This window comes from Pseudomonas sp. MPB03 (assembly GCF_046605385.1).
Lineage (GTDB): Bacteria > Pseudomonadota > Gammaproteobacteria > Pseudomonadales > Pseudomonadaceae > Aquipseudomonas > Aquipseudomonas zanjanensis.
In genome coordinates this window covers 972,387-1,029,751 of record NZ_CP176770.1, presented here as the reverse complement: position 1 = coordinate 1,029,751, position 57,365 = coordinate 972,387, and the positions used below count along the sequence as shown (strand labels likewise).

52 protein-coding genes (2 of these 52 cut by a window edge) are annotated in these 57,365 nt (G+C 62.7%); 37 read left to right on the top strand and 15 right to left on the bottom strand.

Features of this window, described 5'->3' with window-relative positions; translation table 11 throughout:
- On the top strand, positions 1–293 hold the end of the coding sequence (locus tag ACLH0I_RS04360; RefSeq protein WP_411386400.1) for an MATE family efflux transporter. 1,057 nt of this gene lie to the left of the window's left edge; only the last 293 of its 1,350 coding nucleotides appear in the window; the start codon falls outside the window, past its left edge; its stop codon occupies positions 291–293.
- Between the two features lie 3 nt (positions 294–296).
- Here ACLH0I_RS04360 and ACLH0I_RS04355 read toward each other — a convergent pair whose 3' ends face one another.
- The 6 genes from ACLH0I_RS04355 to ACLH0I_RS04330 all read right to left on the bottom strand — a co-directional run bounded on the left by ACLH0I_RS04355 (position 297) and on the right by ACLH0I_RS04330 (position 7,090).
- The gene (locus ACLH0I_RS04355) at positions 297–1,094 is read right to left on the bottom strand and encodes a DUF4123 domain-containing protein (RefSeq protein WP_411386399.1); all 798 of its coding nucleotides are present in this window, start codon (positions 1,092–1,094) and stop codon (positions 297–299) included.
- Complete coding sequence (locus tag ACLH0I_RS04350) at positions 1,091–2,398, bottom strand: type VI secretion system Vgr family protein (protein ID WP_250964113.1); 1,308 nt, start codon at positions 2,396–2,398, stop codon at positions 1,091–1,093. The genes ACLH0I_RS04355 and ACLH0I_RS04350 overlap by 4 nt, the downstream gene beginning before the upstream one ends.
- 397 nt (positions 2,399–2,795) lie before the next feature.
- A complete protein-coding gene (gene speA, locus ACLH0I_RS04345; protein WP_186707901.1) occupies positions 2,796–4,709 on the bottom strand; it encodes an arginine decarboxylase in 1,914 nt (637 codons plus the stop codon).
- A gap of 211 nt (positions 4,710–4,920) precedes the next feature.
- A complete protein-coding gene (locus ACLH0I_RS04340) occupies positions 4,921–5,292 on the bottom strand; it encodes a translation initiation factor Sui1 (RefSeq protein ID WP_053118082.1) in 372 nt (123 codons plus the stop codon).
- Positions 5,293–5,461: 169 nt separating this feature from the next.
- Positions 5,462–6,019 (bottom strand): NUDIX hydrolase, encoded by a 558-nt coding sequence (locus ACLH0I_RS04335; protein WP_250964111.1) that lies wholly within the window; start codon positions 6,017–6,019, stop codon positions 5,462–5,464.
- Between the two features lie 3 nt (positions 6,020–6,022).
- The gene (locus ACLH0I_RS04330; protein ID WP_186707897.1) at positions 6,023–7,090 is read right to left on the bottom strand and encodes a DUF2333 family protein; all 1,068 of its coding nucleotides are present in this window, start codon (positions 7,088–7,090) and stop codon (positions 6,023–6,025) included.
- Between the two features lie 284 nt (positions 7,091–7,374).
- Here ACLH0I_RS04330 and ACLH0I_RS04325 point away from each other — a divergent pair, with 284 nt between their 5' ends.
- The 12 genes from ACLH0I_RS04325 to ACLH0I_RS04270 all read left to right on the top strand — a co-directional run bounded on the left by ACLH0I_RS04325 (position 7,375) and on the right by ACLH0I_RS04270 (position 23,740).
- Complete coding sequence (locus tag ACLH0I_RS04325; RefSeq protein ID WP_411386398.1) at positions 7,375–9,045, top strand: diguanylate cyclase; 1,671 nt, start codon at positions 7,375–7,377, stop codon at positions 9,043–9,045.
- A gap of 52 nt (positions 9,046–9,097) precedes the next feature.
- A complete protein-coding gene (locus tag ACLH0I_RS04320) occupies positions 9,098–11,044 on the top strand; it encodes a methyl-accepting chemotaxis protein (RefSeq protein ID WP_411386397.1) in 1,947 nt (648 codons plus the stop codon).
- A 458-nt stretch (positions 11,045–11,502) separates the two neighbouring features.
- Entirely contained in the window at positions 11,503–11,955 is a 453-nt protein-coding gene (gene aroQ / locus ACLH0I_RS04315; protein WP_058543870.1) for a type II 3-dehydroquinate dehydratase, read from the top strand.
- 48 nt (positions 11,956–12,003) lie between these two features.
- Positions 12,004–12,468, top strand: coding sequence for an acetyl-CoA carboxylase biotin carboxyl carrier protein (gene accB / locus ACLH0I_RS04310; protein WP_053118072.1), 465 nt, complete (start codon positions 12,004–12,006; stop codon positions 12,466–12,468).
- A 17-nt stretch (positions 12,469–12,485) separates the two neighbouring features.
- The gene (gene accC, locus ACLH0I_RS04305; protein ID WP_411386396.1) at positions 12,486–13,844 is read left to right on the top strand and encodes an acetyl-CoA carboxylase biotin carboxylase subunit; all 1,359 of its coding nucleotides are present in this window, start codon (positions 12,486–12,488) and stop codon (positions 13,842–13,844) included.
- A gap of 233 nt (positions 13,845–14,077) precedes the next feature.
- Complete coding sequence (prmA, locus tag ACLH0I_RS04300) at positions 14,078–14,956, top strand: 50S ribosomal protein L11 methyltransferase (protein WP_411386395.1); 879 nt, start codon at positions 14,078–14,080, stop codon at positions 14,954–14,956.
- 30 nt (positions 14,957–14,986) lie between these two features.
- Positions 14,987–16,213, top strand: coding sequence for a DUF3426 domain-containing protein (locus ACLH0I_RS04295; protein WP_411386394.1), 1,227 nt, complete (start codon positions 14,987–14,989; stop codon positions 16,211–16,213).
- 185 nt (positions 16,214–16,398) lie between these two features.
- A complete protein-coding gene (gene dusB / locus ACLH0I_RS04290; RefSeq protein WP_053181619.1) occupies positions 16,399–17,406 on the top strand; it encodes a tRNA dihydrouridine synthase DusB in 1,008 nt (335 codons plus the stop codon).
- Positions 17,403–17,723 carry a DNA-binding transcriptional regulator Fis gene (gene fis / locus ACLH0I_RS04285; RefSeq protein WP_003186237.1) on the top strand — a complete coding sequence of 107 codons (321 nt, stop codon included), beginning with the start codon at positions 17,403–17,405 and terminating at the stop codon, positions 17,721–17,723. The genes dusB and fis overlap by 4 nt, the downstream gene beginning before the upstream one ends.
- Before the next feature lie 83 nt (positions 17,724–17,806).
- Positions 17,807–19,414 carry a bifunctional phosphoribosylaminoimidazolecarboxamide formyltransferase/IMP cyclohydrolase gene (gene purH, locus ACLH0I_RS04280; RefSeq protein WP_411386393.1) on the top strand — a complete coding sequence of 536 codons (1,608 nt, stop codon included), beginning with the start codon at positions 17,807–17,809 and terminating at the stop codon, positions 19,412–19,414.
- A gap of 156 nt (positions 19,415–19,570) precedes the next feature.
- Entirely contained in the window at positions 19,571–20,866 is a 1,296-nt protein-coding gene (purD, locus tag ACLH0I_RS04275) for a phosphoribosylamine--glycine ligase (protein WP_411386392.1), read from the top strand.
- A gap of 99 nt (positions 20,867–20,965) precedes the next feature.
- A complete protein-coding gene (locus ACLH0I_RS04270; RefSeq protein ID WP_411386391.1) occupies positions 20,966–23,740 on the top strand; it encodes a response regulator in 2,775 nt (924 codons plus the stop codon).
- Between the two features lie 30 nt (positions 23,741–23,770).
- On the opposite strand, the gene ACLH0I_RS04265 is transcribed toward ACLH0I_RS04270, so the two are convergent.
- The 3 genes from ACLH0I_RS04265 to ACLH0I_RS04255 are packed head-to-tail and all read right to left on the bottom strand — an operon-like array spanning position 23,771 to position 25,971.
- Positions 23,771–24,409, bottom strand: a complete 639-nt coding sequence (locus ACLH0I_RS04265) for a hypothetical protein (RefSeq protein ID WP_250964102.1) — start codon at positions 24,407–24,409, stop codon at positions 23,771–23,773.
- Positions 24,406–25,134, bottom strand: a complete 729-nt coding sequence (locus ACLH0I_RS04260; RefSeq protein ID WP_411386390.1) for a hypothetical protein — start codon at positions 25,132–25,134, stop codon at positions 24,406–24,408. The genes ACLH0I_RS04265 and ACLH0I_RS04260 overlap by 4 nt, the downstream gene beginning before the upstream one ends.
- A 60-nt stretch (positions 25,135–25,194) precedes the next feature.
- Complete coding sequence (locus ACLH0I_RS04255; RefSeq protein WP_250964099.1) at positions 25,195–25,971, bottom strand: hypothetical protein; 777 nt, start codon at positions 25,969–25,971, stop codon at positions 25,195–25,197.
- A gap of 244 nt (positions 25,972–26,215) precedes the next feature.
- On the opposite strand from ACLH0I_RS04255, the gene ACLH0I_RS04250 reads away from it, so the two are divergent.
- Positions 26,216–26,812, top strand: coding sequence for a MarC family protein (locus tag ACLH0I_RS04250; protein ID WP_003186248.1), 597 nt, complete (start codon positions 26,216–26,218; stop codon positions 26,810–26,812).
- Between the two features lie 25 nt (positions 26,813–26,837).
- On the opposite strand, the gene cobJ is transcribed toward ACLH0I_RS04250, so the two are convergent.
- From cobJ to cobG, 4 genes are read right to left on the bottom strand one after another with little or no spacing between them, the layout of a single operon-like run.
- Complete coding sequence (gene cobJ / locus ACLH0I_RS04245; RefSeq protein WP_411386389.1) at positions 26,838–28,526, bottom strand: precorrin-3B C(17)-methyltransferase; 1,689 nt, start codon at positions 28,524–28,526, stop codon at positions 26,838–26,840.
- On the bottom strand, positions 28,526–29,257 hold the full coding sequence (locus ACLH0I_RS04240) for a precorrin-2 C(20)-methyltransferase (protein WP_411387459.1): 732 nt from the start codon (positions 29,255–29,257) through the stop codon (positions 28,526–28,528). The genes cobJ and ACLH0I_RS04240 overlap by 1 nt, the downstream gene beginning before the upstream one ends.
- Positions 29,257–29,883 (bottom strand): precorrin-8X methylmutase, encoded by a 627-nt coding sequence (locus ACLH0I_RS04235; RefSeq protein WP_186731096.1) that lies wholly within the window; start codon positions 29,881–29,883, stop codon positions 29,257–29,259. The genes ACLH0I_RS04240 and ACLH0I_RS04235 overlap by 1 nt, the downstream gene beginning before the upstream one ends.
- On the bottom strand, positions 29,876–31,225 hold the full coding sequence (cobG, locus tag ACLH0I_RS04230) for a precorrin-3B synthase (protein WP_411386388.1): 1,350 nt from the start codon (positions 31,223–31,225) through the stop codon (positions 29,876–29,878). The genes ACLH0I_RS04235 and cobG overlap by 8 nt, the downstream gene beginning before the upstream one ends.
- Before the next feature lie 535 nt (positions 31,226–31,760).
- Here cobG and cbiE point away from each other — a divergent pair.
- From cbiE to ACLH0I_RS04170, 12 genes are all read left to right on the top strand, one after another.
- Positions 31,761–32,972 (top strand): precorrin-6y C5,15-methyltransferase (decarboxylating) subunit CbiE, encoded by a 1,212-nt coding sequence (gene cbiE / locus ACLH0I_RS04225; RefSeq protein WP_411386387.1) that lies wholly within the window; start codon positions 31,761–31,763, stop codon positions 32,970–32,972.
- Positions 32,965–34,062: a cobalt-precorrin-5B (C(1))-methyltransferase gene (locus ACLH0I_RS04220; protein ID WP_411386386.1), complete on the top strand. Its 1,098-nt coding sequence runs from the start codon at positions 32,965–32,967 to the stop codon at positions 34,060–34,062. The genes cbiE and ACLH0I_RS04220 overlap by 8 nt, the downstream gene beginning before the upstream one ends.
- A gap of 11 nt (positions 34,063–34,073) precedes the next feature.
- Positions 34,074–34,796: a cobalt-precorrin-6A reductase gene (locus tag ACLH0I_RS04215; protein WP_411387458.1), complete on the top strand. Its 723-nt coding sequence runs from the start codon at positions 34,074–34,076 to the stop codon at positions 34,794–34,796.
- A 436-nt stretch (positions 34,797–35,232) separates the two neighbouring features.
- On the top strand, positions 35,233–35,508 hold the full coding sequence (locus ACLH0I_RS04210; protein WP_411386385.1) for a DNA-binding protein: 276 nt from the start codon (positions 35,233–35,235) through the stop codon (positions 35,506–35,508).
- A 293-nt stretch (positions 35,509–35,801) separates the two neighbouring features.
- Positions 35,802–36,200, top strand: a complete 399-nt coding sequence (locus ACLH0I_RS04205) for a DUF2946 domain-containing protein (protein ID WP_411386384.1) — start codon at positions 35,802–35,804, stop codon at positions 36,198–36,200.
- A 45-nt stretch (positions 36,201–36,245) separates the two neighbouring features.
- The gene (locus ACLH0I_RS04200) at positions 36,246–36,725 is read left to right on the top strand and encodes a copper chaperone PCu(A)C (RefSeq protein ID WP_411386383.1); all 480 of its coding nucleotides are present in this window, start codon (positions 36,246–36,248) and stop codon (positions 36,723–36,725) included.
- 58 nt (positions 36,726–36,783) lie between these two features.
- A complete protein-coding gene (locus tag ACLH0I_RS04195; protein WP_250964121.1) occupies positions 36,784–37,179 on the top strand; it encodes a DUF2946 domain-containing protein in 396 nt (131 codons plus the stop codon).
- An 84-nt stretch (positions 37,180–37,263) separates the two neighbouring features.
- Positions 37,264–39,390, top strand: coding sequence for a TonB-dependent copper receptor (locus ACLH0I_RS04190; RefSeq protein ID WP_411386382.1), 2,127 nt, complete (start codon positions 37,264–37,266; stop codon positions 39,388–39,390).
- Positions 39,391–39,600: 210 nt separating this feature from the next.
- Complete coding sequence (locus tag ACLH0I_RS04185; RefSeq protein ID WP_411386381.1) at positions 39,601–40,980, top strand: PepSY-associated TM helix domain-containing protein; 1,380 nt, start codon at positions 39,601–39,603, stop codon at positions 40,978–40,980.
- A gap of 202 nt (positions 40,981–41,182) precedes the next feature.
- The gene (locus ACLH0I_RS04180; RefSeq protein WP_250964086.1) at positions 41,183–41,971 is read left to right on the top strand and encodes an ABC transporter ATP-binding protein; all 789 of its coding nucleotides are present in this window, start codon (positions 41,183–41,185) and stop codon (positions 41,969–41,971) included.
- Positions 41,968–42,915: an ABC transporter substrate-binding protein gene (locus ACLH0I_RS04175; RefSeq protein ID WP_411386380.1), complete on the top strand. Its 948-nt coding sequence runs from the start codon at positions 41,968–41,970 to the stop codon at positions 42,913–42,915. Before ACLH0I_RS04180 ends, ACLH0I_RS04175 begins: the two co-directional genes overlap by 4 nt.
- Entirely contained in the window at positions 42,912–43,922 is a 1,011-nt protein-coding gene (locus ACLH0I_RS04170; protein WP_411386379.1) for a FecCD family ABC transporter permease, read from the top strand. Before ACLH0I_RS04175 ends, ACLH0I_RS04170 begins: the two co-directional genes overlap by 4 nt.
- Here the strand turns inward: ACLH0I_RS04170 and ACLH0I_RS04165 are convergent.
- On the bottom strand, positions 43,897–45,432 hold the full coding sequence (locus tag ACLH0I_RS04165) for a class I SAM-dependent methyltransferase (RefSeq protein WP_411386378.1): 1,536 nt from the start codon (positions 45,430–45,432) through the stop codon (positions 43,897–43,899). The genes ACLH0I_RS04170 and ACLH0I_RS04165 overlap by 26 nt on opposite strands.
- A 273-nt stretch (positions 45,433–45,705) precedes the next feature.
- Here ACLH0I_RS04165 and urtA point away from each other — a divergent pair, with 273 nt between their 5' ends.
- The 11 genes from urtA to ureC all read left to right on the top strand — a co-directional run bounded on the left by urtA (position 45,706) and on the right by ureC (position 55,971).
- Entirely contained in the window at positions 45,706–46,971 is a 1,266-nt protein-coding gene (urtA, locus tag ACLH0I_RS04160; protein ID WP_025211599.1) for an urea ABC transporter substrate-binding protein, read from the top strand.
- A 167-nt stretch (positions 46,972–47,138) separates the two neighbouring features.
- Complete coding sequence (gene urtB, locus ACLH0I_RS04155; protein ID WP_411386377.1) at positions 47,139–48,641, top strand: urea ABC transporter permease subunit UrtB; 1,503 nt, start codon at positions 47,139–47,141, stop codon at positions 48,639–48,641.
- The gene (gene urtC, locus ACLH0I_RS04150) at positions 48,641–49,717 is read left to right on the top strand and encodes an urea ABC transporter permease subunit UrtC (protein ID WP_411386376.1); all 1,077 of its coding nucleotides are present in this window, start codon (positions 48,641–48,643) and stop codon (positions 49,715–49,717) included. Before urtB ends, urtC begins: the two co-directional genes overlap by 1 nt.
- Positions 49,717–50,577: an urea ABC transporter ATP-binding protein UrtD gene (gene urtD / locus ACLH0I_RS04145; RefSeq protein ID WP_411386375.1), complete on the top strand. Its 861-nt coding sequence runs from the start codon at positions 49,717–49,719 to the stop codon at positions 50,575–50,577. Before urtC ends, urtD begins: the two co-directional genes overlap by 1 nt.
- A gap of 135 nt (positions 50,578–50,712) precedes the next feature.
- A complete protein-coding gene (gene urtE, locus ACLH0I_RS04140) occupies positions 50,713–51,411 on the top strand; it encodes an urea ABC transporter ATP-binding subunit UrtE (protein WP_411386374.1) in 699 nt (232 codons plus the stop codon).
- Positions 51,412–51,441: 30 nt separating this feature from the next.
- The gene (locus ACLH0I_RS04135; RefSeq protein WP_411386373.1) at positions 51,442–52,284 is read left to right on the top strand and encodes an urease accessory protein UreD; all 843 of its coding nucleotides are present in this window, start codon (positions 51,442–51,444) and stop codon (positions 52,282–52,284) included.
- 154 nt (positions 52,285–52,438) lie between these two features.
- A complete protein-coding gene (gene ureA, locus ACLH0I_RS04130) occupies positions 52,439–52,741 on the top strand; it encodes an urease subunit gamma (protein WP_003186301.1) in 303 nt (100 codons plus the stop codon).
- 9 nt (positions 52,742–52,750) lie between these two features.
- A complete protein-coding gene (locus tag ACLH0I_RS04125; RefSeq protein WP_411386372.1) occupies positions 52,751–53,284 on the top strand; it encodes an N-acetyltransferase family protein in 534 nt (177 codons plus the stop codon).
- Between the two features lie 5 nt (positions 53,285–53,289).
- Positions 53,290–53,823 carry a GNAT family N-acetyltransferase gene (locus ACLH0I_RS04120; protein WP_039593491.1) on the top strand — a complete coding sequence of 178 codons (534 nt, stop codon included), beginning with the start codon at positions 53,290–53,292 and terminating at the stop codon, positions 53,821–53,823.
- Positions 53,820–54,128, top strand: a complete 309-nt coding sequence (locus tag ACLH0I_RS04115; protein WP_249876329.1) for an urease subunit beta — start codon at positions 53,820–53,822, stop codon at positions 54,126–54,128. The genes ACLH0I_RS04120 and ACLH0I_RS04115 overlap by 4 nt, the downstream gene beginning before the upstream one ends.
- Before the next feature lie 142 nt (positions 54,129–54,270).
- On the top strand, positions 54,271–55,971 hold the full coding sequence (ureC, locus tag ACLH0I_RS04110; RefSeq protein ID WP_411386371.1) for an urease subunit alpha: 1,701 nt from the start codon (positions 54,271–54,273) through the stop codon (positions 55,969–55,971).
- Positions 55,972–56,017: 46 nt separating this feature from the next.
- Here the strand turns inward: ureC and ACLH0I_RS04105 are convergent, their stop codons facing one another.
- Positions 56,018–57,365, bottom strand: the final stretch of a protein-coding gene (locus ACLH0I_RS04105) for an NEL-type E3 ubiquitin ligase domain-containing protein (protein WP_411386370.1). It continues 3,710 nt past the right edge of the window; the window shows 1,348 of its 5,058 coding nt (coding positions 3,711–5,058); its start codon lies beyond the right edge, outside the window — the gene reads right to left on this strand; its stop codon occupies positions 56,018–56,020.

The window sequence follows — 57,365 nt, the reverse complement described above, 5'->3', positions numbered from 1 at the left end:
GCGCCACCGCTTATGGCTACCTGCCCTACCTGGCGACCTTGCCGCTGATCGCGGTATGGAGCTACCTGCTCGACGGCCTGTTCATCGGTGCCACCCGCGCCCGGGAAATGCGCAACGGCATGGTCTTGACCCTGCTGCTGGTGGCGCCAATCGCCTGGATGCTGCTGGGGTTGGGCAACCAAGGACTGTGGATCACCTTCCTGCTGTTCATGGCCTTGCGCAGCCTGACCCTCGGTGCGTTTGCCTGGCACTTGCAGCGGCACGACCGTTGGCTCGGCGCGCCGACGCAATAACCCTCAACCCTGACGGCCCTGCCAGCGTCGCCGCAGGTGATCGAGCCGCTCGCGCTGCGAACCACCCTCCGGCCCCGGCAAGAGTCGGGCATTGGGGTATTGCAGCCGCAGCCAGAGCCAGTCGTCGAGCACCGTCCGCTCGGTAAAACCCAGCGCCAGCCCCTGCTGCACATCATCCCAGAGCCGGCGGTAATCACAGCCGGTGGAAAGGGACCATTGCCACGCGTGACGCTCCAGCAGGCAGCGCTGCAACTGGCCCTGCTGTCGGTCGCTGAGGCCGTGCTCCTTCTCCAGCGCCGCCACCGGCAATCCGGGGTTGGACAGTTGCTGCCAGCCCTGACTGCCGATCGCCCGGTCGGCCCATGTGCCGCCGAACCAGCGCAACAGGCTGATCGGACCCAGCCAGCAACTGAGTTCATGGGAGTCGCAACCGTCGAAGAAATAGCTGGCGGTGTGCGAGTTGTAGTAATTCAACAAGGCTTTGTGATGCAGGCCCAGCGTCACCGTCAGCATGCGCCGCAGATGCGCCAGTAATTGCACCGCAGGCTGTGGACAGGCCAACAACAGCCCTGGCCAGGCGCGCGGGTCCAGGTGGCAAAGACTCGTCAACGCTGGCGATTGGCGCAGATCCACCAACAGCGGGCCGTGGTCGCGAAGCCCATGCAACTCGGTGCCTTCGAACAGGGCAAAGCGCTGGGCGTCGGCGAACTGCACGTGAACACGCTGCACCGCCTCAGGCGCACTCGGTGCGTCCAGCAACAACCACTGCGGCGTCGATCCAGGCACGGCCACGGCGCTCATCGAGCAACGCCCGAGCCGCGGCCCATGAGCATGCGGCAGGTGCACAGGGGTTGGGTGCAAGGGTTGAAAGGCCCGCCTTCGGGCAACAGGCACAACAAGACCAGCGGCTCGGCCTCCCGCATCGCCGACAACAGCACCGGATCGACCCCAGATGGCCCAAGTGTTTCGCCCGAGAATGACTCATCCGCGCCCTCTACCAAGGCAGGCTCGCTCAGAAATGCACTGATCAACGGCCGATCCGGATCGCCTTCGATAAAGCTCACCAGCACCTCGGTACCGTCACCCATCGCGTCCACCCCGCCAGCAGCCAGCTCGGGCGCCAAAGGCAACCAGCAATGGCTGGGACTGGAACCTTCGCCCTGATAGACCCAGTCGAACTCCACCGCCACGCGCCCGGCCCCGAGCATTGGAGGTTCGTCAACCGCCACGACCCAACCGCGTTGCCGGCTTGCCATGCGGGGCTTGGCCGGGACGTTGTCCGGCATGAACAGCACGCCCCGGGGAATGGCCTTGAAATGATTGCCATACACGCCCGCCTGGGCGCGATGCTCGACCTTGGTCAACAGCCAGCGCCGGTTCCAGTTGGCAAACGGATGGGCCATCAGCGTCAGTATCTGGCCGGCGTGCAGGTTCGTCAGGTCGCTACGACCCTGGGCGACTTGCTGCCCCGCCACAGCGGTTTGCACGCTGAAGGTCCGCACCGCGGCAGTCGGCCCCTCGTCCGCATAGACCGCCTGGCCGGCAGGGGGAAAACTGTGCGGGTTGTCCGCGAACACCACGCAATGCCCGTCGCGGGCGTGTTCGAAATGAAAGTGGATACCCGCTTGGGCGCACACGCGCTGGAGGAACTGCAGGTCCGATTCCCGATACTGGGTACAAAAATCCTGCGGTGGGTAATCGCCACTCAGGTCCAGGCACAGGCTGCGCCCGCTGATGCCATGGGCCTTGAGCACCTGGCGAATGATCTGCGGCACCGAGCGGGCGCTGAACACTCGCTGGTTGAAGCGCTGAGCCAGACAGGCCAGCCTGGGGCTGATACGCACCCGGCAGCCGGCGCCATGGGAGTGCTGGACCCACTCATGGATCTGCCCATGAATGCCTCGGTCTGGCGCTCCGAAACTCAACCAGACGCTGCGGTACAGCAGGCCCGTCAAGTCCAGGCTCGGGTCGAGCGACGGCAGCTCCGCTTCATAGACGAAGGGTTCGCTGATCGCTTCACTGCCCGTAAAAGCGACCACGTCAACGGGCTCGGGCAGACCGGCTATCTCCAGACGAAAAGCTGGCTCGCAGGCTGGATCGGACATCGGCGTTTCTCTACAGGAAGGGCGGCCGGGGATTCTCGCCGACCGCCATGGCCGCGTAGAGGGGCCAAGTACAAGTTAGGAAAGGGACTACATGAAATAAGGACATCGCCGATTAAATGAACCGGTGTGAAGAAATAACCGTGGCATAAACAAAAATGTCCTCCGGGACTGTCCGAAAAAAACCGCAATGTACGGTGTTTTTTCTGACAGCCCCGGCGGGCAGTGTCGATCAGCCAAGCGTTGGATCTGATGCAATCCTGTGGCGAGGGAGCTTGCTCCCGCTTGGGTGCGAAGCAGCCACAACGAATGGGTCTGCTGCGCAGCCCAGCGGGAGCAAGCTCCCTCGCCACAGTGAATCGCGCCAACCTTGAGGGAGCGGCTGTTGGGCTATCTTCTATCAGGACGACAGATACGACGAACGCGTCAGCCCCAAACGCAGCGCATCGAGGAACTGGGTGCGCTCGGCGGCGCTGATGCGGGCGCTGGCGCATTTGTCGCGGTAGTGCGTCATCAACTCCTCTGGCGACAAGTGCACGTAGCGCAGCATGTCTTCGATGGTGTCGTGGGTTTCGATGCCTGCGTGGTACACGCTGCCGTCGGCGTTCTGGTAGATGTTCACCGAGTCGGTATCACCGAACAGGTTGTGCATGTCGCCGAGAATTTCCTGGTAGGCGCCCACCAGGAAGATGCCCAGCAAGTAGTCTTCACCGGGATTGAGGGCGTGCACCGGCAGGCTGGTCTCGATGCTCTGCTCATCGACGTACTGCTTGATCTTGCCGTCGGAGTCGCAGGTCAGGTCTTGCAGCACGGCGCGGCGCAGCGGCTCTTCGTCCAGGCGATGCAGCGGCAGGATCGGCAGCACTTGGCCGATGGCCCAGGTGTCCGGCAGGCTCTGGAATACCGAGAAGTTGCAGATGTACTTGTCGGCCAGCTTGTCGTTGAGTTCGTCCAGCACCTGGCGGTGCGAGCGCTGGCGGGCCTTCAACGAGTTGTGCAGGCGACGGCACACGGCAAAGTAGCACTGCTCGGCCAAGGCTTTTTCCGCCAGGGTCAGCTTGCCGTCGGCATATTGCGCCGCCACGTCGCTCATGTAGTGCGTGGCACGCCAGTAGGTCTCGGTGACCATCTCGATATCGGTCGGGCCCAGCAGGTCAACCAGCCATTGCACGGTTTCCGGCAGTTCCTGCTTGTTGTCGATCGCCGGCACGTCGTCGTTGTGTTTTTCGACGTCGGTCACCTGCACCACCAGCATCGCGTGGTGAGCAGTCAGCGAGCGGCCGCTTTCCGAGAAGATGTGCGGGTGCGGCAGGCCCTGGGCGTCGCAGAATTCCTTGAGCATGCCAACCACGACACCGGCGTAATCGTCCATGTCGTAGTTGATCGAACTGGCATTGCGCGAGTGCGTGCCGTCGTAGTCCACGCCGAGGCCGCCGCCGACGTCGATGTGATCCACCGGCAGGCCGAGGTTGCGCAGCTCACCGTAGTAACGGATCGCTTCCTTGAAGCCATGCTGGTAGTCCGCCAGGTTGGCGATCTGCGAACCCATGTGGAAGTGCAGCAGACGGATGCCCTGGTCCAGGCCAGCCGCGCGGAAACGCTCGACCACCGACAGCAGTTGCGCGGCCGACAAGCCGAACTTGGACTTCTCGCCACCGGTATCGGCCCACTTGCTCGACGCCAGGGACGACAGCCGCACCCGCAGGCCGACCTGTGGCTTGACCTTGAGCACTGCGGCCTCTTCGATCACCAGGCCGACTTCAGACTCTTTCTCGATGACGATGAAGACGTTGTGGCCAAGCTTCTGGCCCATCAGCGCCAGGCGGATGAATTCGCGGTCCTTGTAGCCGTTGCAGACGATGGTCCCGCCCTTCGGTGCGAGGGCCAGCACCGCCAGCAGCTCCGGCTTGGAACCGGCTTCCAGACCGATGGAGACGTTCTGGGTGGCAATGATGTTTTCGATCACCGCTTCCTGCTGGTTGACCTTGATCGGGTAGAGTGCGGTGTACTTGCTCTGGTATTCCAGGCGCGCGATGTTGCTGTCGAACGCGCCGGTGAGCTGGCGCACGCGGTCTTGCAGGATGTCGGGGAAGCGCACCAGCAACGGCAGCGAGAGGCCACTCTGGCGCAACTGGTCGACTTGCTCGAACAGGTCGATGGGCGAACTGCCTGGACCGTTCGGACGGACTTCGACGCGACCGGCTTCATTGATCGCGAAATACCCGGCCCCCCAATGGCGAATCCCGTAAACACTGCGGCTGTCCGCAACTGTCCATTGGCTGCCATCGTCTTTGCGTGTGCGTCGTACGGACATCGAAGTCCCCTATAAAGAAGTCAAAATGCACCATCCGGTCGGAGGCTGGGGCAGTCTAGAGAGTGAAAATGACGAATTGCCTGTTAGCAAGGTAGACCCTGCTCCCAGCGATGAGTTTAGAAACCCGTTCAGAACAGGTTCTGTGAAAACCATGCGGGCGACCTCGGACGGCGGGTCCGGGTCAAGCCGAGGGTGGTTTTCACAGAAGCTGCTAGCCGCCGGATTTCTTTGCCTTGAAGCCGTGCTTGAGCAGTTCCGCCAGCAGCAGCTCGACGTGATCGCCCTGGATCTCAATAATGCCGTCTTTCAACGCACCACCGGTGCCACAACGTTTCTTCAACGTGGTGGCCAGTTCCTTGAGCGCGTCTTCGGCCAACGGCACACCAGTGATCGTGGTCACCGTCTTGCCGCCGCGCCCTTTGCTTTCCCGGCGCACACGGGCAATGCCGTCACCGGCGGGGATGGCGGTCTGTTTGCAGATGCAGGCATCCACCGGCTGACGGCAATCAGGGCAATGACGACCGGCGTCGGTAGAAAATACCAGGCCGCCCAGGGCGGCGAAGGATGCGGCTTTTTTGGCCACCGGCAATCCTCTTGGGAGGACAAAGACTGGTCGAGGGGAGAATGTGCCTCGACCGCGAAACCCCACTCAGGCAGGGGCAGCGCTACTGGACCGCAGACACGGTTCAGCTTGAAAAGTCGCGCAGTGTAACGGCAAAAAGCCGACTTGCTAAGGGCCAATCAACGCCAATTTATAGCTTCTTTGCGACGCTGCCACCGTGGACGCGCAAATAGCGCTCAAGTGCCGCCAGGGAGTCCGGGCAGTAAGGCATGCGCTGGATTTCGTCGAGCACCTGTTCGAGGGGCAGGAAACGCGCTTCGAGGACTTCTTCGGGTTGCAGGACCAACGGGCCGTCCCACACCGCCGAGAACGCCGAGCACCACAGGCGACTGCCGGGATCTTCGAAATAAAAATGATCATGGGCAGTCAGTTCCACGCCGCTCACGCCCAGTTCCTCCGCCAGCTCACGGGCGGCCGATTCGGCGTAGGTCTCGTCGGCCTGGACCATGCCGCCCGCCGCCACGTCCCAGAACCCCGGGTAGATGGCCTTGCTCAGGGTGCGCCGGTGAACACACAGTTCACCGGCCGAGTTGAAGAGCATGATGTAGGTGCCACGTCCGATCAGGCCGCGTTCGCGCAACTCTGAACGCACCAGGCTGCCGAGCAGGTTGTCGTGCTCGTCGACCCACGCGATCAACTCGGCATCCGAGGCCACTCGGTGAGCGACCTCCCGGGGGCTTTCGCTCATGGATCAACCCTGGTTCAGCAGTTGCCGCAAGTCGATGACCGCTGCGTTGGCCCGGGAAATGTAGTTGGCCATGACCAGCGAGTGGTTCGCCAACACACCGAAGCCACTGCCGTTGAGGATCATCGGGCTCCAGACCGGTTCCTGGGACGCCTCCAGTTCACGGATGATCTGCCGCACGCTGACCGTGGCGTTCTTTTTCGCCAGCACATCGGCGAAGTCCACTTCGATGGCACGCAGCAGGTGCGACAGCGCCCAGGCCTGGCCGCGGGCTTCATAGAACACGTTGTCGATCTGCAGCCATGGGGTCTCGACCACCTCTTCGTCCACCTGCGGCACCTGGCCCGGGGCCGGGACTTCGGTTTTCAGCGAGGTGTTGAGCTTGACCCGGCCAACGCTGGCAGACAGGCGCTGGGACAACGAACCCAGGCGCGTGCCGACGTCGCCCAGCCAGTTATTCAAGTTGTCGGCGCGCGCGTAGAACAGCGCGCTTTTCTGGTTCGGGTCAGACAGCCGCGCCTGATAGCGGCTCAGGGAGTTGATGCCTTCCTGGTATTCGGATTCGCTGGAGGGCAGCACCCAACTGCGGTTGTCGAAGTTGAAGCGCGGCTCGGCCTTGGCCAGGTCGGCGTCCTCGGCGGACTGGGACTGGGAGCGGGCGAAGTCCTTGCGCAGGGCGCGGCTCAGGTCGCGGACCTGCACCAGCACGCCGTATTCCCAGCTCGGCATGTTGTCCATCCACAGGCCCGGCGGGAAGCGGTCGTTGGAGATGTAGCCACCCTGCTTGGTCAGCAAGGTCCCGGCCACGGTCTTGAGGGTCTCGACCGTGGTGTAGCCCACCACCATCTGCCGACCGTCCTTCTCGGCCGCGGCCTGGGCGTTCTGCTGCACGGGGAACAACGCGGGCTCCTGGCTCCAGTACCAGCCGACGGCAATGGTCACCAGCAGGTAGAGGGCGATCAGCGTGGCCAGTGCGCGGCTGAAAAAAAGCCCACCCAGGTAGCTGCGGGTGGCCGATTTCGGCTCGGCGGCGCGTTCAGGCGCGCTGCCCGCGCGGTTTTTCCAGTCCAGCATGGCGATGTTCCTTCAATCACTTGAGTTCTCGGTTCGACCACAACCCTACGCCATCGTGCCTGATTTGAAACGCGATAATGCGGCGCCAATCATGCCGGGCGCGACAGGGCAATCGAACAGCACTATAAAGGAAGCGTTGCCATCGGCCTACGAGACTGTCCAGTCACAAACTGAATTTCGCGACTGGACAGAATATTGACGTACGACACTCATGCGAGGGAAAAGAGGTGCTAGCATAGAGCCACCAGTCGATCTCAGCATGCACCCTAACTAGTAGTCAGGATATGACCGAGCCAGAAGACCCCAGCCGTGAGCGCCTCAAGCACCACTTTGCCCAGCGGGTAATTCATCAGGCTCGTCAGATCCTGGAGATTTGGCAGCGCCTGCAACGCAGCGAATGGTCAAGCACCGACCTCTCGGAACTCAGCGAAGCCAATCTGCGCCTGCTGCGCTTTGCCGAGCGCTTCGAACAGCCCGAGCACTCCCAACTGGCCCAAGGCATCAGCCAATCGCTGCAAGCGGTGGATGCCAATCGCGGGCGCCTGAGCAGCCACCTGATCACCGAAATCAACCGCCTGATGCAGCGTTTGTCGCGCACCGGCCTGCGCCACGGCGACCAGCTCGAACAAACCTTCCTGCCACCGCTGCGCAAACCCGTCTACGTGATGCTGCAGGACCATGACCGCGCCGAGCGCCTGGCCAAGCAATTGGAATTCTTCGGCCTCAGCGCCCAAGCGCTGGACAGTGTCGCGGCGTTCCGGGCCTCGATGGTCGAGCGCCTGCCGGCGGCAATTGTCATGGATGTGGACTTCAGCGGCCCCGGCACTGGCTTGAAACTGGCCGCCGAAGCCCAGGAAGGCCTGGAACAACCGTTGCCGCTGTTGTTCTTCAGTTTGTTGGAAACCGACACGCCGACACGCCTGGCCGCGGTACGCGCCGGCGGGCAGGAATTCCTCACCGGCACCCTCGAAGCCTCGAGCCTGCTGGAAAAGATCGAGGTGCTGACCTGCGTCGCCCAATACGATCCCTACAAAGTGCTGATCATCGATGACTCCCGTGCCCAGGCCTTGCACACCGAGCGCCTGCTCAACAGCGCCGGCATCATCACCCGCACGCTGATCGAACCGATCCAGGCCATGGCCGAGCTGGCGGATTTCCAGCCCGACCTGATCATCCTCGATATGTACATGCCCGCCTGCACCGGCACGGAACTGGCCAAGGTGATCCGCCACAATGACCGCTACGTCAGCGTGCCGATCATCTACCTGTCCGCCGAAGACGACCTGGACAAGCAGCTCGACGCCATGAGCGAAGGTGGCGACGACTTCCTGACCAAGCCGATCAAGCCTCGGCACCTGATCACCACCGTACGCAACCGTGCGGCCCGGGCGCGCAACCTCAAGGCGCGGATGGTGCGCGACAGCCTCACCGGCCTGTACAACCACACCCACATCCTGCAACTGCTCGAAGATTGCAGCTTCCGCGCCCGTCGCGAAGGCAAGCCCCTGAGCTTCGCCATGCTCGATATCGACCATTTCAAACGGGTCAATGACAGCCACGGCCACCCTATGGGCGACCGGGTGATCAAGAGCCTGGCGCTGTTTCTCAAGCAACGCCTGCGCAAGACCGACTTCATCGGCCGTTACGGCGGCGAAGAGTTCGCCATTGTCATGCCCGACACCGACATCGATGCTGCCTGCAAGGTGTTGGATGAGATTCGCCAGCGCTTTGCCGAAATCCATTACCCGGCCCAGCCCCATGATTTGTGGTGCACCTTCAGCGCTGGCGTGGTGGAGATGAGCGATGATTCCGACAGCCTGATGATGGCCAGCCAGGCGGACGAAGCGCTGTATCGCGCCAAGCACGCCGGACGCAACCGGGTACAGAGCGCCCGTCAATCAAAGCAAAGTGCCACTTTTTCATCGGAATCGACCGATTCGGTCATAAACCTGTAACTCAAGCGCAATAAATTCAGGCACTTACGATTCTGCCCCCGGTAAACCCTTGATGCGCCTGAAGCTGCTGACCAATCTCAACACCCTTCTTTTAGTTGCCGTGTGCCTGGGCCTCGGGGCCACCCTATGGTGGTCTCAGATCGCCCTGGAACGGCCCTACTTGCTGATGGAGCGTTATCTGGGCCTGTCGCGGCAGTTCCAGGGCGAAGTGGCGCGCAACATCGAGGACTACCTGGCCAGCGGCGATGCCTTGCGCCTGAGCGCGGCCACCCAGGCCTTGGAAACCCTGCAAAACGACCTCGACCAGTTCCCCCCGGAGCTGGCCAAGACCCTGCGTCCGAGCCTGTCGAACCTCGATAGCTTCAGCAAGACCGATCTGCTGGCCGCCGGCAAACTGGCCGGCGATCCCCAGGCGTTGCTGCTGCAGGCCGAGCGCGAACTGAGCGCCAGCCTCGATCAACTGGCCCAATACGCCAACGGCGCCCCAGCCTACTTGCCTCCATTGTTCGCCGCGTCGCAGCACCTGGGCCGGTTGTCCCTCACGCGGGACAAACTGGTCAGCAGCGGCCGCAGCGAACTGGCCGCCGATGTCGAACGAGAACTGGCGAGCATCCGTGTCGAGGCCGAACGCCTCGACCGCCTGCCGCTGCTGGGTGTCACCGCCAGCAGCGATTCGGGCAGCGACGATTTCGCCGCGTTGATGGGCCTGGAGACCCAGGAAAAAACCGCCGCCGAAGACGCTGGCATCGCCCTCAAGCGCGAACTCAACAGCCTGCTCGGCCGTTATCCGGCGGAATTGACCCGCACCCGTGAATTGATCCAGAAACGCACCGAACTAAGCAGCGCCACGCACCTGAAAATCGCCGACGTGCAAACGGCGATCGATACCCTGGAGCCGGCGGTACGGGCCCAGCATGGACAGATCCAGGGAGAGGTACGCTTGATTCAGGGGGTGATGATCGGCCTGATCCTGCTGATCGCACTGTTGATCGACACGTTGCAGCGACGCCTGGCCCGCACCTTGACGCATCTGGCTCCGGCCCTGTCGACCTGGGCCGAAGGGGACTTCAGCCGGAGCATCCACGTGGGCGCCAGCAACCGCGAAATGCAAGACATCGAGGCTTCGCTCAATCGCCTGCGCGCTTATCTGGTGGACCTGGTGGGCACCATTCGGGTGAACGCCGAACAGGTCGCGGGCAGCAGCCGGGCCCTGGCCGAGCTGAGCGGCGAACTGCACAGCGGGGCCGAGCACCAGGCCGGCGACACGGCGCTGATCCGTGATTCCCTCAGCGAACTGGAAGCGACGATCCAGCAAGTCGCCGGCGACGCCAGCCAGGCCGCAGACGCCAGCCGTAGCGCCGGGCAAGCGGTGGAGCAAGGGCAGAAAGTCATCGGCCTGAGCCTCACGGGCCTGCATGCGCTGGTGGGGGAAGTGCAAGGCAACGCGCAGATGATCGAACAACTGGCCGAGGAATCGGCCACCATCGGTGGCGTGCTGACGGTGATTCGCTCGATTGCCGACCAGACCAACCTGCTGGCCCTCAACGCCGCCATCGAAGCAGCCCGTGCCGGGGAAATGGGCCGGGGCTTTGCGGTGGTGGCCGAGGAAGTCCGCTCCCTGGCCCAACGCACGGCCGGCGCCACCGCCGAAATCCAGACCTTGATCGCCCGTCTGCAACTGGCCGCGCGCCAATCGGTGGACGGCATGCGCGCCCAGGTCGAACACGCCGAAGCCACCGCCAGCCAGGCGCAAGCGGCCGACGGTGCACTGGATGAAATCGTCGGCGCCATCCAGACCATCGCCGATACGGCGGTCCGCATCGCCGACGTCACCGCCCAACAAAGCGGCGCCGTCAGCGAAATCCGCGACCACAGCGAGCGGATCCACCAACTGGGCGGGGACAACCTGCTGCGCATCGGCCAGGGCCGGGAGCAAGGCGACCATCTCTTGGTGCTGGGCGGGCAATTGCACACCGCAGTCCAGGCGTTTCGGGTTTAGCACCTAGAAACGGTATGACTCACTGTGGCGAGGGAGCTTGCTCCCGCTCGGCTGCGCAGCAGTCGTAGAACCTGCCTACTGGTTTTTTCCGACACACCGTGTTGGATGGTCTTGGGGCTGCTGCGCAGCCCAACGGGAGCAAGCTCCCTCGCCACCGGGTCGATTCCAAGAGAAAGTGAACACTCACGTCAACCGCCATCGCCTGTGGGAGCGAGCTTGCTCGCGATATCGGTGGGTCAGCTTGCATTGGTGTTGGCTGTGCAGCCGTCATCGCGAGCAAGCTCGCTCCCACAGGGGTTCGGTTTCCAACCGTATGACCGGATCAGGGGCCTGGGTCATAAATTTCGCGCAAACATCGGTCATCGTGCTGGCTATTGCCGAGAACTGGACAGTCATTAAGGCTTTGCGGCATAGTCGCCGGGTTCTGATACCTGCTCACAGATAACAAGGAACAGCAGATGGCGACCCTATTGGTCCTGCACGGACCCAACCTGAACCTGCTGGGCACCCGTGAACCGGGCGTCTACGGCGCCGTGACCCTGGCCCAGATCAACCAGGACCTGGAACAGCGGGCCCGCAACGCCGGCCATCATTTGCTCTATCTGCAAAGCAACGCCGAATATGAATTGATCGACCGTATCCATGCCGCGCGTGGCGAAGGCGTGGACTTCATTTTGATCAATCCAGCAGCTTTTACACACACAAGTGTCGCATTACGTGACGCGCTGCTGGCGGTGAGCATCCCATTCATCGAAGTGCATTTGTCCAACGTGCACAAACGCGAACCTTTCCGCCATCACTCCTACTTCTCCGATGTAGCAGTGGGAGTGATCTGCGGCCTTGGCGCCAGCGGTTACCGACTGGCCCTGGAGGCCGCCCTAGAGCAGCTTGAAAGACAGGCGACAGCTTGAACAACAAGCGTTAAACGCCCCTGACCGACCCTTGGGAGTTGATGATTCATGGATATCCGTAAAGTTAAGAAATTGATCGAATTGCTGGAAGAGTCCGGCATCGACGAGCTTGAGATCAAGGAAGGCGAAGAGTCCGTACGCATCAGCCGTCACAGCAAGACCCCGGCCCAGCAGTTCTATGCACCGGCGCCGATGCAGGCTCCGGCCGCCGCGCCTGCTCCAGCAGCAGCCCCGGTTGCCGCCGCAGCACCCGCCGCACCGGCGGCACCAACGCTGAACGGCACTGTTGCCCGTTCGCCAATGGTGGGCACGTTCTATCGCAAGTCTTCGCCATCCTCGCCGTCCTTCGTTGAAGTCGGCCAGACCGTGAAGAAAGGCGACACCCTGTGCATCGTCGAAGCCATGAAGATGATGAACCACATCGAAGCTGAAACCAGCGGTGTGATCGAATCCATCCTCGTCGAAGACGGCCAGCCGGTTGAGTACGACCAACCGCTGTTCACCATCGTTTGAACCGCGGGGAGCCTTTGATGACTGCGAAGTTGGAAAAAGTCCTGATCGCTAACCGCGGTGAGATCGCCCTGCGGATTCTGCGTGCCTGCAAAGAGATGGGCATCAAGACCGTCGCCGTTTACTCCAAGGCCGACAAAGAACTGATGCACCTGGGCCTGGCGGACGAATCCGTCTGCATCGGTCCGGCGTCGGCTGCGCACTCCTACCTGCACATCCCGGCGATCATCGCCGCTGCCGAAGTGACCGGCGCCACCGCCATTCACCCGGGCTACGGTTTCCTGGCGGAAAACGCCGACTTCGCCGAACAGGTGGAAAACTCCGGTTTTGCCTTCATCGGTCCGAAAGCCGACACCATCCGCCTGATGGGCGACAAGGTGTCGGCCAAGCACGCCATGATTGCCGCCGGCGTGCCGACCGTTCCGGGTTCCGACGGCCCGCTGCCTGAAGACGAAGAAACCGCTTTGCGCATCGGTCGCGAAGTGGGTTATCCGGTGATCATCAAGGCCGCTGGCGGCGGCGGTGGTCGCGGCATGCGCGTGGTACACAAGGAAGAAGACCTGATTTCCTCGGCGAAACTGACCCGCTCCGAAGCTGGCGCGGCGTTCGGCAACCCGATGGTCTACCTGGAAAAATTCCTGACCAACCCACGTCACGTCGAAGTCCAGGTACTGTCCGACGGCCAGGGCCAAGCCATCCATCTGGGCGACCGCGATTGCTCGCTGCAACGTCGTCACCAGAAGGTCCTCGAAGAAGCGCCGGCTCCAGGCATCGACGAGCAGGCTCGCCAGGAAGTCCTGGCACGTTGCGTCAAGGCCTGTATCGACATCGGCTATCGCGGCGCCGGTACCTTCGAGTTCCTCTACGAAAACGGTCGTTTCTACTTCATCGAAATGAACACCCGTGTTCAGGTGGAGCACCCGGTTTCGGAAATGGTCACCGGTATCGACATCGTCAAGGAGATGCTCAGCATCGCCGCCGGCAACAAGCTGTCGTTCACCCAGGATGACGTGGTCATCCGCGGTCACGCGCTGGAATGCCGGATCAACGCCGAAGACCCGAAGACCTTCATGCCAAGCCCTGGCACGGTCAAGCATTTCCATGCCCCGGGCGGCAACGGCGTTCGCGTCGATTCGCACCTGTACAGCGGTTATGCCGTTCCGCCGAACTACGATTCGCTGATCGGCAAGCTGATCACTTACGGGGCGACCCGTGACGAAGCCATGGCGCGCATGCGCAATGCGCTGGACGAAATCGTGGTGGACGGGATCAAGACCAACATCCCGCTGCACCGTGATCTGGTTCGTGATGAAGGCTTCTGCAAAGGGGGCGTGAACATTCACTACCTCGAGCACAAGCTGGCAGGCGAAAAGCACTAAGCTTCAGCCCGCACCAGACAAAGCCGCCTTCGGGCGGCTTTGTCGTGTCTGCAGGTTTCGCAAACCCTGTGGGAGCGAGCTTGCTCGCGAAAGCGATGTATCCGCTGACATCAATGTGACTGACAGACCGCTTTCGCGAGCAAGCTCGCTCCCACAAAAGCTTTGCGCTCGCGTAAACTTGCGCGCTTCGCTGGCCGCTAGGCTGCAATCATCATTTTTCAAAGGTGCCCGCCATGCCTTGGCTGCAAGTACGCCTGGCCATCAGCCCGGAACAAGCCGAAACCTATGAAGACGCGTTTCTTGAAGTAGGCGCGGTATCGGTAACCTTCATGGACGCCGAAGACCAGCCGATCTTCGAGCCGGAGCTCAACACCACGCCGCTGTGGTCCCACACCCACCTGCTGGCCCTGTTCGAAGGCGGCACCGAGGCGGCCAGTGTGCTTGCCCATCTGGAACTGCTGACCGGCGGCCCGCTGCCCGAGCATCACAGCGAAGTGATCGAGGACCAGGACTGGGAACGCAGCTGGATGGACAATTTCCAGCCGATGCGTTTCGGCCAGCGCCTGTGGATCGTCCCGAGCTGGCATGCCGCGCCGGAGCCCGAGGCGGTCAACCTGTTGCTGGACCCGGGCCTGGCGTTCGGCACCGGCACCCACCCGACCACCGCGCTGTGCCTGGAATGGCTCGACGGCCAGGATCTGAAGGGTTGCAACGTACTCGACTTCGGCTGTGGCTCAGGGATCCTGGCGATTGCCTCGCTCCTGCTGGGCGCCAAGGAAGCGGTCGGCACCGACATCGACGTCCAGGCCCTGGAAGCCTCCCGCGACAACGCCGGTCGCAACAACATCGCCGAAGCCTTGTTCCCGCTGTACTTGCCGCAAGACTTGCCACAGGTCCAGGCCGACGTGCTGGTGGCCAATATCCTCGCCGGCCCGCTGGTTTCCCTGGCGCCGCAACTGTCGAGCCTGGTCAAGCCGGGTGGGCGCCTGGCGCTGTCGGGCATCCTCGCCGAACAGGGCGAAGAAGTCGCCGCCGCTTATGCCGCGGACTTTGACCTGGACCCGATCGCCAATCGCGATGGCTGGGTGCGCATCACCGGACGTCGGCGCTAGAATGAGCGCCTGTATCCACCGGATTGCCGCATGACTGACAGCTTCGTCACCCAGTGCCCGCATTGCCACACCCGTTTTCGCGTCAGCCATGCTCAATTGAGCGTGGCCCGCGGGGTGGTTCGTTGCGGCTCGTGCCTGCAAGTGTTCAATGCCGCACGACAGCTGCTGGAACAACGCACGGGCAAGCCAGTCGCGCCCGCCGTCGCGCCGCCCGCCAAGCCTGCCGCCGAAGCCCCACCCCGGGCTATCAGCCAGAAACAATGGAGCGCCGCCGAGCTGGACCTGGATGACCTGGACAAGGAACTGGCGCGCCTGGAGCGACGTGACAATCGCGCCCCCGGTAATGCGGGCCGGCGCCGGGAAGACAACCTGAGCGCGCAACGCGATTCGCTTTCCGGCGAACAACAAGCCTGGCCCGACAGCCTGTACAGCGAAACCTCGGACGAACCCGTCGAAACCGTCCTCGATACGCCCTTCGAACCGTTCGAACCCCACGAACCGGCGCGGCCGCCGCGTACCGAACCGTCCCTGTCCCTGGCCCTCGAACCACTGGAACCGGACGACGAACCAGTCGCCCCGCTCCACCTCGCGCCGGACGACGAACCCGAAGAGCGCCTTGAGCGCCTGTCCGCCACCGACGACCACGACGACGAGCCCGAGCCGCCGCTGCCACTGCGCAAGTCACGGGAGCGCCAGGAGCCGGGCATACGCGCCGAAGCCCTCCACGACCTGGACGACGACCCGCTGCAACTGGACTGGCGCAAACGTCGTTCGCCCTGGGGCCGACGCCTGTTGTGGATTCTGCTGATCCTGCTCGCCGCCGCAGCCCTGGGTGGCCAGTACATCGCCTACCATTTCGAAGAACTGGCCCGCCAAGACCAGTACCGGCCGTGGTTCCTGCAAATCTGCCCGACCATCGGCTGCGACGTACCGTCCAAGGTCGACATCGCCAAGATCAAGAGCAGCAACCTGGTGGTGCGCAGCCATCCGGAATTCAGCGGCGCCCTGATAGTGGACGCGATCATCTACAACCGTGCGCCCTTCTCCCAACCTTTTCCGTTGCTGGAACTGCGCTTTGCCGACCTCAACGGGCACCTGATCGCCAGCCGTCGCTTCAAGCCCGGGGAGTACCTGGGCGGCGACCTCGAGGGCCGCGGCGAAATGCCGCCGCAGACGCCCATCCACATCGCACTGGATATCCTGGATCCGGGCCCCAAGGCGGTGAACTACAGTCTGAGCTTCCATTCCCCGGAATGAAACCGGCCAGGGTCGGCCAATTGACGGCAGCTTTCTGACTGACCCCGCCCAGACCAAACCGCTGGCGATAACAAATTAGCTGTTCAGATTTTATCCAATTCGATCTTTAACCAGTCATCGAGAGCGGGTATCATGCCAACCCTTTTTCGAAGTCTCATGATCCGGCCCCACTTCAGGGAAGTCCTATGTCGGCGGTACGCATCGGCCCATATACATTGCAGAACGGCCTGGTTCTCGCCCCCATGGCGGGCGTCACCGACCAGCCCTTTCGTCAGTTGTGCAAACGATTGGGCGCAGGCCTGGTGGTTTCGGAAATGGTCACCAGCGACATGAGTTTGTGGAACACCCGCAAATCGCGTCTGCGCATGATCCACGAAGGCGATCCCGAGCCCCGCTCGGTACAGATCGCCGGTGGCGACGCACAGATGCTGGCGGAGGCGGCCCGGGCGAACGTCGAGCTGGGGGCACAGATCATCGACATCAACATGGGCTGCCCGGCGAAGAAGGTCTGCAACAAGGCCGCCGGCTCGGCGCTGTTGAAGGATGAAGCGCTGGTCACCGAGATCCTGCAGGCAGTCGTCGCCGCAGTCGATGTGCCGGTGACCCTGAAGATCCGCACCGGGTGGGACCGGGAAAACAAGAATGGCCTGGTGGTGGCGAAGATCGCCGAACAGGCGGGTATCACGGCGCTGGCGGTGCATGGCCGCACCCGTGCCGACCTGTACACCGGCGAGGCCGAGTACGACACCATTGCCGCGATCAAGCAGGCGGTGTCGATTCCGGTGTTTGCCAACGGCGACATCGATTCGCCGGAGAAGGCCCGGTACGTGCTGGACGCGACCGGTGCCGATGGGCTGTTGATCGGCCGGGCCGCCCAGGGGCGGCCATGGATTTTTCGTGAGATCGAACATTACCTGCGCACCGGCGAAAAGCTCGCTGCGCCGCAGTTGTCCGAAGTGGAACGTATTCTGCTAGAGCATCTGGCCGCGCTACATGCCTTCTACGGAGAAGTCATGGGCGTACGCATCGCTCGCAAGCATGTGGGCTGGTATCTCGCAACCCTGCCGGGCGCCAGGGAGTTTCGCGCCCGTTTCAATCGTTTGGATGGTACGCAAGCACAATGCGCCGACGTTCAGGCGTTCTTCGCTGAGCGTTACAAGAGCCTGACAGGGGACGAAGGGGTGGCCGCATGACGATGATGACCGAGACTTTAGTGAGTGGAACAACACCCGTGAGCGACAACGTGAATTTGAAACAGCACCTCAATACGCCCAGCGAAGAAGGCCAGACCCTTCGCGGGAGTGTCGAGAAGGCGCTGCACAATTATTTCGCCCACCTTGAAGGCGCTGCCGTCACGGATGTGTACAACCTGGTGCTTTCCGAAGTCGAGGCGCCTCTGCTCGAAAGCGTGATGAACTACGTCAAGGGCAACCAGACCAAAGCCAGTGAGCTGCTGGGCCTGAACCGCGGCACCCTGCGAAAGAAACTCAAGCAGTACGACCTGCTGTAAGCATTCAATCGAACCAGAAAGGCGCCCGCATCAAAAACGGTCGCCTTTTTTGCTGACTTCCCTTGCTTTTGATGGAAATTGAAATGACCGACCAGACCACCCGCCTGCCGATCCGCCGCGCCTTGATCAGCGTTTCCGACAAGACCGGGATCCTCGAATTCGCCCGCGAGCTGCAACAGCTGGGCGTCGAGATTCTCTCCACCGGCGGAACCTTCAAGCTGCTGCAGGACAACGGCGTCGCCGCAGTGGAAGTCGCGGACTACACCAGTTTTGCAGAAATGATGGACGGTCGGGTCAAGACCCTGCACCCCAAAATCCACGGCGGGATCCTCGGCCGTCGCGGCATCGACGATGCCATCATGAACGAACACGGCATCAAGCCAATCGACCTGGTAGCCGTCAACCTCTACCCGTTCGAAGCCACCATCAACAAGCCTGGCTGCGACCTGCCGACCGCCATCGAGAATATCGATATCGGCGGCCCGACCATGGTCCGCTCGGCGGCCAAGAACCATAAGGACGTCGCCATCGTAGTCAACGCCAGCGACTATGCCAGCGTGCTGGAAAACCTCAAGGCCGGTGGCCTGACCTACGCCCAGCGTTTCGACCTGATGCTCAAGGCCTTCGAACACACCGCCGCCTACGACGGCATGATCGCCAACTACATGGGCACCGTGAACCAGGCTGCCGAAACCCTGGGCACGGAAGGCCGCAGCGAATTCCCGCGCACCTTCAACACCCAGTTCGTCAAGGCCCAGGAAATGCGCTACGGCGAGAACCCGCACCAGAGCGCGGCGTTCTACGTGGAAGCCAAGCCCGCCGAAGTCGGCATTGCCACCGCCACCCAGCTGCAAGGCAAGGAACTGTCGTTCAACAACGTGGCCGACACCGACGCCGCGCTGGAATGCGTGAAGAGCTTCGTCAAGCCGGCCTGCGTGATCGTCAAGCACGCCAACCCGTGCGGCGTGGCCGTGAGCCCGGACGCCGAGGGCGGTATCCGCCAGGCCTACGAACTGGCCTACGCCACCGACACCGAGTCGGCCTTCGGCGGCATCATCGCCTTCAACCGTGAACTGGACGCCGAGACTGCCAAGGCCATCGTCGAGCGCCAGTTCGTCGAAGTGATCATCGCCCCTTCTGTCAGCGAAGAAGCTCGCGCCATTGTCGCCGCCAAGGCCAACGTGCGCCTGCTGGCCTGCGGCCAATGGTCGGCCGACCGTGCGCCGGCCTGGGACTACAAGCGCGTCAACGGCGGCCTGCTGGTCCAGAGCCGCGACATCGGCATGATCGGCAGCGAAGACCTCAAGGTCGTGACCCAGCGCGCCCCGAGCGAACAGGAAATCAACGACCTGATCTTCGCCTGGAAAGTCGCCAAGTACGTCAAGTCCAACGCCATCGTCTACGCCAAGAACCGCCAGACCATCGGCGTCGGCGCCGGCCAGATGAGCCGCGTGAACTCGGCCCGCATCGCCGCCATCAAGGCTGAGCACGCCGGCTTGCAAGTACAGGGCGCGGTCATGGCCTCCGATGCGTTCTTCCCGTTCCGCGACGGCATCGACAACGCGGCCAAGGTCGGTATTACTGCGGTGATCCAGCCGGGTGGTTCGATGCGTGACAATGAAGTGATTGCGGCCGCCGACGAGGCTGGCATCGCGATGGTCTTTACGGGCATGCGCCACTTCCGTCACTGATCCACCGACCCACTGTGGGAGCGAGCTTGCTCGCGATAGCGTCGATTCAGTCAGCATTGAAGTCCGCTGACACACCGCCATCGCGAGCAAGCTCGCTCCCACAGAAAGGCAGCTTTAGCGCTGCATCCAGAACTAGCGTCATCCGAGGTTTTTGAAATGAATGTTTTGATCATTGGCAGCGGTGGCCGCGAACACGCCCTGGCCTGGAAAGTCGCCCAGGATCCCCGTGTACAGAAGGTCTTCGTGGCGCCAGGCAACGCCGGCACCGCCATCGAAGCCAAGTGCGAAAACGTCGCCATCGACGTGCTGGCCTTGGAACAACTGGCCGATTTCGCCGAGAAGAACGTCTCGCTGACCATCGTCGGTCCGGAAGTGCCGCTGGTCGCCGGCGTGGTCGATCTGTTCCGCTCCCGTGGCCTGGACTGCTTCGGCCCGACCGCCGGTGCCGCGCAGCTGGAAGGCTCGAAAGCGTTCACCAAGGATTTCCTGGCGCGCCACAAGATCCCGACCGCCGACTACCAGAACTTCACTGAAATCGAACCGGCCCTGGCGTACCTGCGCGAAAAAGGCGCGCCGATCGTGATCAAGGCCGACGGCCTGGCCGCCGGCAAGGGCGTGATCGTTGCCATGACCCTGGCCGAGGCCGAGGACGCCGTGCGCGACATGCTCGCCGGCAATGCCTTCGGTGACGCCGGCTCCCGCGTGGTCATCGAAGAGTTCCTCGACGGCGAGGAAGCCAGCTTCATCGTCATGGTCGATGGCAAGAACGTCCTGCCGATGGCCACCAGCCAAGACCACAAGCGTGTCGGCGATGGCGACAGCGGCCCGAACACTGGCGGCATGGGCGCCTACTCCCCGGCCCCGGTGGTGACCGCCCAAGTGCACCAGCGCGTCATGGACCAGGTAATCTGGCCAACCGTGCGTGGCATGGCCGACGAAGGCAACGTCTACACCGGTTTCCTCTACGCTGGCCTGATGATCGACAAGGCTGGTAACCCAAAAGTCATCGAATTCAACTGCCGTTTCGGCGATCCTGAGACCCAGCCGGTGATGCTGCGCCTGCAATCGAGCCTGGTCCTGCTGGTCGAGGCCGCACTGGCCCAGGCCCTGGACAAGGTCGAAGCCCAATGGGATCCGCGCCCAAGCGTCGGCGTCGTATTGGCCGCTGGCGGTTACCCGGGCGACTACGCCAAGGGTAGCGCGATCCAGGGCCTGGACGCTGCGGCCCGGCTGGAAGGCAAGGTGTTCCATGCAGGCACGGCATTGAAGGATGGGCAAGTGATCACGGCCGGCGGTCGTGTGCTTTGCGCCACCGCCTTGGGCGCTAGTGTCGACGCAGCTCAGCAGCAGGCCTACAAGCTTGCCGCCGAGATTGACTGGGAAGGTTGTTTCTACCGCAAGGACATTGGCTACCGTGCCATTGCCCGTGAGCGTGGCGAAAATCTGGAATAACCCAGCCATTCAGCCAGGCAAGGGTCTGCGGCCCTTGCCTGACTGTTCCGGCGCCGCGCATAGTTATATTCTGGCATCAACCTACGAAGGGATTTCGCCGTGCGCTGGCTCAGGATTGCCATAGGCTTTACCGTCACCCTGCTGACGCTGCTCTGCATGCTCCCGGCCCAGGCCGCGCCAGGCAGTGGCTGGGCGGTATTGCTTGACGAACAGGGCGACCTGACGCTGAGCGATATACGCTCTGCCCGCTACACCAATCAATTCAGCCCCATCGATCTGGACCGCCTCAAGGCCGCCGAGCCCGGTGGTGCATTGTGGCTGCGTTTCCGCCTGGCCCCGGACAGGCACGAACAGATCCTGCGCATCTTCGCACCCGACCTGTCACGCCTGAACCTCTACGTGCTGGACGGCGACGCCCTGGTCGAGCAACAGGTCAGTGGCAATGCCACGCCGCATACCGAACCGGCGGTGCCCAGCAGCGACTTCATGCTGCCCCTGCCGCGCAGCGATAAATCCTTGGATGTCTACCTGCGACTGGCCTCGCGCCACGAACTGCGCCCCTACGTCACGTTGCAATCGGCCGTCACAGCGGCGGCCGATCAGAACCAGACGCTGATTTATGGGTTGCTGTTCGGCTGCATCGCCATGCTGATCCTGCACAACCTTACCCGCTACGCCTACACCCGCTCACGCAGTTGCCTGTGGCTGGCCGCCTGTGAAGGGCTGCTGATGCTCAGCCTGGTGCTGTTGCTGAACCTGGCCGGCCCCTGGCTGCCCGACTGGCCGGCGGTGCAGACGCCCGGGGCCTACCTGGCGCTACTGCTGACGGCGCCTTGCGGCCTGATGTTCGCCTACCGCTTCTTCGCGCCCTTGGGGCCGCACCCGTTGAACCGGCTGCTGCTGGGGGACATCGTGTTCGTCATGCTGTGCAGCCTGCTGCTGTTGTTCGTCAACACGCTGCCACTCAATATCATGACCTATGCCCTGGTGGCCCTGGCCGGCCTGAGCATGCTGTTCGTCAGCGCCTGGCACTGGCAAAAGGGCTACCGTCCGGCCCGGCTGTTCGTCGCGGCCATGGTGGTCTTCAACCTGGGCACGCTGATCATCCTTCCGGCACTGCAAGGGCTTACGGAAGTCCCTCCCCAGGGCTTGATCATCACCCTGCTGGTCTTCATCTGCATCAGTGGCCTGTTGATGAGTGTCGCCCTGGGCGAACGCCAGCGCTCGATCAACGAAAGCCGTTTCAGCCTCAGCCGCGACCTGGCGGCGAGCAATGCCGAAATCAATGCCAAGGCCGAATTCCTGGCGAAGATCAGCCACGAGATCCGCACCCCGATGAACGGCGTTCTGGGCATGACCGAGTTGCTGCTGGGCACGCCGCTGTCGGTCAAGCAGCGCGACTACGTGCAGACGATCCATAGCGCCGGCAATGAACTGCTGACCCTGATCAACGAGATCCTCGACATTTCCCGGCTCGAATCCGGGCAGATCGAACTGGACGATGTGCAGTTCGACCTCAATGCCCTGATCGAGGATTGCCTGAGCATCTTCCGCGCCAAGGCTGAACAGCAGAACGTCGAGCTGATCAGTTTCATCCAGCCCCAGGTACCACGCGTGATCAGCGGCGACCCTACGCGGCTGCGCCAGGCGTTGCTGAGCCTGCTGGAAAATGCCCTGAAGAAGACCGACGAAGGCGAAGTGCTGATCGTCGTCGCCCTCGACGAGCGCAGCCATCAGCCCCGCCTGCGCATCGCCGTGCAGGACAGCGGGACGCCGATGGACGCAGAGGAGCGCGACACGCTGATGCACGCCGAGCTGCACAGCAAGAACTTCCTCTCGGCCACACGCCTGGGCGGCAACCTGGGCCTGGTCATCGCCCGCCAGCTAATCATCCTGATGCACGGGGAATTCGGCATCAAAAGCGGCAGCAACCAGGGCAGTACCCTGTGGCTGACCTTGCCGCTGGACCCGGATCGCCTCGAACACCCGACTTCCGATCTCGATGGCCCGCTGCAAGGGGCGCGGGTGTTGATCGTCGACGACAACGACACCTGCCGCAAAGTACTGGTGCAGCAATGCAGCGCCTGGGGCCTGAACGTCAGCGCGGTGCCCTCGGGCAAGGAAGCCCTGGCACTGCTGCGCACCAAGGCGCACCTGCGGGACTATTTTGACGTGGTGCTGCTGGACCAGAACATGCCGGGCATGACCGGCATGCAACTGGCGGCCAAGATCAAGGAAGACCCGAGCCTGAACCACGACATCCTGTTGATCATGCTCACCGGTATCAGCAACGCGCCGAGCAAGATCGTGGCGCGCAACAGCGGGGTCAAGCGCATCCTCGCCAAACCGGTGGCCGGCTATACCCTCAAGACCACCCTGGCGGACGAGCTGAACCAGCGCAACCGGGGCCAGGCGACGAACCTACAAGTGAATGCAGGCCCGCCCATCCCGGTGAAAGTGCCGAGCGACTTCCGCATCCTGGTGGCCGAGGACAACAGCATCTCCACCAAGGTCATCCGCGGCATGCTCGGCAAGCTCAACCTGCAACCCGATACCGCCAGCAACGGTGAGGAAGCCCTCAAGGCCATGAAGGAGCAGCGCTACGACCTGGTCCTGATGGACTGCGAAATGCCGATCCTCGACGGTTTTTCCGCTACCCAGCAATTGCGTGCCTGGGAAATGGGTAACCAACGCACCCGCACGCCGGTGGTGGCGCTCACGGCGCACATCCTGGCCGAGCACAAGGAGCGCGCCCGCCAGGCCGGGATGGACGGGCACATGGCCAAGCCTGTGGAGCTGTCACAACTGCGCGAGCTGATCGAACACTGGGTAGCCCAGCGCGATCAGCAAAAACCGACCGCATCGACTTATTGAACCCGACCCAAGCCTGCAAGTAAGCCTTGTTCAAAGCTCCAGGGCGCTGAGGTAGGTGGACGCTTGAGACATCACCGAGCGTTTTACCTTGTCTCTGAAAGTGGCGTAGTACAGCGTATTGAAGGTGATGAAGGTCATTTGCTCCACGCTGTTGCGCACCCAGTCGCCTCGCTCGATGAACAAGAACCGAGACACCTGTCGGCGCAGCTGGAACTGGCAGTGATAGACGCCCATTTCAATTCGATGAGCGCCTTTGGGCACACAAGGAATCATCTGGAAAATACCCGTATCGCGCGACAAGGTGGTTGATTCGAACAGCCCAAGCGCTTCCGGATTGTGCCTGAGCGCCGTTAACGCACCACTGGCCGGCGCATGAAATGCTTCGCCAAAACGGGCCTCGATCTGTTGCGCCGCCCCCGCCCCCATCGGCTGGCCCTCAATGGCCGGTAACGCCTGCGGACGGGGTACGTCCCACCCCAGGTATTTGAGTTGGTTGCAGTAGTAGTCGAACCAATTCCCGGATAACCCAGCATCGTAGGCAGCCCTGGTGGCCCGTTGCGCGAAAAACGTACTCAAATACACGTCTTCTCTCTGGGAAGCGGGCAGACCTGCCGCGAACGAAACAATACTGCCGCCAACAACCCCTGCGGATGGAGCGAACCCCGTCATCGGCCGACCTCCTCGACAGGAGGCGCCACCGCATCGTGGATCACCTCGGAGATATCCACGACATTGTCAGCCACGACCGCCCCAACCTTACGGGCGATAACCTCACGAGCCGGCGCAAACAGTGTTTCGCTCAGTTGCATCCGGAAATAACGCACCGATACAGCACCGTCGATGTCCCCGGCATCAAAGCATTGTCCCCAAGGGTTGGCATCGATCACTTTTCCTGTGTTGAATTGCAGGCAGAGACCGGTTATCGAAACAGCACTTTGCGCCACAATCACCAGCAAGCGCACGGGGTTGGGCGATGGTGGGGACAGCGTCGGGTCAGCTTCACTTTGTTTTTGCGCGTGCTTGCGCAGGATTCCCATCGCTGGCAGCGTGCCAGATAACGCTGCGACACGCGCCAATACCGCCATGATTTGCTGTTGTTGATCCGGCCGATCGTCCAGGGGAAAGGCTGCAACCCACTTGAGTGGCGAGTTGGAGTCTTCCTTTTTTGGCCACAGGTCTTTTCGCCGTTTGGTACCCGAGACCCAGGCGACGTTCAAGACATCCATGTAAGCGCCGTACCAATCAGCGATCGGCAAGCGCTGCAGACTCTTGTTAGCAACCAATTGCGCGAGCAAGAGCGAATTCATTAGGTCGTCAGCTCCCGTTTGCCCCGCAGAAGAGGGAACTAAAACAACCGCCGCCGCGTTAACAAAAACCGAATATTCCTTGTCCATTTTTTTTATTTTCCCTGAAAATAAGACAGCCGTCGCCCGGCTGCCTTATTTAAATAAAGCTTAAATTTCGTACTCTTCGATTTTGCTCACTGCATGGCTACCCAGCCGACTGATAATAATGCCTCTGGTTTGTTCCACAATACCGGGAACTTTCCTGAATACCGACTCACCTTTATATAACTTGACGTCACGACTACTCCAATCGGCAAACAAGACCTGAGTCGAACTGTTGCGCCGAGTAAAGCGTACGGTACCCAGTAACATGCTGACTTCACCTTCGATCTCGACACAGGTGCCGGCCGCCATTCCGCCGACCCCATGTTCCAACAGGTTTCGCTCATAAAGCGTCAGCGCCTTTTCTTTCCTCTGCAATGCAGTGATTGCACTTTCAGCGACTTTCAACAGCAACGCCGATGTCGCGCCTCCGAGGGCAACCCCCGTCACCACGGAGGCCAGGATATCCAACACCAGCTTATCCATTCGCACGGTGTTACCGGAAATGTTCAGGTCATCATAGAAACGCTGCGTCGGGACCCAACCTGCATTCGTCATGACTTCGACGAACTTGTAGTACCACTCCCGTCCCTGGGACTCGAGCGGAAATTGTCTATTGGCGACCAGTGAAGCGAAGAGAAAAGCATGCTGCGCATCTTCCTGGTGCTGGGGCGCAAGGCCACCGGCAAAAGCCAGGATACCTTCACCAACGACCGAGCCCTTGGCCGGGGGCTCAACATCGCCGGAATAGAACGAGCGGGGGCTAATATCAGGATGGACTTCGTAACTTTCCAGGCGCGCCACACAGGCTGCTATCGCACTATCACGCACTTCAACGCTCATAACTTACTCCTTAAATTAATTAGACAAGCCATTCCGTGACTTGCAGCCTCACACTAATCAAGCCAACCGAATACAACAACACCTGACTTGTAACTTTAGAATAACTCAGCCAACCAACACCCATCGGACAAGTAAAAACAGCCCGACAAATAAGAAACACGCCTCCACCGCATTCAATCAAATGCCGACAGTCGTTTCAGAGACTGATAGACTCCGGCAATGTCTTTCGCAATGAGTCTGAACCATGCTCCATGTACTATTCAGCGTTTATCTGAAGATGCTGGTGCTCTACAGCCCCTTCTTCGTGCTGTCATGTTTTATCGGGCTGACTCGCGGCTATTCGCGCAAGGAACAACGCCGCCTGGCCTGGAAGGTCGCGACCGCGACGCTGGTCTCCAGCGTGCTGCTGTATTTGTTCGGACGGGTGATTTTCAGCGTGTTCGGCATCACCGTGGACGCATTCCGGATCGGCGCCGGCAGTGTGCTGTTCATTTCGGCACTGGGCATGGCCCAAGGCAAGTCGGCCGTGCAGACCGACAATGTGCAGCAGGACGTGACCATCGTCCCACTGACCATTCCGTTGACCGTCGGCCCCGGCACCATCGGCGCCCTGCTGGTGATGGGCGTGAGCCAGCCACATTGGGACGACAAGCTCATGGCCATCATCAGCATCGCCCTGGCGAGCTTCACCGTCGGCGTTGTGCTCTACCTGTCCAGCCGCATCGAACGGATCCTCGGTGACCAGGGCTTGCAGATCGTCAGCCGCCTGATGGGGCTGTTTGTCTGTGCGCTGGCCGCGCAGATTATCTTTACCGGGGTCAAAGGCTATCTGGTGCCATAGCATGGCCCGCGAGCACCGGGTTCGATCAAAGAGGTTTGTTGCCATACCAACGCGGTGTGTACACCCAGTCGCCACCCTGGGCGCGCGGGAATACGCACGTAGTCGAGGAACCGATCAGCACCATGGTGCGCATGTCCACTTGATCCGGGGTCAACTGCCCCAGGGTCGTGACACGCAAGGTCTGGCCCGGGCGGCCGATATCGCGCCCCAGCACCACGGGTGTTTGCGCCGTGCGATGTTGCCCGACGATCTCCAGCGCCCGCCCCAACTGCCATGGCCGGGAGCGGGAGATCGGGTTGTAGAAGGCCAGGGCCAGGTCGGCTTCAGCCGCAAGACCCAGGCGTTTTTCAATGATCGACCAGGGCTTGAGGTTGTCCGACAGCGACATCACGCAAAAATCATGACCCAACGGCGCACCGGCCTGGGCGGCGGTGGCCAGGGAGGCCGAGACACCCGGCAAGATCTGCAAGTCGACGTTGTGCCAATGGGCATCCGAGGACTCATGCAACGCTTCCAACACAGCGGCAGCCATGGCGAACACGCCCGGATCACCGGACGATACCACCACTACGGAGCGTCCCTGGGCCGCGAGTTCGAAGGCATGTCGGGCCCGCTGCATCTCTTCGCGGTTGTCAGTGCAGTGTTGCACCTGATCGGCCCGAAAGGGCCCGGCCATGCGCACGTAGGTTTCATAACCGAGCACATCGGTGGCACGGTCGAGTTCGGCGCGCACCGCCGGTACCATCAACTCGGCAGCGCCTGGGCCCAGGCCAATCACCGCCAGGCGCCCACGTGGACAACCGATCAACTGCGGATCGAAGGGGTGTTCAGTCACGACAATGGCATGGCTGTCCATGACCTGTAGCGATGCCGGTTGGCCGAGGGCATCGCTCAACCACTGCTCCAGGTAGTCATTAGGCGCCGCAAAACGCAGCGGCACCTCCAACGCCGAAGCCATTTCGTGCAGCTCGGCACGGGCCATGTCACTGTCCACCGCCAGCAGACACGCCAGCGACTGCACCGCGAGGCCAGCCTGTTCCAGTATCGCGCCGATGTCCGGCGTCGCCCCTGCATTCAATACCACCAGCACATTGCGCGGATAGATCCGTAGTTCATTCGCCCCCGGTGTGCCCGCGGCACTGTCGATACGGATCGCCAGCCGTGCCTGCTCATCCCCAGGCAACTGCGCCTGATCCAGCCACGGCGCCGCGCCGTCGATACGCACCGGCTCGCCGGCCAGCAAGTCGGAGACGAAGCGCTTGCCCTGCTCCAGGTCGCCGAGGCTGTAGCCGCTTGGCGGATTGAGCAGGCAAGTGCCGAAACGCAATTCGCCGCTGGTGGTAATGGCCGGCGCGACTCGCAGGGTTGCCGCGATGTCCCGGGCCATGTCATTCACCCCGCCCAGGCCGCCCAACAGCGGCACCACGGCGCTGCCATCTTCGGCCACCGCCAGCACTGGCGGCTCGGCGCCTTTTTCCAGCAACAGCGGCGCCAGGGTACGGATGACAATGCCCGCGGCACACAGGGCGATGATCGGCGTGTCCTGCTGGTAGAGTTCGCGCAACGTCGCGCCAAATTCCAGGTACTGCCGATCGCCCTCGACACGCCCGGCCAGGCCGTGGATCAGGGCGTCGGGGTAGCGCTGCTGGATCCGTCGGGCCGTCGCCAGGCTGCCGGGGCCGAGGATGACGATGGCCGGCGTCTTGGCGGCCATCAACCCTGCCACCGTTCGCCCGGCACGATGATCAGCGAGAAGTACGGCGAAGACATCGGCTCGACGTCATCCAACGGCACGATTTTCTGGTTGGCCATGGTCGCGCGCTCGACGTACAGCGCCCGCCCGTCCATGCCCAGTTCCTGGAGCACTTGGCGAACCTTGGGGAAATTACGTCCCAGCTTCATGATCACCGCCGCGTCCGCGTCGGCGAGGCGACGCTTGAGATCGTCGTGAGGCAGGACGCCCGAGAGCACCGACAGGCTCTGGTTGCGATAGACCAGCGGCGCACCGAGCACCGAGGCTCCGCCGAGCATCGAGCACACGCCGGGGATGACTTGGGCCTCATAACGCTCGGCCAGGCGATCGTGCAGGTACATGTAGGAGCCGTAGAAGAACGGGTCGCCCTCACAGATCACCGCCACGTCGCGACCGGCGTCCAGGTGCACGGCCAACTGCTCGGCGGCGGTGTCGTAGAAATCGGCGATCACCTGTTCATAGGACAGCGGCGCCGGCAGCACCTCGGTGGTGACCGGGTAGACCAGCGGCAGCAATGTCTGCGCGTCCTGCAAATGCGCCTCGATGATGCCGAAGGCGTTGCCTTTCTTGCCCTTGGCGACGAAGTACGCCACCACGGGCGATTCGCGCAGCAGGCGCAGGGCCTTGACCGTAATCAGTTCCGGGTCACCGGGGCCCACGCCCAGGCCGATCAGACGTCCAGGCTGCTGCATCATTCAACCTCCGTAGCGAGGGCGTTGACGGCGGCGGCGGCCATGGCGCTGCCACCCAGGCGGCCTTGCATGATCACGAAGGGCACGCCACGGCTGTTGGCCGCGAGCATCGCCTTGGACTCGGCGGCGCCAACGAAGCCCACCGGAAAACCGAGGATCAAAGCCGGTTTCGGCGCGCCGGCGTCGAGCATTTCCAACAGGTAGAACAACGCGGTCGGCGCGTTGCCAATGACCACGACACTGCCCTCCAGATGCGGACGCCACAACTCCAGCGCCGCCGCCGAACGGGTGTTGCCCAGTTCCAGGGCCAAGGCCGGCACGCTCTCGTCGCGCAAGGTGCAGATCACCGGATTGTTGGCCGGCAGGCGAGCCCGGGTCACGCCTTCGGAGACCATCCGCGCATCGCACAGGATCGGCGCACCGGCGGCCAGCGCCTGACGCCCGGCCGTGCCCGCGCCCTCGGAAAACTGCAAGCCATCAATGGCCTCGACCATGCCGCAGGCGTGGATCACCCGCACCGCGAGTTTCTCCAGATCGGCCGGAATGCGCGCGAGGTTGGCTTCGGCGCGGATAATCGCGAAGGAGTTGCGATAGATCTCCTGACCGTCGCGGATGTAATCAAGCATCAAAGGGGCTCCGGGGATGAGCGTCGAGCCATTGGCCGAGCGCTTCAATAGTCATATTGTGGGCTTGCAACGCGCCGAAACCTGGCAGCGCGGCATCACGAAAATACAGGTCGTAACGACCGGGGGCGACAGCCAGCAAGGTGGCGGGCGCGATATGGGCTGCCGCGCAGGAACGTGGGCAGCCCGACAGATGGACTTTCAGGGTTTGGCCCTGGTGTTGCAGCAGCTCGGCCAATTGACGAGCATCGGCCTTGGTGTCGGCCAGGGCCTTACCGCAGCCACTGGAACCGGTGCAGGCGATGAGCTGCGCCAGGGGTTGGTCGACCGACACCAACAGGCCCAGCGTTTGGAGCCGCGCCAGCACTTCTTCGGCATCCTCGATACACACGTTGGGCAGCAACAGGCTTTGCCAGGGCGTGAAACGAAGGCTGCCGTCGCCCTTTTCCCGCGCCAGTTGCGCCGCCCCCCGCAGCATGAACGCATCGAGCCGCCCCAGGGGCGCCGCCGCGCCGACGTAGACACGGTCGTCGTGCTGGGAATGAACGCCAATGTGCCGTTCGTCGACGGGCTCGTCCCGCTGCCAATCCAGGCAAGCTTGCAGCGGCAAGCGACAGGCCAATCGGGTCATGAATTCATCGCTGGGGATTTCAGCCAACAAGTGACGCATGCGGATCTGGTCCGGGCGGGCCAGGTCGAGGAACAACTCCAGCACCGCCACCACCAAGGCATGCCCCTGGGCCAAGGGCACCCTGCCCGCCGGTTTATCCAATGGGGAACCGGCCAAGCCGAAGGCCAGCCAGGGCTCGCCATCACGGACCAAGGCCGACAACCACAGGTCGTGGTGATGTTCGAGCATTGCCAGCGCCTCTCCACCGTCCAGTTGCACGGCGAACTTGGCCGACAGTTCGGGGAAGCGTTCGTGGGTTTGCAGGGTGATGAGGATCCGCTCGGCCAACGGGCGGGTGTCGAAGAGCATCTGTCGGTCGATCCCAGCCGCGGGGCTGAGCATCAGGTTGCGCACGTCATCGCCAGACGGTTTGCGAGGACCAAGCCCGGCGGCCAGCAATGGCTGGATCAGCGCGTCGTGCCCGGGACCGATCCCGCGGATCTGCAGGTTGGCCCGGTTGGTCGCTTCGATCACGCCCCCGGCGAACCGCTCGGCCACCGAGGCCACGACGTCAGCCTGATCCGCCTGGATGGAACCGCCATCGAGCTTGATCCGACAGATCCCCCCGTCCAACGCCTGGACGACACGCAGCAACCCCGGGCAAGCGGAGGGGCGGATGACGTTGGAGGATGGACGTTCGTTCAAGGGCAGACCGGCAGCTGAGAAACGCCACATTGGCGAAGGTGCGCCATTATGCCTGCTTTGCCGGTGGTCATGAAAAGCTTGCCTGTCGGATTGAGGCGAGATTGCTCAAGAACACGGGCTGCCTGATCCAATGATGTTGTCTGTATCGCCGCCATCGCGAGCAAGCTCCCCACAGTTTTGATCGGGGATGTGCGCAGATCCTGTGTTCACACCAACCCCCTGTGGTCAGTTTGCGGTGATGTTGGATACCCACAAGGTTTTTGGGTACTGCACGACCCTGTGGCGAGGGAGCTTGCTCCCGCTGGGTCGCGCAGCGGCCCCAAAAAAAGCGATGAGCGCTGCGCACTCAAGCGGGAGCAAGCTCCCTCGCCACAAAAGCTACCCAGCCATTACGCCACAGATTGATCAACGGTAACCCTGTGGGAGCGAGCTTGCTCGCGATAGCGGTTTGGCGGTGACAATGATGTTGCGCCAAGCGCCTGATCCGCCGGGGCGCGGTATGATGGCGGCCCGGTTCGCGGCGGCAACACGCCTGTCGATCAACCCAACTATTCGAGGAACAGAGATGACCCCCTGGCTGACCGTAGTGGGCATCGGTGAAGACGGCTTCAAGGGCCTGGGCCGGACGGCTCGCCATGCCTTGCTGCGAGCATCGCGGATCCTGGGCAGCCCTCGCCAGTTGGAACTGTTACCCCTGTGTATCCGCGGCGAGCGGGAGCTGTGGCCCAGCCCGTTTTCCCTGGAACCGCTGCTCGCTCGGCAGGGCGAGCCGGTGTGCGTGCTGGCCAGCGGCGATCCGATGTTCTATGGCGTGGGCGCCAGCCTGGCGAAACAGGTACCGAGCGACCAGATGCTGGTCATCCCCGCGCCCTCCTCCTGTTCACTGGCCGCGGCGCGCATGGGCTGGCCATTGCAGGAAGTGGTCACGCTGTCGCTGGTGGCGCGGCCCCTGGCGGCGCTCAATGGGCATTTATCCACAGGCGTCAGGCTGCTGCTGCTGAGCAACGATCGCCACAGCCCCGCCGCCGTGGCGAGCTTGCTGCGCGAGCGGGGATTCGGCCCAAGCGCCATGACGGTGCTGGAACACTTGGGCGGCACGGCAGAACGACGGATCGAAAGCACTGCGACACAGTGGTCCGACGCCACCGTCGCCGACCTGAACCTGATCGCCATCGAATGCCGGGCCGAACCATCAACACCGCGCCTGTCACGCCTGGCCGGCTTGCAGGACACCGCGTTCGAGCATGACGGCCAGTTGACCAAACGCGACGTTCGCGCTATTACCCTCGCCCGTCTCGCCCCAACACCTGGTGAGCTGCTCTGGGATGTCGGTGCCGGCAGCGGCTCCATCGGCATCGAATGGATGCGCTCCCACCCCAGCTGCCGCGCCTTGGCTATCGAAGCCGACGAAGGCCGCCAAGGCTTGATCGAACGCAACCGCGACACCCTCGGCGTGCCGGGCCTGCAACTGATTCGCGGCAGCGCCCCGCAGGCGCTGGAAAACCTCGAACGTCCGGACGCGGTGTTCATCGGTGGCGGCGTCACCCGCGAAGGCGTGCTCGACGCCTGCTGGGCCCAACTCAAGCCCGGCGGTCGGCTGGTCGCCAATGCCGTGACCCTGCAAAGCGAAATGACCTTGATGCACTGGCGCGAACGTCACGGCGGTGAACTGACCCGCATCCACATCGCCCAGGCCCAGCCCTTGGGCAAGTTCGACACCTGGCGCCAGGCCTTGCCGATCACCTTGCTGGACCTGACGAAACCTCTCGATGCGTGACGAAACCGCCGAACAACCCGCCCCCCTGCGCAGCGGCCTGACCACCGGCAGTTGCGCCACCGCTACCAGCCTGGCGGCGGCCCGCTTGCTGCTGCGCGGCACCGAAGCCGACGCGGTGGAGATCGTGCTGCCCAAGGGTAAGCAGGTGCAGATGCGCCTGGAGTTCTGCCGGTTGACCGACCAAGGTGCCGAGGCCGGGACGATCAAGGACGCCGGCGACGACCCGGACGTGACCCACGGCGCCCTGCTGTTTACCCAGGTGCGCTTGATCACCGAACCCGGCGTGCGTTTCATCGCCGGTCGCGGCGTGGGCACGGTGACGCGCCCCGGTTTGGTGCTGGGCGTCGGTGAGCCAGCGATCAATCCGGTGCCACGCAAAATGATCAACGATCACCTGGGTCGCTTGGCCGAAGAATGCGGTTATGCCGGCGGTTTCGAAGTCACGGTCAATGTCGAGGGCGGCGAAGCCCTGGCGTTGAAAACCATGAACCCGCGATTGGGCATCCTCGGCGGCCTGTCGATCCTTGGCACCAGCGGCATCGTCCGGCCGTTCTCTTGCGCGGCCTACATTGCCTCGATCCACCAGGGCATCGACGTGGCGAAAACCAACGGCTACCTGCACATCGCCGCCTGCACCGGCAATGCCAGCGAAGACACCATGCGCCGGGTCTACAACCTGCCGGAAATCGCCCTGATCGAAATGGGCGACTTCGTCGGCGCCGTGCTCAAGCATGTGCGCAAGGTGCCGGTGGAAAAACTCAGCCTCTGCGGCGGTTTCGGCAAGATCAGCAAACTCGCCGCCGGCCACATGGACCTGCACAGCCGTCATTCGAGCATCGACCTGCCGCAACTGGCCGAATGGGCGGCTGCCATCGGTGCCGATGAGGTGTTGCAGCAAGGCATTCGAGAAGCCAACACCAGCCAACAGGCCCTGGCGATGGCCAGCGCCGCCGGCATCGCCCTCGGTGACGCGGTGTGCGAACACGCGCTGGCCTTCGCCCGTAGCGTGGTACCGGCCCAGGTCCAGGTCGAAGTCTTCGCCATCGACCGCCAGGGTGGGATCGTCGGCCATGCGGGAGCCTTGTCATGAAGAGCCTTGAAATGAAACGCATCCTGCTGCTCGGTGGCATCACCGAAGCCCTGGCCATCGCTCGCACCCTCGGCCCCCAGCACATCTACAGCCTGGCCGGCATCGGCCGCGTTCCCACTGACCTGACCTGCCAGGTGCGCGTCGGCGGCTACGGCGGCGCCGAAGGGCTGGCGCACTTCATCCGCGCCGAGGGCATCGACCTGCTGCTGGACGCCACCCACCCCTACGCCGCCCAGATCAGCCACAACGCCGCCCACGCAGCCCGTGCCTGCGCCATCCCCTGCTGGGCCCTGCGCCGCCCGGCCTGGCAACCCCAGGCCGGCGATGACTGGCGCGAAGTGGCCGACTGGTGCGAACTGATCCAGGCCCTGCAACCCTTCCACCGGCCCCTGTTCACCCTCGGGCGCGAGCCGCTGCAACACCTGCATGAAATTCCGCCAGAGCAATTCTGGACCCTGCGGGCGCTGGAGGTTTACCCCGGTAATGAGCGCTGCGAAGTGATTGGGGCCCGTGGTCCTTTTCATATCGAGAGCGAGCGTGAGCTGTTCGAACGACGGCGGATCGATGTGCTGGTGAGCAAGAACAGCGGTAGCACGGCGACTGAACCGAAGCTGGAGGTGGCGCGGGAGCGGGGGGTGCCGGTGTTGGTGTTGAAGCGGCCGGTGCTGGCGGGGGTGGATCGGGAGTTTGGGACGGTGGATGAGGTGTTGCAGGGGCTGCGGCAGTTGGTCTGACAGAAATCTGCACCGTCCTACAAGCCTGTCCTGTCGGAACTACGCCAGAATCCGCCGGCTTGTGCGCCTTGGAGGCCCTCGGTAACTTGATTCCCGTCACTGCCCTTCAGTGATCGGGTTTAGTCGCCCGAGGTTTTCAGCGGGTTCACAAGCTTCGTCAGTCAGGTATTTCATCCCTGCACTTGATGGTGGTTGTGCGCAGGGCGCCTTCGGCGCGCCGGTAATGCTGGACTCCCCGGTCGACTAACCTGCGCACAGCCGCCGCCCTGTGGCGAGGGAGCTTGCTCCCGCTGGGCTGCGCAGCAGCCCCAAAAAAGCGGACGCAATATTCCCGACACACCGCAATGTCCGGTTTTAGGGCCGCTCCGCGCCCCAGCGGGAGCAAGCTCCCTCGCCACAAAAACCACGCATGTTCTCTGGTCCCACAGGTGAATAAATGGCTCTTACACGAAACTACAAACATATGATTGCGGAACGCGCCAAAAGCGATCCAGCGTTCGCCCAAATTCTGCGGGATGAAGCCTTCACACGTTTCGATGCTGCCAGCTATCTCCAAACGGCAGAGGAAGAGTTGGCTTATCTTGATGCTTGCCTGGAAGAAGATAAGGGTGACGGCGTCTTGATCCGAGCGGCCCTCAACGATATCGCCCGGGCAAACGATATAGCACAGGCTTATACCGGCGCAGATCGGGAACGACTGGATATCAAATGATCAATAATGCCGTGGCGAGGGAGCTTGCTCCCGCTGGGCTGCGCAGCGGCCCCAAGGAAATGAACGCTATGTTCCTGAAACACTGCAATGTCCGGTTTTAGGGCCGCTTCGCGCTGGAGCGCCAGCCCGGCCCAGCGGGAGCAAGCTCCCTCGCCACAAAAGCACTCACTCGAAGATCTGTTGCTACTGTTAACCCCAGCCCTGCGACCCTACACCGCACGTGGCCTTTTTACTTCTGCCCCCCGATCAGGCTAAATACCGCCACCTGATCGCCCAACCGAGCGGATTGCCCCATGTCCCGACAACGGCTTGCATTTGCCTGGATCGCCTGCTTCGCAGTGCTGTTCAACATGCTTGCCATGCCGCTTTCCAACAGCGGGGGTGCGACCGCCAATTCGCCAGCCGAGCAAGTGCTGTGGGGCAGTTTCTGTTCCTCCAGCGGCACGAAGATGGTGGCGATTTCCCTGGGCACGTTCGAACAGGGCGCGCCGCAACAGGACAATCATTCGACCATGCAACATTGCTGGTGCTGCTCAGGTCCGGCGCCATTGGTGGCGCTTGCCGGGCATGCGCCGCAGTTGTATCTGGATGCTCAACTGGCCCATCGTGCCGCCATCCATTCGAAACTCGACAGCCCTACCCCGCGCCAGCAATGGCCCAGCCTGAACCCTCGCGCCTCGCCTCTGGCCTGATTCCTCCGCACACACCTGCGTCCTGAATCGTTCCGGAGATTTGCCATGTTGAACAAACTTATCCTGCTGGCCGCCCTGCTGCTTCCTGTCGGCTTCGCCCAAGCTCACCAATACAAGGCGGGCGAGCTTGAGATCGCTCATCCGTGGTCCCAGGAGTTGCCCCCCAACGCGCCTACCGTGGCTGCGTATTTCGTCATCCACAACAGTGGCACGACCGCGGACAAACTGCTCAGCGTCGACTCGCCCATCGCCGGCAAGGCCGAGCTTCATGAGCATGTGATGCAAAACGACCTGATGAAAATGCAACCAGTGCCCGTCGTGAATATCGCCCCCGGTGCGACCGTCACCTTCGCGCCGATGGCGTATCACGTAATGCTGCTGGACCTGAAAGACCGCAGCCTGCTCAGCGACGGCAAACGCTTCCCCATGACCCTGCATTTCGAAAAAGCCGGGGATGTCACGGTGGATGTCGCGGTGCAGAAAAAAGCACCCGACGGCACCAAGACGCATAAGCACGGCCAGTAAGACGTAGCCGCCCATGCAACCTCGTCGCGCCAGCCTGTCCACGCACCGCCGTCAGCCCATGAGCCTGACCCGCGGCAGCTGGATCAGCTTGTTCGCCATGCTGATGATCTTTATCGGTCCGCTGGTTTCCCAGTCGATGCCGATGGATCAGCGCATGCCTTCGTCCATGCCTGTGTCCATGAGTATGGACATGGAGATGGGCATGGACATGACGGCGCATGAAGCGCCGGCAGCCGAACATTGCCCGCCCCAGAGCGAGCACCACGCGTTGTGGGAAAAGTGCGGTTATTGCAGCCTGCTGTTCAATTGCCCCGCGCTGCCCGGCGGCCACACCTTCGCGGCCTTCGACACACCCCACACCAACACCTACCCCCGTTCTTCCCCACGCCTGGGCCATGCCCGGTCGGCGTTCTTCCCGGGTGCCCGCACCCGCGCACCACCCTTCGCAGCGTAGCTCCCGACACTTACCTCAACCGGTCATACAAGACAGCCCGAGGCTGCCCGACCGTGTCGTCTACGTCTGTTCGATGGAATCATCATGTCCAGGTTTTCTGCTGGCACCGCGTTGGGCTCTGCCCAGGTTCGCTGCCCCCTGAACGAGCCACGGGTTCGTTCGCGCCACACCATCGCCGCCCTGTGCGGCCTGCTGCTCGCTCCACTCGCGCTGGCCGATGAGCACGAGCATCACGACCATCCGGTCGAAGAACTGAGCCCGACGGTCATCACCGCCATCGCCCCCAGCTCGCCCCTGACCGTCGTCACCAACCCCAAGGACCCGCGTCAACCGGTGCCGGCCAGCGATGGCGGCGATTACCTCAAGACCATTCCCGGCTTCGCCCTGGTGCGCAACGGCGGCACCAATGGCGACCCGGTGCTGCGAGGCATGTTCGGTTCGCGGCTGAACATCCTCACCAACGGCAGCATGCTGCTGGGTGCTTGCCCGGGCCGGATGGACGCGCCGACGTCCTACATCTCGCCGGAAACCTACGACAAGCTCACCGTCATCAAAGGCCCGCAAACCGTGCTCTGGGGCCCCGGCGCATCGGCCGGGACCGTGCTGTTCGAGCGCGAGCCGGAGCAGTTCGGCGAGCTGGGCACCCGCGTCAATGCCAGCGTGCTGGCCGGCTCCAACGGCCGTTTCGACAAGGTGGTGGATGCCGCCGCCGGTGGGCCGCTGGGCTATGTGCGGGTGATCGGCAACACCGCCCATTCGGACGATTACCGCGACGGCAATAACGACACCGTGCCGTCGCGCTATGACAAATGGAATGGCGACGTCGCCCTCGGCTGGACGCCGGACGCCGATACCCTGCTGGAGCTGACGGCCGGCAAGGGGGACGGTGAAGCGCGCTACGCCGGGCGCGGCATGGACGGTTCGCAGTTCAAGCGCGAAAGCCTCGGGCTGCGTTTCGAGCGTTCGAACATCGGTGACGTGTTGGATAAAGTCGAAGCCCAGGTCTACTACAACTACGCCGACCACGTGATGGACAACTACACGCTGCGCACGCCGTCCGGCACCGGGATGATGGCCGGGCCCATGGCCTCCAACGTCGATCGCCGCACCCTCGGCGCCCGCATCAAGGCCACCTGGCGCTGGGCCGATGTGCAATTGATCAGCGGCCTGGACGCCCAGACCAACGAGCATCGCCAACGCAGCAGCATGGGCGTGGACACCTACAAGGACCTGCCTTACACCAAGGACGCCGACTTCCACAATTACGGGGCGTTCGGCGAATTGACCTGGTACGCCGCCGACCGCGACCGAGTGATCACCGGCGCCCGGCTCGACCGCGCCTCGGCCAAGGATTACCGCCAGAGCATCGGTTCCGGTATGTCGGCCCGTCCCAATCCTACTGCCGATGACACCCGCGCCGACACGCTGCCCAGCGGTTTCGTCCGCTACGAGCACGACTTGGACGACAGCCCTGCCACCCTCTACGCCGGCATCGGTCACGCGCAACGGTTCCCGGATTACTGGGAGCTGTTCTCGCCAAACGCCGGCCCGAGCGGTTCGCTGAATGCTTTCGACGCGATCAAGCCGGAGAAAACTACTCAGCTCGACTTCGGCCTGCAATACAAGACCGACACCCTCGAGGCCTGGGCATCGGGTTATGTCGGGCAAGTCCGCGACTACATCCTGTTCGACTACACGCCGGGGATGATGGGCACCACTTCCCGGGCCGAGAACATCGATGCACGGATCATGGGCGGTGAACTGGGCGCGGCCTACAAGCTCACCGAGCGCTGGAAAGCCGACGCCACCCTGGCCTATGCCTGGGGCAAGAACAGCAGCGACGGCAGCGCCCTGGCGCAGATGCCGCCGCTGGACGCACGCCTGGGCCTGACCTACAGCGAAGACCGCTGGAGTGCCGGGGCCTTGTGGCGGGTGGTGGCCGCGCAGCACCGGGTCGATGAAAACAAGGGCAACGTGGTGGGCAAGGACTACGGCAAAAGCTCGGGGTTCGGGGTCTTCTCCCTCAACGGCGCCTACCGCATCAACCAGCATTGGAAGGTCAGCAGTGGCGTCGACAACCTGTTCGGCAAAGCCTACGCCGAGCATTTGAACCTGGCCGGCAACGCCGGGTTCGGCTACCCGGCGAGCGATCCCCAGGCCGTCAACGAACCGGGGCGCACGCTTTGGACGAAGGTGGATATGAGTTTCTGACAACACAGGCAGAGCCTGACACCTGACCTTGTGGCGAGGGAGCTTGCTCCCGCTCGGTTGCGTAGCAACCGCAAAAAGCCAGGGACTGCTGCGCAGTCCAGCGGGAGCAAGCTCCCTCGCCACGGGGTCTGTGTTTAAGGCTCCCTGCTTATCGGTTGCCTGGCAACCGCACAACATAACAACCCAATTTGCCCTGCGGAGCGCTTTGCAATGAGCCAACCGAAACCGAATTTCTACAACCTGGCCTGGCGCTGGCATTTCTATGCCGGGCTGTTCGTGGCGCCGTTCATGGTGATGCTGGCCCTGACCGGGATCATTTACCTGTTCAAGCCGCAACTCGATCCCCTGATGTACGGCAGCCTGCTGAACGTGCCGGCCGGGCATCACACCCTGGCGGCGGACGACCTGCTCAAGCAGGTCCGCCAGGCCTACCCCGAAGGCCAGGTCAAACAGTACCTGCCACCGGTCAGCGCCGAGCGCAGCGCGCAGTTCGTGGTGATCGACAAGGGCCGGGAGGTGAATGTGTTCATCGACCCGTACCACGGTGATGTCCTCGGCGAGCAGGACGCGAAGAGCAACCTGCAAGCCATGGCCCGGGCGATCCACGGCGAGTTGCTGATCGGCACCGTCGGCGACCGGCTGGTGGAAATGGCCGCCGGTTGGGGCGTGGTGCTGGTGGTCTCCGGCCTCTACCTGTGGTGGCCGCGTGGGCAATCGTCGGCGGGTGTGCTGTGGCCGCGCTGGAGCGCGCGCGGTCGGGTGTTCTGGCGTGACGTGCACGTTGTCGTCGGTTTCTGGGGCGCGGCGTTCCTGCTGGTGATGCTGCTCAGCGGCATGACCTGGACCGGTTTCTGGGGCAAGCAGTACGCAGACCTCTGGAACCGCTTCCCGGCGGCGATGTGGAATGACGTGCCCAAGTCCGACGTCGAGGCCGGCAGCCTCAACAACGCCCATCGCCAGACCGTGCCGTGGGCCATGGAAAACACGCCGATGCCGATGTCTGGCGACCATGCCGAGCACATGGCCCACGGTGGCATGCACGAAGGTCCCGCCGCCCCGACCGTCAGCCTGCAAGCGGTGCAGGATATCGCCACCGAGCGCAAGGTCGAACCCGGCTACAGCATCACGTTCCCAACGACCGCCTCGGGCGTGTTCACCATCGCCGTGTTCGCCGATGACCCGCGCAACGACGCGACCTTGCACGTGGACCAATACACCGGCAAGGTCCTGGCCGATGTGCGCTGGGAGCATTACGGCATCGTGGCTCGCGCCACCGAAACCGGCGTGATGCTGCACGAAGGCAAGATGTTCGGCCCGCTGAACCAGATTCTCGTGCTGCTGGTTTGCCTGATGATCCTGCTCAGCGCCGTGAGTGGCCTGGTGATCTGGTGGAAGCGCCGGCCCCAGGGCAAATTCGGCGTGCCGCCGCTGCGCCACGACCTGCCGACCTGGAAAACCGGGGTGTTCATCATGCTGGCCCTGGCGCTGGTGTTCCCGTTGGTGGGGGCTTCGCTGGTGGTGGTGTGGTTGCTGGACCGGCTCGTCACGCGGTTGAATCGCCAGCCTGAGATTGCCTCATCTTCAAACTGAAGACAGTGCGTTAACGGAAGGTGGCGCGAACCCTCTACAATCGTGCCCGCCTTCCAAACGGTGAACACCATCCCTTGTGGGAGCGAGCTTGCTCGCGATTGCAGTCGGTCAGTCACATCTCTATCGACTGACACACCGCTATCGCGAGCAAGCTCGCTCCCACAGGGGACTGAGGTGTCGAGCCAATGACTTGAGTAACCGCATGACCTCCCTAACCCTCTCCCACCTCGCCTGGACACCCCTGGGCCATGGCCACTGCCATCACCAGTTCCAGCTGCGTGATGCCACCCTGCAGGTGGCGGCCGGGGAGTTTGTCGGGTTGATCGGGCCCAACGGCAGCGGCAAGACCAGCCTGTTGCGCTGCGCCTATCGCTTCAGCCGACCAGAACATGGCGAGGTCAAACTCGAACATCACAACCTCTGGAAGCAGTCCTCACGCTGGTGTGCCCAACGCATCGCGGTGGTGCTGCAAGAGTTTCCCGACGCCTTCGGCCTGACGGTGGAGGAAGTGGTCGCCATGGGTCGCACGCCCCACAAAGGGCTGTTCGACAGCGACAATCACGAAGACCGCCGGCTGGTGCTCCAGGCATTGGCATCGGCAGGGCTCGAAGGTTTTGGCGATCATGCTTTCGCCACGCTGTCGGGAGGGGAAAAACAGCGGGTGATCCTCGCCCGTGCCTTGGCCCAGCAGCCGCAGTTGCTGATCCTCGACGAACCGACCAACCACCTCGACCCGCGCTATCAATTGCAACTGCTGCAACTGATCAAGGGCCTGGGCATCGGCACCCTCGCCAGCCTCCACGATTTGAACCTGGCCGCCGCCTTTTGTGATCGCCTGTACGTGATCGAACACGGGCGCATCGTCGCCAGCGGCACGCCCAAGGACGTCCTCACGGCAGAGCTGTTGCGCGAGGTGTTCGGCGTCGAAGCCCTGGTGGATGAGCACCCGCTGTCCGGCTACCCACGAATCACCTGGATAACCCAACCATGACCTTGCGTTTCCTGCTGTTGCTGCCCCTCCTGCTGGGCAGCGTCCATGCCCTGGCCGAAGCTACTCGCTACCCGTTGACAATCCAGAGCTGCAACCGCCAGGTGGTGTTCAACGAGGCACCTCGCCACGCGGTCAGCCATGACATCAACATGACGCAGATGATGCTCGCCCTGGGGCTCAAGCCGCGCATGGTTGGCTACAGCGGTATCAGCGGTTGGAAATCGGTGACGCCCGAGATGGCTAGGATCCTTGATGGCCTGCCGGAACTGGCCGCCAAATATCCCTCGGTGGAAACCCTGCTCGATGCCAACGTCGATTTTTTCTTCGCGGGCTGGGACTACGGCATGCGCGTGGGCGGCGACCTGACGCCGCAGACCTTGCAACCGCTGGGCATCAACGTCTACGAACTGACCGAATCCTGCGCCTTCGTGATGAAACGCCCGGCGGCCTCCCTGGAGGACACCTACAACGACCTGCGCAACCTCGGGAAAATCTTCGATGTGCAGGATCGCGCCAATGCGCTGATCGCGACGATGCAGGCCCAGGTGGCCGAAACGCGCAAGCACCTGCCCGCCCAGCGGCCGCGAGTGTTCCTGTACGACAGCGGCGAAGACCGTGCCATGACCTCCGGCCGTCTCGGCATGCCCCAGGCGTTGATTGACGCCGCCGGCGGACGCAACATCCTCGATGACGTGGAAACCAGTTGGACCCGGGTGAACTGGGAGAACGTGGTGGAGCGCAACCCGCAGGTGATCGTGATCGTCGACTACGGCGAAGTCAGCGCCGAGCAGAAGCAACAATTCCTGCTGGATAACCCGGCCCTGCAATCGGTGGATGCCATCAAGCACCGGCGCTTCATCGTGATCCCCTATGTGCAAGCCACGCCGGGCATCGATAACGTGCTGGCGGTGCAAACCCTGGCACGGGGTTTCCACGACCAATGAATAATCGTCGCTACGCCGCCCTGCTGATGGTCCTCGGCGCGCTGCTGCTGGTGTCGTGCCTGGTGTCCCTGGGCTTTGGGCCGGCGCGGGTGCCGGTGGCCGTGGTCTGGGACCTGCTGCTGCACAAGGCCTTCGGTGTGGGCGAGGTCTATTGGACGCCCGGCCAGGAACATATCGTCTGGCTGATCCGCGTCCCGCGCCTGCTGCTCGGTGCCCTGGTCGGTGCCGGGCTGGCGCTGATCGGCGCGGTACTCCAAGCGGTGACGCGCAACCCGCTGGCCGATCCGCACCTGTTGGGTGTCACCTCCGGTGCGACCTTGGGGGCGGTGATCGTGGTGTTGCATGTCGGTGAAATCATTGGCCTGCTGACCCTGCCGCTGGCCGCGTTCATCGGCGCATTGCTGAGCATGTTGCTGGTGTTGGCCATCGCTGCCCGCCAAGGCCGGCTGGAGAGTGATCGGCTGTTGCTGTGTGGTGTGGCAGTGTCCTTCGTGATGATGGCGGCGGCTAACCTGCTGTTGTTCCTCGGCGATCATCGTGCCAGTTCGGCGGTGATGTTCTGGATGCTCGGCGGCCTGGGCCTGGCCCGTTGGGAACTGCTGGCCGTGCCGGCCGCCAGTGTGGGGTTGGGGCTGGTGCTGCTGCTGGGCATGGCCCGGCCGTTGAACGCGCTGATGGCTGGCGAACAGACCGCCGTGACCCTGGGTTTGAACGCGGCGAAGGTGCGGTTGTGGATTTTCCTGATCGCGTCGCTGATGACCGGCGTACTGGTGTCCATCAGCGGATCGATTGGTTTTGTCGGGCTAATGGTGCCGCACATTGCCCGGCGCCTGGTGGGCGCCGAGCATCGGCGGCTGCTGCCGGCTTGCGTACTGCTCGGCAGCCTGTTCCTGGTGTGGGTGGACGTGGCGGCCCGCACGTTGATCGCCCCCGAGGACTTGCCGATTGGGGTCGCTACAGCCGCTATCGGCGGACTGTTCTTTATCGGTCTGATGCGCCGTCGCTGAAAAGATGCTTCTTTTTGTAGACGCCGAATAGCTCGGTCCCAAGGCCTCCATTGCGAAAATGCTCGAGCTCCGCTCGCACCAGTTCAATCACTAACCCCCGGTCTTCAGCTTGTTCAAGATTGAAATTCCCGCTGTAGGCAAGATTCACCATCCGCCAGAGGAAGCAGTTGGTGCGGTAAACGTCTACCGGCTTCAGCCATCGCTCAAGGAGCGCGGTGATTTCCTCGCTTCGAATCCCCTCGAAACACCCAATCGAATGGTCCTTATCCGGAATGACAGCATCGACAACCTGAGTGTCGGCATTGAGTCGGTAGCGCGCCGGCAAGGTAGAGAATGCGGCGTCAGCGGCAATTATTGCGTCGGGCCACAAGCGATTGCCATTACGTCCCACCGCCTCTCCCACACTCCAGAACTCCCCATCATTTTTCAAACTACGGGAGATAAAGCCCATGACTTTTTCCAGTTCTACCAAATGATGCAATGCCGATACACAGATAATGACATCCCACTGTTCACCGGTCGGCACCAGGTTATTCGCATCCGCCACGATCAAATCGAGCTGGATCCCTGGCGGAAACTGCTTTGCGGCGATTTGAAGCAGATCTTCATTGATATCCAGCAACGACCATTCCACGCCTTCGGGAACAGCCGCTGACAAACCGGCCTCTATCCGCGCGGCTCCACTGCAGATTGACAAGACCTTTATCGTCCCGTGGTCCGTGACTTTCCGGCGTAGCCTCGCTTGAAAATCAGGCGGCATTTGCGGGACGTTCGCCCTCAGCAGGCGCGTCGCATAAGAGTAGGCGGCCTCTCCTTCAAACGGCTCCAAAATGACCATGTCAGCCGGCGCACCAGGCCCTTTCGTATGAGCCGGTCCATTGAGTTGGCGAACCGTGCGCGCAACGCCCATCGCAGCTTCACTTTGTCGCTCCTGGACGTTTGCATAGAACTCATTCCGGTAGACGCTGCTGAAGTGTGCGATCTCGTTTTTCATGCGCATGGGTTGATGGGTTTTCGCCAGAAGCGCTTTCATTTCCCACTCTCTGGCTATGCACAGGTCAGCTATCGCCAGCCAATCTGCCGTTGGATCGTTCTTCGCCCCAGGCCCACATGCCACCAGGAGACGGCCACGCTTGCCCACCAACCAAGCCAGATCCAAATCCACCGTCCTCCATTCCGACGCGGTATAGCCTCCGCCAACATGAAACGTTCCAAGTTGAAATTCGGCTTGAGCTTGATCATCGAAAAAAACAACTGAGCAGGTGAGCCCATCCGAACTGATGCTGGGTAGAGCCGCCGAAAAACGAACGTGCAAGGTTGAATCAGCAAATACCTGCAACTCGCTGCTTCGAAGGTGCTCTCCAGCGGTGAGAATCAGCGAATACCTGCTTTCTCTCAAATGCGTCACATGCATCCATTTCGGATGCTCGGCCGGTTCAATGCCAGGCAACACATCAAAAACCGCCGTCTCGTCGAGAAGAAAACTGCTCGCAGCGCCAGAATCATTCAAACGGATTTCCCCTGTTCAGAATGGCAGAAGTGTCAGCATAGTCGGGCGGTCGAAAATCTCACCTTGAATTGGCCCACATCCACGCCCCAATGCGGAGCGCCGTATTGCACCAGCGGCCGCGATACGGTCACTGATGGTGCATTGTCGTTTTCCCTCCCGCCGCCAACCCCACATTTCAAAGCGTTTGCCCGACCGGGCACACCCCTTGCAAAAGCGCCTTCAGCGTTTGCATCTGCCGCCCAAAAAAACTCATAAGTCCATGGAGATCGCACAATGAAGCGTCGTAGCTTGATCAAGGCTTTTACACTCTCGGCAAGTATTGCCGCGATGGGCATGGCCTGGACCGTCCAGGCCGCCGAGACCATCAAAGTCGGCATCTTGCATTCGCTGTCCGGCACCATGGCGATCTCCGAGACGTCCCTCAAGGACATGGCGTTGATGACCATCGACGAGATCAACGCCAAGGGTGGTGTGAACGGCAAGAAGCTCGAAGCGGTGGTCGTGGACCCGGCGTCGAACTGGCCGCTGTTCGCCGAAAAGGGCCGGCAGTTGCTGACCCAGGACAAGGTCGCCGTGGTGTTCGGCTGCTGGACGTCGGTGTCGCGTAAATCCGTGTTGCCGGTATTCGAAGAACTCAATGGCCTGCTGTTCTACCCGGTGCAATACGAAGGCGAAGAGATGTCGCCCAACGTGTTCTACACCGGCGCGGCGCCGAACCAGCAGGCGATTCCGGCGGTGGAATACCTGATGAGCGAAGAAGGCGGCAGCGCCAAGCGTTATTTCCTGCTGGGCACCGACTACGTCTACCCGCGCACCACCAACAAGATCCTGCGTTCGTTCCTGCATTCCAAAGGCGTGGCAGACAAGGACATCGAAGAGGTCTACACCCCGTTCGGCCACAGCGACTACCAGACCATCGTGGCCAACATCAAGAAATTCTCGGCCGGTGGCAAGACCGCGGTCATCTCCACCGTGAACGGCGACTCCAACGTGCCGTTCTACAAAGAACTGGCGAACCAGGGCCTGAAGGCCACCGACGTGCCGGTCGTAGCGTTCTCGGTGGGCGAAGAGGAACTGCGTGGCATCGACACCAAGCCACTGGTGGGCAACCTGGCGGCATGGAATTACTTCGAGTCCGTGGATAACCCGGCGAACAAGAAATTCGTCGATTCCTGGAAAGCCTATGCCAAGGCCAAGAACCTGCCGGGCGCCGACAAAGCGGTGACCAACGACCCGATGGAAGCCACCTACGTCGGCATCCACATGTGGGCGCAAGCGGTGGAAAAAGCCAAGTCCACCGATGTCGACAAGGTCCGCGAAGCCCTGGCCGGCCAGACCTTCGCCGCACCGTCGGGCTACACCCTGACCATGGACAAGACCAACCACCACCTGCACAAGCCGGTGATGATCGGCGAGATCCAGGCCGACGGTCAGTTCAACGTGGTCTGGCAGACCGAAGGGCCGATCCGCGCGCAACCGTGGAGCCCCTTCATCGCCGGCAACGACAAGAAGCCTGACTACGCGGTGAAGAGCAACTGAGCCCATGGGTGTCGGGCTTGAGCATGACGCTCAGGTCCGACACAACTCCCTTGTGGGAGCGGGCTTGCTCGCGAAGGCTGAGTGTCAGTCAAAGTTGTTCTGCCTGACCCTCCGCCTTCGCGAGCAAGCCCGCTCCCACAAAAGAAGTTTTGCGCAAGGCCAACAATATGCCCACCGCCCTCTACCGCCTCATCCTCGCCCTGGCACTGCTGTTGCCACTGACGACCCATGCCGGCGACGCCGAAGACTTCGTCGCCGCCAACCCGACCCAGCAGGCCAAGCTTCTGGAAACCTGGGCCGCGCAGCCGGAGCCTGAGCGCGTCGAACTGATCAACGCCCTGCAACAAGGCCAGTTGACCGTCGACGGCCAACCCAAGACCCTGCGCCTGAACAACCGCTTGCGCGGGCTGATCGAAACCGCGCTCGCCAGTCATCAATTACTCGCTGTGGATGCCCGCGTACGCCTGGCCGCCGCGCAGCAACTGCAAAAAAGCGCACGCCCGGCGCAACTGGCGTTTCTCGACCGGCAACTGGCCGGCGAGCAGGACGAAGACGTACACGCCGCCCTGAGCCTGGCCCTGGCGAACCTGCAATTGGTGGACGCCAACCCCAACGTGCGCCTGGCCGCCGTCCGCCTGCTGGGGGAAACCGGCGACCCGTTGGCCCGCACCCGCTTGGAGGGCTTGCTCGAACCCGGCGTCGAAACCGATGCCGCCGTGCGCACCGCCGCCGAAACCAGCCTCGGCCAGGTCAAGCGCAAACTCTTGATCGGCGAGCTGCTGGGCCAGGCGTTCAGCGGCATGTCCCTGGGCTCGATTTTGCTGCTCGCCGCCCTCGGCCTGGCGATCACCTTCGGCCTGCTGGGGGTGATCAACATGGCCCACGGCGAGATGCTCATGCTCGGCGCCTACTCCACTTATGTGGTGCAGATGCTGTTCCAGCGCTTCGCCCCGAACGCCATCGAGTTCTATCCGCTGATCGCCCTGCCGGTGGCATTTTTTATCACCGCCGCCATCGGCATGGCCCTGGAGCGCACGGTGATCCGCCACCTCTACGGACGGCCGCTGGAAACCCTGCTCGCCACCTGGGGCATCAGCCTGATGCTGATCCAACTGGTGCGCCTGGTGTTCGGTGCGCAGAACGTCGAAGTCGCCAATCCGGCCTGGCTGTCGGGCGGGATCCAGGTGTTGCCGAACCTGGTGCTGCCGTACAACCGCATTGTGATCATCGCCTTCGCGCTGTTCGTGGTGGTGCTGACCTGGCTGCTGCTGAACAAGACGCGCCTGGGCCTGAACGTGCGTGCGGTAACCCAGAACCGCAACATGGCCGCTTGCTGCGGCGTGCCCACCGGGCGGGTGGACATGCTCGCCTTCGGCCTCGGCTCGGGCATCGCCGGGCTGGGTGGCGTGGCCCTGAGCCAGATCGGCAACGTCGGCCCGGACCTGGGCCAGAGCTACATCATCGACTCGTTCCTGGTGGTGGTGCTCGGCGGTGTCGGCCAGTTGGCCGGTAGCGTGTTCGCCGCGTTCGGCCTGGGCATCGCCAACAAGATCCTCGAACCGCAGATCGGCGCCGTGCTCGGCAAGATCCTGATCCTCGCGCTGATCATTCTGTTCATCCAGGAGCGTCCGCAAGGCCTCTTCGCGCTCAAAGGACGGGTAATCGACTGATGAACCAGCCCCTGATGCTCACGGCCACGCAAAAGGCCGGCCCCAAAGTCACCCTCGCCGTCGGCGCGCTGATCCTCGCCGTGCTGCTGAGCTTGCCGCTGCTATCGCTGCTGGCGGCGGACCATCCGCTGCACGTCTCGGCCTACACCCTGACCCTGGTGGGCAAGATTCTCTGCTATGCCATCGTCGCCCTGGCGCTGGACCTGGTCTGGGGCTACGCCGGCTTGCTCTCCCTGGGCCACGGCCTGTTCTTCGCCCTGGGCGGCTACGCCATGGGCATGTACCTGATGCGCCAGGCCGCCGGGGATGACTTGCCGGCGTTCATGACCTTCCTGTCGTGGACCGAGTTGCCCTGGTACTGGGCCGGCACCGACAGTTTCTTCTGGGCGATGTGCCTGGTGGTGCTCGCGCCGGGTTTGCTGGCCTTGGTATTTGGTTTCTTCGCCTTCCGCTCGCGGATCAAGGGCGTGTATTTCTCGATCATGACCCAGGCCCTGACCTTCGCCGGAATGTTGCTGTTCTTCCGCAACGAGACCGGGTTTGGCGGCAACAACGGCTTCACCAATTTCCGTTCGATCCTGGGCTTTGGCATCACCGAGCCAGGCACGCGGGCGGTGTTGTTTTTCGCCACGGTGTTGCTGCTGGTGACGAGCCTGTTCATCGGCTGGCGCCTGGCCCGCAGCAAATTCGGCCGGGTGCTGACCGCCCTGCGCGACGCGGAAAACCGCCTGATGTTCTGCGGCTACGATCCACGGGGGTTCAAGCTGTTCGTCTGGGTGTTGAGCGCGGTGTTGTGCGGTTTGGCCGGGGCGTTGTACGTGCCGCAGGTGGGCATCATCAACCCCAGCGAAATGTCGCCGACCAACTCCATCGAAGCCGCCGTGTGGGTCGCCCTCGGCGGGCGCGGCACGTTGATCGGGCCGTTGCTGGGCGCCGGCGTCGTCAATGGGATGAAGAGCTGGTTCACCGTGGCGTTTCCTGAGTACTGGCTGTTTTTCCTCGGGGCCCTGTTCATCGTTGTTACGCTGTATCTGCCTAAAGGCGTGATCGGCTTGCTGAAGAAAAGGGGCGAATGATGCGCATCACTCCAACGGCGGATTTCATGCTCGAACCCATTCTGGAGCCCAACAAAGACCAGGGCAGCAGCCGCGACGCCATCGGCCTCGGCCAGGCGGCCGGCGTAGGCCTGAACACCCGCCACGGCACCATCCTGACCCTGGAAGACATCAGCGTCAGCTTCGACGGTTTCAAGGCCTTGAACAATTTGAACCTGTACATCGGCGTCGGTGAGTTGCGCTGCATCATCGGCCCCAACGGTGCGGGCAAGACCACGTTGATGGATGTCATCACCGGCAAGACCCGCCCCAGCCACGGCAAGGCCTGGTTCGGCGAGACCCTCGACCTGACGACCATGAGCGAAGTACAGATCGCCCAGGCCGGCATCGGTCGCAAGTTCCAGAAACCGACGGTGTTCGAAGCCCTGAGCGTGTTCGAGAACCTGGAGCTGGCGCTCAAGACCGACAAATCGGTGTGGGCCAGCTTGCGGGCAAGACTGACCGGCGAGCAGCACGACCGCATCAACGAAGTGCTCGAGACCATCCGTCTCACCACCTCGGTCAACCGCGCCGCCGGGCTGTTGTCCCACGGCCAGAAGCAGTTCCTGGAGATCGGCATGCTGTTGGTGCAGGACCCGCAATTGCTGCTGCTCGACGAACCGGTGGCAGGCATGACCGACGCGGAAACCGAGTTCACCGCCGAGCTGTTCAAGTCCCTGGCGGGCAAGCATTCGCTGATGGTGGTAGAGCACGACATGGGCTTCGTCGGCGCAATCGCCGACCACGTCACCGTGCTGCACCAGGGCAGCGTGCTGGCCGAAGGGTCGCTGGAACAGGTGCAGGACAATGAGCGGGTGATCGAGGTGTACCTCGGTCGCTGAGGCGATAGAAGTTGGCTTTTATGTGGGAGCGAGCTTGCTCGCGATAGCGGTGGATCAGCTGGAATGCAATGTAACTGATCCGCCGCTATCGCGAGCAAGCTCGCTCCCACAAGGGACTTGAGGGGAATTCAAAACATGCTGCAAGTCGACAAGCTGCATCAATACTACGGCGGTAGCCACATCCTGCGCGGCCTGTCGTTCGACGTGAAGGTTGGCGAGGTGACGTGCCTGCTGGGGCGCAACGGCGTGGGCAAGACCACCCTGCTCAAATGCCTGATGGGCCTGCTACCGGCCAAGGAAGGCGCGGTGAATTGGGAAGGCAAGGCCATCACCACGTTCAAGCCGCACCAACGGGTGCACGCCGGCATTGCCTACGTGCCCCAGGGCCGGGAGATTTTCGGGCGGCTGACGGTGGAAGAAAACCTGCTGATGGGCCTGTCGCGCTTCCCCGGTTCCGAAGCCAAGGAAGTGCCGGCCTTTATCTACGAGCTGTTTCCGGTGCTGCTGCAGATGAAACAACGCCGGGGCGGTGACCTGTCCGGCGGCCAGCAACAGCAGCTCGCCATCGGCCGGGCCCTGGCCAGCCGGCCGCGCCTGCTGATTCTCGACGAGCCCACCGAGGGCATCCAGCCCTCGGTGATCAAGGAGATCGGCGTGGTGATCAAGAAACTGGCGGCCCGGGGCGACATGGCGATTTTGCTGGTGGAGCAGTTCTACGATTTCGCCGCCGAGCTGGCCGATCAGTACCTGGTGATGTCCCGGGGCGAGATCGTGCAGCAGGGCCGCGGAGAAAACATGGAAGCCGAGGGTGTGCGCGGGCTGGTTACGATCTAGTCTTAGCGTCCCGACGATCATTAGAAAATCATGAATCTACCTGTTTCGCCTCAAGCTCTGTTCACCCCTAGCTGGCATGCCGAGCTGGACTTGGGCTATGCCCGCTTCGGCGATTGCACACGCCCGGTACAACGCCGCCACAAAGGCCCGCTGCGGGTGCAGAAGCATTTGTACGCCGAGGCCCCCGAGGTGTGCCAGCACATCATCGTCCACCCGCCCGGCGGGATTGCCGGCGGTGATCGACTGGACATCTCGGCCCACGTCGGCCCGGGCGCCTGGGCGCAGCTGACCAGCCCTGGCGCGGCCAAGTGGTACCGCGCCGCCGGCCCGGCGTACCAGCAACTGACCCTGAGCGTGGCCCCCGGCGCGACCCTGGAATGGCTGCCCCAGGAAACCATCGTCTTCAGCGCGGCCCAGGCCGAGCTCAGCACGGGCATCGACCTGCAAGGCGATGCCCGGTTGTTCTACTGGGACATGGTTGCCCTCGGCCGTCCGGCCAGCGGCGAGCGGTTCGACCTTGGGCACTTTCAATCGCGACTGGACATCCGTCGCGACGGCCAGTTGCTGTGGCATGAGCGCCAGCGCATCGCCGGTGGCGATGGGCTGCTGGACTCGCCCATCGGCCTGGGCGGTGATCCGGTGTTCGCCACGTTGCTGGTGACCGGCGAGATCGACAGCGAACTGCTTGAACGCTGCCGGTCCCTCGGCCATGCCGTGCGCGGCGACCTGAGCCAATTGCCCGGTTTGCTCGTGGCCCGTTGCCTGGCGAGCGAGGCGCTGCTGGCGCGGGGGTGGTTGATTGAGTTGTGGCGGCTCCTGCGCCCGGCGTTGCTTGGAAGAGAAGCCGTGCCACCAAGAATCTGGAGTACCTGAATTTGCTTTTACCTGTGGGAGCGAGCTTGCTCGCGATAGCGGTGTATCAGCCAACGGTTATGTTGAATGTTCGATTGCTATCGCGAGCAAGCTCGCTCCCACAAGGGATCGGTGTTTACTGCGAAAAAAATTATCTGCCCCTTATGGACTGCACATGGACCTGACCCCACGCGAAAAAGACAAGATGCTGATCTTCACCGCCGGCCTCGTCGCCGAACGGCGGTTGGCCCGAGGCTTGAAGCTCAACTACCCGGAAGCCATGGCCTACATTTCCGCCGCGCTGCTGGAAGGCGCCCGCGACGGCCAGACCGTGGCCGAGCTGATGCATTACGGCACCACGCTGCTGAGTCGCGAGCAGGTGATGGAAGGTATCCCGGAGATGATCCCGGAGATTCAGGTCGAAGCGACGTTTCCCGACGGCACCAAACTGGTCACCGTCCACCAGCCCATCGCCTGAGGCCACGCCATGACTGCCCATGTTCGTGACGCCCAACCCGCCGACCTGCCGGCGATCCGCGACATCTACAACGACGCCGTGCTCAACACCACGGCGATCTGGAACGAACAGCCCGTGGATCTGGGCAATCGCCAGGCCTGGTTCAGCGCCCGACAAACCCAGGGTTACCCGGTGTTGGTGGCCGTCGACGCCGAGGACAACGTGCTCGGCTACGCTTCCTTCGGCGACTGGCGGCCGTTCGATGGTTTCCGCCATACGGTGGAGCATTCGGTGTACGTCTGCCGCGACCAGCGTGGCAATGGCCTTGGCCCGCTGCTGATGAGCGCACTGATCGAACGCGCCAGGGCCTGCGACAAGCACGTCATGGTGGCCGCCATCGAAAGCGGCAACACGGCCTCGATTCGCCTGCATGAGCGGATCGGTTTCGTCACCACCGGGCAGATGCCCCAGGTGGGCACCAAGTTCGGCCGTTGGCTGGACCTGACGTTCATGCAGTTGGTCCTCAACCCCGGGGCGCCACCGCCCGCCATCGACAAGGAGTGATACCGATGAACGCCGCCCAGTTGCGTCGAGTCCATGCTGAAAGCTTTGCCCATTACCGCCAGGGCCTGATCGATCTGTTGCTCGACGCCGTCGGCTACGGCGCCAGCGTGGGGTTCATGGCCGATCTCGACGCCGTCCAGGCGCGGGCCTATTTCGACGAGGTCCAGACCAGCCTCAACCAAGGTCATCTGTTGCTGTGGGTGGTGGTCAAGGATGAACAGGTGCAGGCCAGCGTCCAGCTTGCCCTGTGCCAGAAGCCCAACGGCCGCAACCGCGCCGAGGTGCAAAAGCTGCTGGTGCGCGGCGAGGCGCGCCGCCGGGGGCTGGGCCAGCAATTGATGAGCGCCCTTGAACTCGGTGCCCGCCAGCACAAGCGCGGCCTGTTGTACCTCGACACCGAGGCCGGCTCCGAGGCCGAGGCGTTCTACCGCGCCATGGGCTACACCCGCGTCGGCGAACTGCCCGACTACTGCCAGAGCCCGGACGGGACCTACACCCCGACCGCCATCTACTACAAGATTTTGGGGCAACCGCAATGATTCCAGGGCAATACCAGGTCCAGCCCGGCGACATCGAACTCAACGTCGGCCGTCGCACGCTCACGCTGAACGTCGCCAACAGCGGCGACCGGCCGATCCAGGTCGGCTCGCACTATCACTTTTTCGAGACCAATGACGCCCTGGCCTTCGACCGCGCTGCCAGCCGTGGCATGCGCCTGAACATCCCGGCCGGCACCGCGGTGCGCTTCGAACCGGGCCAGAGCCGGGAGGTGGAGCTCGTCGAACTGGCCGGGCATCGGCGGGTGTTCGGGTTTGCCGGGCGGGTCATGGGCGACCTGGACTGAAGAGCGCCTTTGTGGCGAGGGAGCTTGCTCCCGCTGGGCTGCGCAGCAGCCCCAAAAACCTAGGGCCGCTACGCGACCCAGCGGGAGCAAGCTCCCTCGCCACAATGGACTGCACACGACTTAAGAACCTCAAGGCGAGCACATGAAGATTTCGAGACAGGCCTACGCCGACATGTTCGGCCCCACCGTCGGCGACAAGGTTCGCCTGGCCGACACCGAGTTGTGGATCGAAGTAGAAAAGGACTTCACCACCTACGGCGAAGAAGTGAAGTTCGGCGGCGGCAAGGTGATTCGCGACGGCATGGGCCAGAGCCAATTGTTGGCCGCCGAGGTCGTCGACACGCTGATCACCAACGCGCTGATCATTGACCACTGGGGCATCGTCAAGGCCGATGTCGGCCTCAAGGACGGGCGCATTGCGGCCATCGGCAAGGCCGGCAACCCGGACATCCAGCCCGACGTGACCATCGCCATCGGCGCCAGCACCGAAGTCATCGCCGGTGAAGGCATGATCCTCACCGCTGGCGGCATCGATACCCACATCCACTTCATCTGCCCGCAGCAGATCGAAGAAGCGCTGATGAGCGGCGTCACCACCATGATCGGCGGCGGCACGGGCCCGGCCACCGGGACCAATGCCACCACCTGCACCTCCGGGCCGTGGCACCTCGCGCGAATGCTCCAGGCCGCCGATGCCTTCCCGATGAACATGGGCTTCACCGGCAAGGGCAACGCCAGCCTGCCGGAGCCGCTGGTCGAACAGGTCAAGGCCGGCGCCATCGGACTGAAGCTGCACGAAGACTGGGGCACCACCCCGGCGGCTATCGACAACTGCCTGAGCGTGGCCGATCAGTACGACGTGCAGGTGGCGATCCACACCGACACCCTCAACGAGTCCGGTTTCGTCGAGACCACCCTGGCCGCGTTCAAGGGCCGCACCATCCACACCTACCACACCGAAGGCGCCGGTGGCGGCCATGCGCCGGACATCATCAAGGCCTGCGGTTTCCCCAATGTGCTGCCCAGTTCCACCAACCCGACCCGGCCGTTCACCCGCAACACCATCGACGAGCACCTGGACATGTTGATGGTCTGCCATCACCTGGACCCGAGCATCGCCGAGGACGTGGCCTTCGCCGAAAGCCGCATCCGCCGCGAGACCATCGCCGCCGAAGACATCCTCCACGACCTCGGCGCCTTCTCGATGATCAGCTCCGACAGCCAGGCCATGGGCCGTGTCGGCGAAGTCATCACGCGCACCTGGCAGACCGCCGACAAGATGAAAAAACAACGCGGCGCCCTCCCCGGCGACGGCGAAGGCAACGACAACTTCCGCATCAAGCGCTACATCGCCAAGTACACCATCAACCCGGCGATCACCCACGGCATCAGCCATGAAGTGGGCTCTATCGAAGTGGGCAAATGGGCCGACCTGGTGCTGTGGCGCCCGGCGTTTTTCGGCGTAAAACCGACGCTGATCCTCAAGGGCGGGGCGATCGCCGCCAGCCTGATGGGCGACGCCAACGCCTCGATCCCGACGCCACAACCGGTGCACTACCGGCCGATGTTCGCCAGCTACGGCGGCTCACGACACGCCACCAGCCTGACCTTCATCAGCCAGGCCGCCGCCGAGGCCGGGTTGCCGGAACAGCTTGGGTTGAAGAAAAGAATCGCCGTGGTCAAAGGCTGCCGCAATGTGCAGAAAACCGACCTGATCCACAACGACTACCTGCCAAGTGTCGACGTCGACCCGCAGACCTACCAGGTCAAGGCCGACGGCGTGCTGTTGTGGTGTGAACCGGCTGATGTGTTGCCGATGGCGCAGCGCTATTTCCTGTTTTGAATGGAGGTACGTGGCGAGGAGCAAGCGACCTCGCCACAGGCCCGCTCTACAGGTCCGTACTTTCCTGCAACGCACTCAGTTCATTCTGGGTCAGCGATTGGATCAATTCCGCTTCCTTGACCCTGTGCTGCAAGCCCAGCGCTTCGGACTGACTGGCATAGTCGGCTTCCTCAAGGGTTCCGTCCGCTTTCTGCTCATCCAGCGCCGAAAGCTCATCGGAGAGGGCGTCGGTCAACGCCTGGAAATCTGCCGCATGCTGCTGCTTCAAATAGTCGATCCAGAAATCGCGGCCCACCAGCGACTGCACTTGTTGGGGCGAGTCGTCCAGGGCCAGGACCTCGGCGGCCGCAGCATCGAGCATGGCACTGGAAACGTTGCCCAGGTTGGTGAAGCGCCCTCCTCCCGGTTGCCCCGGCAGCTCCAGCCGATCCCTCAGCCCCGTACGATAGGCCAAGCGGACCTCGACTTCTTCGATCAGCCTGATCAGCTCGGCCTTTTGCGCGGCTGTGAGCCCTTCACGGGCATTGATTGCATCACGACGTCCCTGGATGTCCTGCAGGGCTATCCGCTCCACTTCATCCAGCCGGAACAATCCCTTGGCCAAGCGAATCAGCGTGGCCGCTTCATCCCCCTCCGCCGACAGGGCCTTGGCGTTGTGGATCATCATCTTTATTTCCAGGTTGCTGAAAGACAACGAAGCACGGTCTTCACAGGCCGGTTCGCCGGCCAGTTCAAACAGTTCACGACGCAATTCAGTGGAATCCCTGGCAGCCTCCAGCATCTGCCAGACGCGGGCCTGCAGGTCCGAATAGTCAGCCACGTCCTGATAGGACCCGATCAACCGACTCAACAGTTGGAAGAACTCTCCGGATTGCGGGTCTGCCTGCAGGCTTCGCCACAGGGCCTTTTTATCCTCCCGTTGTTCGGATGGCAGATCACGCAGCCATGGCCGCACGTCCGGCCGCCTGCTCACCACAGTGTTGGCCGCCAGCTGGAGTGTTCCCATTCTGCGCGGGGCGACCCATTCAGGATGGGCCTGCTGAAGATTTGCCCAATATTCACGCAAGCGCTGCCCGATCGCCTCGTCCATGGGATTGCCCTGGATAAACGTCACACCATTGAGCCGGGCCATGGCATGGGCCCGCTCGGCGGGCGGATCGATCACGTGCGCCGGCACCTCGGTCAGTAGATTTCTGCGCAAGTCCAGTTCCTCCAGTGGCTGGTCAAGCAGGCCCGTGGGCCAGGTGTCGACCCTGGTGTTCCTCAGCAACAGCTCAGTCAGGGCTGGCATGGTGCTGAAATCGGGCAAACGCCCCAGTGGATTGTCGTGAAGGGTAAGGGACTCCATGGCGGACAAACCTCCCAGGACTTCAACGCCACGGGGTGTCAGGGCG

Excerpts from the sequence above, each read along its gene's own strand:
- ACLH0I_RS04355 (WP_411386399.1), bottom strand. The coding sequence starts at position 1,094 with ATGAGCGCCGTGGCCGTGCCTGGATCGACGCCGCAGTGGTTGTTGCTG.
- ACLH0I_RS04350 (WP_250964113.1), bottom strand. The coding sequence starts at position 2,398 with ATGTCCGATCCAGCCTGCGAGCCAGCTTTTCGTCTGGAGATAGCCGGT.
- speA (WP_186707901.1), bottom strand. The coding sequence starts at position 4,709 with ATGTCCGTACGACGCACACGCAAAGACGATGGCAGCCAATGGACAGTT.
- ACLH0I_RS04335 (WP_250964111.1), bottom strand. The coding sequence starts at position 6,019 with ATGAGCGAAAGCCCCCGGGAGGTCGCTCACCGAGTGGCCTCGGATGCC.
- ACLH0I_RS04330 (WP_186707897.1), bottom strand. The coding sequence starts at position 7,090 with ATGCTGGACTGGAAAAACCGCGCGGGCAGCGCGCCTGAACGCGCCGCC.
- ACLH0I_RS04325 (WP_411386398.1), top strand. The coding sequence starts at position 7,375 with ATGACCGAGCCAGAAGACCCCAGCCGTGAGCGCCTCAAGCACCACTTT.
- ACLH0I_RS04320 (WP_411386397.1), top strand. The coding sequence starts at position 9,098 with ATGCGCCTGAAGCTGCTGACCAATCTCAACACCCTTCTTTTAGTTGCC.
- aroQ (WP_058543870.1), top strand. The coding sequence starts at position 11,503 with ATGGCGACCCTATTGGTCCTGCACGGACCCAACCTGAACCTGCTGGGC.
- accB (WP_053118072.1), top strand. The coding sequence starts at position 12,004 with ATGGATATCCGTAAAGTTAAGAAATTGATCGAATTGCTGGAAGAGTCC.
- accC (WP_411386396.1), top strand. The coding sequence starts at position 12,486 with ATGACTGCGAAGTTGGAAAAAGTCCTGATCGCTAACCGCGGTGAGATC.
- prmA (WP_411386395.1), top strand. The coding sequence starts at position 14,078 with ATGCCTTGGCTGCAAGTACGCCTGGCCATCAGCCCGGAACAAGCCGAA.
- ACLH0I_RS04295 (WP_411386394.1), top strand. The coding sequence starts at position 14,987 with ATGACTGACAGCTTCGTCACCCAGTGCCCGCATTGCCACACCCGTTTT.
- dusB (WP_053181619.1), top strand. The coding sequence starts at position 16,399 with ATGTCGGCGGTACGCATCGGCCCATATACATTGCAGAACGGCCTGGTT.
- fis (WP_003186237.1), top strand. The coding sequence starts at position 17,403 with ATGACGATGATGACCGAGACTTTAGTGAGTGGAACAACACCCGTGAGC.
- purH (WP_411386393.1), top strand. The coding sequence starts at position 17,807 with ATGACCGACCAGACCACCCGCCTGCCGATCCGCCGCGCCTTGATCAGC.
- purD (WP_411386392.1), top strand. The coding sequence starts at position 19,571 with ATGAATGTTTTGATCATTGGCAGCGGTGGCCGCGAACACGCCCTGGCC.
- ACLH0I_RS04265 (WP_250964102.1), bottom strand. The coding sequence starts at position 24,409 with ATGACGGGGTTCGCTCCATCCGCAGGGGTTGTTGGCGGCAGTATTGTT.
- ACLH0I_RS04260 (WP_411386390.1), bottom strand. The coding sequence starts at position 25,134 with ATGGACAAGGAATATTCGGTTTTTGTTAACGCGGCGGCGGTTGTTTTA.
- ACLH0I_RS04255 (WP_250964099.1), bottom strand. The coding sequence starts at position 25,971 with ATGAGCGTTGAAGTGCGTGATAGTGCGATAGCAGCCTGTGTGGCGCGC.
- ACLH0I_RS04250 (WP_003186248.1), top strand. The coding sequence starts at position 26,216 with ATGCTCCATGTACTATTCAGCGTTTATCTGAAGATGCTGGTGCTCTAC.
- cobJ (WP_411386389.1), bottom strand. The coding sequence starts at position 28,526 with ATGGCCGCCAAGACGCCGGCCATCGTCATCCTCGGCCCCGGCAGCCTG.
- ACLH0I_RS04240 (WP_411387459.1), bottom strand. The coding sequence starts at position 29,257 with ATGCAGCAGCCTGGACGTCTGATCGGCCTGGGCGTGGGCCCCGGTGAC.
- ACLH0I_RS04235 (WP_186731096.1), bottom strand. The coding sequence starts at position 29,883 with ATGCTTGATTACATCCGCGACGGTCAGGAGATCTATCGCAACTCCTTC.
- cobG (WP_411386388.1), bottom strand. The coding sequence starts at position 31,225 with ATGTGGCGTTTCTCAGCTGCCGGTCTGCCCTTGAACGAACGTCCATCC.
- cbiE (WP_411386387.1), top strand. The coding sequence starts at position 31,761 with ATGACCCCCTGGCTGACCGTAGTGGGCATCGGTGAAGACGGCTTCAAG.
- ACLH0I_RS04220 (WP_411386386.1), top strand. The coding sequence starts at position 32,965 with ATGCGTGACGAAACCGCCGAACAACCCGCCCCCCTGCGCAGCGGCCTG.
- ACLH0I_RS04215 (WP_411387458.1), top strand. The coding sequence starts at position 34,074 with ATGAAACGCATCCTGCTGCTCGGTGGCATCACCGAAGCCCTGGCCATC.
- ACLH0I_RS04210 (WP_411386385.1), top strand. The coding sequence starts at position 35,233 with ATGGCTCTTACACGAAACTACAAACATATGATTGCGGAACGCGCCAAA.
- ACLH0I_RS04205 (WP_411386384.1), top strand. The coding sequence starts at position 35,802 with ATGTCCCGACAACGGCTTGCATTTGCCTGGATCGCCTGCTTCGCAGTG.
- ACLH0I_RS04200 (WP_411386383.1), top strand. The coding sequence starts at position 36,246 with ATGTTGAACAAACTTATCCTGCTGGCCGCCCTGCTGCTTCCTGTCGGC.
- ACLH0I_RS04195 (WP_250964121.1), top strand. The coding sequence starts at position 36,784 with ATGAGCCTGACCCGCGGCAGCTGGATCAGCTTGTTCGCCATGCTGATG.
- ACLH0I_RS04190 (WP_411386382.1), top strand. The coding sequence starts at position 37,264 with ATGTCCAGGTTTTCTGCTGGCACCGCGTTGGGCTCTGCCCAGGTTCGC.
- ACLH0I_RS04185 (WP_411386381.1), top strand. The coding sequence starts at position 39,601 with ATGAGCCAACCGAAACCGAATTTCTACAACCTGGCCTGGCGCTGGCAT.
- ACLH0I_RS04180 (WP_250964086.1), top strand. The coding sequence starts at position 41,183 with ATGACCTCCCTAACCCTCTCCCACCTCGCCTGGACACCCCTGGGCCAT.
- ACLH0I_RS04175 (WP_411386380.1), top strand. The coding sequence starts at position 41,968 with ATGACCTTGCGTTTCCTGCTGTTGCTGCCCCTCCTGCTGGGCAGCGTC.
- ACLH0I_RS04170 (WP_411386379.1), top strand. The coding sequence starts at position 42,912 with ATGAATAATCGTCGCTACGCCGCCCTGCTGATGGTCCTCGGCGCGCTG.
- urtA (WP_025211599.1), top strand. The coding sequence starts at position 45,706 with ATGAAGCGTCGTAGCTTGATCAAGGCTTTTACACTCTCGGCAAGTATT.
- urtB (WP_411386377.1), top strand. The coding sequence starts at position 47,139 with ATGCCCACCGCCCTCTACCGCCTCATCCTCGCCCTGGCACTGCTGTTG.
- urtC (WP_411386376.1), top strand. The coding sequence starts at position 48,641 with ATGAACCAGCCCCTGATGCTCACGGCCACGCAAAAGGCCGGCCCCAAA.
- urtD (WP_411386375.1), top strand. The coding sequence starts at position 49,717 with ATGCGCATCACTCCAACGGCGGATTTCATGCTCGAACCCATTCTGGAG.
- urtE (WP_411386374.1), top strand. The coding sequence starts at position 50,713 with ATGCTGCAAGTCGACAAGCTGCATCAATACTACGGCGGTAGCCACATC.
- ACLH0I_RS04135 (WP_411386373.1), top strand. The coding sequence starts at position 51,442 with ATGAATCTACCTGTTTCGCCTCAAGCTCTGTTCACCCCTAGCTGGCAT.
- ureA (WP_003186301.1), top strand. The coding sequence starts at position 52,439 with ATGGACCTGACCCCACGCGAAAAAGACAAGATGCTGATCTTCACCGCC.
- ACLH0I_RS04125 (WP_411386372.1), top strand. The coding sequence starts at position 52,751 with ATGACTGCCCATGTTCGTGACGCCCAACCCGCCGACCTGCCGGCGATC.
- ACLH0I_RS04120 (WP_039593491.1), top strand. The coding sequence starts at position 53,290 with ATGAACGCCGCCCAGTTGCGTCGAGTCCATGCTGAAAGCTTTGCCCAT.
- ACLH0I_RS04115 (WP_249876329.1), top strand. The coding sequence starts at position 53,820 with ATGATTCCAGGGCAATACCAGGTCCAGCCCGGCGACATCGAACTCAAC.
- ureC (WP_411386371.1), top strand. The coding sequence starts at position 54,271 with ATGAAGATTTCGAGACAGGCCTACGCCGACATGTTCGGCCCCACCGTC.